The organism is Nucisporomicrobium flavum (assembly GCF_016464385.1).
Classification (GTDB): Bacteria; Actinomycetota; Actinomycetes; order Mycobacteriales; family Micromonosporaceae; genus Actinoplanes; species Actinoplanes flavus_A.
In genome coordinates, this window is sequence record NZ_JADMLH010000019.1 from 114,072 (window position 1) to 157,027 (window position 42,956).

General features: G+C 71.3%; 46 protein-coding genes, 4 tRNA genes and 2 pseudogenes (1 of these 52 only partly in view). 16 read left to right on the forward strand and 36 right to left on the reverse strand.

Annotated elements, in window-relative coordinates; genetic code table 11:
- The 14 genes from rplJ to IT780_RS33635 form a co-directional block, all read right to left on the reverse strand.
- Nucleotides 1-266, reverse strand: the 5' end (the start) of a protein-coding gene (gene rplJ / locus IT780_RS33570; RefSeq protein ID WP_199515844.1) for a 50S ribosomal protein L10. Its footprint begins 280 nt before the window's first position; only the first 266 of its 546 coding nucleotides appear in the window; its start codon is at nucleotides 264-266; the stop codon falls past the left edge of the window.
- A 584-nt stretch (nucleotides 267-850) separates the two neighbouring features.
- Nucleotides 851-1,543 (reverse strand): hypothetical protein, encoded by a 693-nt coding sequence (locus IT780_RS33575; protein WP_199515845.1) that lies wholly within the window; start codon nucleotides 1,541-1,543, stop codon nucleotides 851-853.
- Nucleotides 1,540-2,286 carry an ATP-binding cassette domain-containing protein gene (locus tag IT780_RS33580; protein WP_199515846.1) on the reverse strand — a complete coding sequence of 249 codons (747 nt, stop codon included), beginning with the start codon at nucleotides 2,284-2,286 and terminating at the stop codon, nucleotides 1,540-1,542. Before IT780_RS33580 ends, IT780_RS33575 begins: the two co-directional genes overlap by 4 nt.
- A 67-nt stretch (nucleotides 2,287-2,353) precedes the next feature.
- Nucleotides 2,354-3,067, reverse strand: a complete 714-nt coding sequence (gene rplA / locus IT780_RS33585) for a 50S ribosomal protein L1 (RefSeq protein ID WP_199515847.1) — start codon at nucleotides 3,065-3,067, stop codon at nucleotides 2,354-2,356.
- Between the two features lie 77 nt (nucleotides 3,068-3,144).
- Complete coding sequence (gene nusG, locus IT780_RS33590; protein WP_199515848.1) at nucleotides 3,145-3,870, reverse strand: transcription termination/antitermination protein NusG; 726 nt, start codon at nucleotides 3,868-3,870, stop codon at nucleotides 3,145-3,147.
- A gap of 54 nt (nucleotides 3,871-3,924) precedes the next feature.
- Nucleotides 3,925-4,293, reverse strand: coding sequence for a preprotein translocase subunit SecE (gene secE / locus IT780_RS33595; protein WP_199515849.1), 369 nt, complete (start codon nucleotides 4,291-4,293; stop codon nucleotides 3,925-3,927).
- Between the two features lie 115 nt (nucleotides 4,294-4,408).
- Nucleotides 4,409-4,481 (reverse strand) — tRNA-Trp (locus IT780_RS33600).
- A 102-nt stretch (nucleotides 4,482-4,583) separates the two neighbouring features.
- Complete coding sequence (locus IT780_RS33605) at nucleotides 4,584-4,979, reverse strand: MaoC family dehydratase (protein WP_199515850.1); 396 nt, start codon at nucleotides 4,977-4,979, stop codon at nucleotides 4,584-4,586.
- A gap of 2 nt (nucleotides 4,980-4,981) precedes the next feature.
- Nucleotides 4,982-5,428 carry a MaoC family dehydratase N-terminal domain-containing protein gene (locus IT780_RS33610; protein ID WP_199515851.1) on the reverse strand — a complete coding sequence of 149 codons (447 nt, stop codon included), beginning with the start codon at nucleotides 5,426-5,428 and terminating at the stop codon, nucleotides 4,982-4,984.
- A gap of 298 nt (nucleotides 5,429-5,726) precedes the next feature.
- Complete coding sequence (gene rpmG, locus IT780_RS33615; RefSeq protein ID WP_015618978.1) at nucleotides 5,727-5,894, reverse strand: 50S ribosomal protein L33; 168 nt, start codon at nucleotides 5,892-5,894, stop codon at nucleotides 5,727-5,729.
- Between the two features lie 125 nt (nucleotides 5,895-6,019).
- A tRNA-Met gene (locus IT780_RS33620) sits at nucleotides 6,020-6,092 on the reverse strand.
- 46 nt (nucleotides 6,093-6,138) lie between these two features.
- Nucleotides 6,139-6,214, reverse strand: a tRNA-Thr gene (locus IT780_RS33625).
- A 381-nt stretch (nucleotides 6,215-6,595) separates the two neighbouring features.
- The gene (locus tag IT780_RS33630; protein WP_199515852.1) at nucleotides 6,596-9,124 is read right to left on the reverse strand and encodes a putative bifunctional diguanylate cyclase/phosphodiesterase; all 2,529 of its coding nucleotides are present in this window, start codon (nucleotides 9,122-9,124) and stop codon (nucleotides 6,596-6,598) included.
- Between the two features lie 55 nt (nucleotides 9,125-9,179).
- On the reverse strand, nucleotides 9,180-9,335 hold the full coding sequence (locus IT780_RS33635; protein ID WP_199515853.1) for a hypothetical protein: 156 nt from the start codon (nucleotides 9,333-9,335) through the stop codon (nucleotides 9,180-9,182).
- Between the two features lie 259 nt (nucleotides 9,336-9,594).
- Here IT780_RS33635 and IT780_RS33640 point away from each other — a divergent pair, with 259 nt between their 5' ends.
- Entirely contained in the window at nucleotides 9,595-9,990 is a 396-nt protein-coding gene (locus tag IT780_RS33640; protein ID WP_199515854.1) for a hypothetical protein, read from the forward strand.
- 148 nt (nucleotides 9,991-10,138) lie between these two features.
- Here IT780_RS33640 and IT780_RS33645 read toward each other — a convergent pair whose 3' ends face one another.
- Together IT780_RS33645 and IT780_RS33650 are read right to left on the reverse strand one after the other, a co-directional pair.
- Nucleotides 10,139-10,948: a sulfurtransferase gene (locus IT780_RS33645; protein ID WP_199515855.1), complete on the reverse strand. Its 810-nt coding sequence runs from the start codon at nucleotides 10,946-10,948 to the stop codon at nucleotides 10,139-10,141.
- A 63-nt stretch (nucleotides 10,949-11,011) separates the two neighbouring features.
- Nucleotides 11,012-11,506 carry a YajQ family cyclic di-GMP-binding protein gene (locus tag IT780_RS33650; protein ID WP_199515856.1) on the reverse strand — a complete coding sequence of 165 codons (495 nt, stop codon included), beginning with the start codon at nucleotides 11,504-11,506 and terminating at the stop codon, nucleotides 11,012-11,014.
- 150 nt (nucleotides 11,507-11,656) lie between these two features.
- Between IT780_RS33650 and IT780_RS33655 the strand changes: the two genes are divergently transcribed.
- Together IT780_RS33655 and IT780_RS33660 are read left to right on the forward strand one after the other, a co-directional pair.
- Nucleotides 11,657-11,737, forward strand: a tRNA-Tyr gene (locus IT780_RS33655).
- Between the two features lie 986 nt (nucleotides 11,738-12,723).
- A complete protein-coding gene (locus IT780_RS33660) occupies nucleotides 12,724-13,008 on the forward strand; it encodes a hypothetical protein (protein WP_199515857.1) in 285 nt (94 codons plus the stop codon).
- Nucleotides 13,009-13,168: 160 nt separating this feature from the next.
- On the opposite strand, the gene IT780_RS33665 is transcribed toward IT780_RS33660, so the two are convergent.
- Nucleotides 13,169-13,771 carry a class I SAM-dependent methyltransferase gene (locus IT780_RS33665; protein ID WP_199515858.1) on the reverse strand — a complete coding sequence of 201 codons (603 nt, stop codon included), beginning with the start codon at nucleotides 13,769-13,771 and terminating at the stop codon, nucleotides 13,169-13,171.
- A gap of 126 nt (nucleotides 13,772-13,897) precedes the next feature.
- Here IT780_RS33665 and IT780_RS33670 point away from each other — a divergent pair, with 126 nt between their 5' ends.
- The 4 genes from IT780_RS33670 to IT780_RS33685 all read left to right on the forward strand — a co-directional run bounded on the left by IT780_RS33670 (nucleotide 13,898) and on the right by IT780_RS33685 (nucleotide 16,889).
- Nucleotides 13,898-14,908 (forward strand): LLM class flavin-dependent oxidoreductase, encoded by a 1,011-nt coding sequence (locus IT780_RS33670; protein ID WP_199515859.1) that lies wholly within the window; start codon nucleotides 13,898-13,900, stop codon nucleotides 14,906-14,908.
- Nucleotides 14,909-14,990: 82 nt separating this feature from the next.
- Nucleotides 14,991-15,821 (forward strand): GNAT family N-acetyltransferase, encoded by an 831-nt coding sequence (locus IT780_RS33675; RefSeq protein ID WP_199515860.1) that lies wholly within the window; start codon nucleotides 14,991-14,993, stop codon nucleotides 15,819-15,821.
- The gene (locus tag IT780_RS33680) at nucleotides 15,818-16,489 is read left to right on the forward strand and encodes an MOSC domain-containing protein (RefSeq protein ID WP_199515861.1); all 672 of its coding nucleotides are present in this window, start codon (nucleotides 15,818-15,820) and stop codon (nucleotides 16,487-16,489) included. The genes IT780_RS33675 and IT780_RS33680 overlap by 4 nt, the downstream gene beginning before the upstream one ends.
- 40 nt (nucleotides 16,490-16,529) lie before the next feature.
- Entirely contained in the window at nucleotides 16,530-16,889 is a 360-nt protein-coding gene (locus IT780_RS33685; RefSeq protein ID WP_199515862.1) for a DUF4180 domain-containing protein, read from the forward strand.
- Nucleotides 16,890-16,992: 103 nt separating this feature from the next.
- Here IT780_RS33685 and IT780_RS33690 read toward each other — a convergent pair whose 3' ends face one another.
- Nucleotides 16,993-18,207 (reverse strand): carbohydrate-binding protein, encoded by a 1,215-nt coding sequence (locus IT780_RS33690; protein WP_199515863.1) that lies wholly within the window; start codon nucleotides 18,205-18,207, stop codon nucleotides 16,993-16,995.
- 192 nt (nucleotides 18,208-18,399) lie between these two features.
- On the opposite strand from IT780_RS33690, the gene IT780_RS33695 reads away from it, so the two are divergent.
- The 3 genes from IT780_RS33695 to IT780_RS33705 all read left to right on the forward strand — a co-directional run bounded on the left by IT780_RS33695 (nucleotide 18,400) and on the right by IT780_RS33705 (nucleotide 20,387).
- Nucleotides 18,400-19,098, forward strand: a complete 699-nt coding sequence (locus tag IT780_RS33695) for a GntR family transcriptional regulator (RefSeq protein WP_233413947.1) — start codon at nucleotides 18,400-18,402, stop codon at nucleotides 19,096-19,098.
- A 96-nt stretch (nucleotides 19,099-19,194) separates the two neighbouring features.
- Complete coding sequence (locus IT780_RS43295; RefSeq protein ID WP_199515865.1) at nucleotides 19,195-19,815, forward strand: permease-like cell division protein FtsX; 621 nt, start codon at nucleotides 19,195-19,197, stop codon at nucleotides 19,813-19,815.
- A gap of 8 nt (nucleotides 19,816-19,823) precedes the next feature.
- Nucleotides 19,824-20,387 (forward strand): SigE family RNA polymerase sigma factor, encoded by a 564-nt coding sequence (locus IT780_RS33705; RefSeq protein ID WP_307831513.1) that lies wholly within the window; start codon nucleotides 19,824-19,826, stop codon nucleotides 20,385-20,387.
- 9 nt (nucleotides 20,388-20,396) lie between these two features.
- Here the strand turns inward: IT780_RS33705 and IT780_RS33710 are convergent, their stop codons facing one another.
- The 10 genes from IT780_RS33710 to IT780_RS33755 form a co-directional block, all read right to left on the reverse strand.
- A complete protein-coding gene (locus tag IT780_RS33710; protein WP_199515867.1) occupies nucleotides 20,397-21,656 on the reverse strand; it encodes an MFS transporter in 1,260 nt (419 codons plus the stop codon).
- Between the two features lie 178 nt (nucleotides 21,657-21,834).
- The gene (gene htpX / locus IT780_RS33715) at nucleotides 21,835-22,722 is read right to left on the reverse strand and encodes a zinc metalloprotease HtpX (RefSeq protein WP_199515868.1); all 888 of its coding nucleotides are present in this window, start codon (nucleotides 22,720-22,722) and stop codon (nucleotides 21,835-21,837) included.
- A 109-nt stretch (nucleotides 22,723-22,831) separates the two neighbouring features.
- A complete protein-coding gene (locus IT780_RS33720) occupies nucleotides 22,832-23,632 on the reverse strand; it encodes a hypothetical protein (protein WP_199515869.1) in 801 nt (266 codons plus the stop codon).
- Entirely contained in the window at nucleotides 23,632-24,180 is a 549-nt protein-coding gene (locus tag IT780_RS33725; protein ID WP_199515870.1) for an RNA polymerase sigma factor, read from the reverse strand. The genes IT780_RS33720 and IT780_RS33725 overlap by 1 nt, the downstream gene beginning before the upstream one ends.
- A gap of 32 nt (nucleotides 24,181-24,212) precedes the next feature.
- Entirely contained in the window at nucleotides 24,213-25,685 is a 1,473-nt protein-coding gene (locus IT780_RS33730; RefSeq protein WP_199515871.1) for an NADH-quinone oxidoreductase subunit N, read from the reverse strand.
- Nucleotides 25,682-27,223: a complex I subunit 4 family protein gene (locus IT780_RS33735; RefSeq protein WP_233413916.1), complete on the reverse strand. Its 1,542-nt coding sequence runs from the start codon at nucleotides 27,221-27,223 to the stop codon at nucleotides 25,682-25,684. The genes IT780_RS33730 and IT780_RS33735 overlap by 4 nt, the downstream gene beginning before the upstream one ends.
- Complete coding sequence (locus IT780_RS33740; RefSeq protein WP_199515872.1) at nucleotides 27,220-29,103, reverse strand: NADH-quinone oxidoreductase subunit 5 family protein; 1,884 nt, start codon at nucleotides 29,101-29,103, stop codon at nucleotides 27,220-27,222. The genes IT780_RS33735 and IT780_RS33740 overlap by 4 nt, the downstream gene beginning before the upstream one ends.
- The gene (gene nuoK, locus IT780_RS33745) at nucleotides 29,100-29,420 is read right to left on the reverse strand and encodes an NADH-quinone oxidoreductase subunit NuoK (protein ID WP_199515873.1); all 321 of its coding nucleotides are present in this window, start codon (nucleotides 29,418-29,420) and stop codon (nucleotides 29,100-29,102) included. Before nuoK ends, IT780_RS33740 begins: the two co-directional genes overlap by 4 nt.
- Nucleotides 29,420-29,941: an NADH-quinone oxidoreductase subunit J family protein gene (locus IT780_RS33750; RefSeq protein ID WP_199515874.1), complete on the reverse strand. Its 522-nt coding sequence runs from the start codon at nucleotides 29,939-29,941 to the stop codon at nucleotides 29,420-29,422. The genes nuoK and IT780_RS33750 overlap by 1 nt, the downstream gene beginning before the upstream one ends.
- Entirely contained in the window at nucleotides 29,938-30,600 is a 663-nt protein-coding gene (locus tag IT780_RS33755; RefSeq protein WP_199515875.1) for a NuoI/complex I 23 kDa subunit family protein, read from the reverse strand. Before IT780_RS33755 ends, IT780_RS33750 begins: the two co-directional genes overlap by 4 nt.
- A gap of 106 nt (nucleotides 30,601-30,706) precedes the next feature.
- Between IT780_RS33755 and IT780_RS33760 the strand changes: the two genes are divergently transcribed.
- On the forward strand, nucleotides 30,707-31,276 hold the full coding sequence (locus tag IT780_RS33760; RefSeq protein WP_199515876.1) for a Uma2 family endonuclease: 570 nt from the start codon (nucleotides 30,707-30,709) through the stop codon (nucleotides 31,274-31,276).
- A 160-nt stretch (nucleotides 31,277-31,436) separates the two neighbouring features.
- Nucleotides 31,437-31,859: a hypothetical protein gene (locus tag IT780_RS33765; protein ID WP_199515877.1), complete on the forward strand. Its 423-nt coding sequence runs from the start codon at nucleotides 31,437-31,439 to the stop codon at nucleotides 31,857-31,859.
- Nucleotides 31,860-32,039: 180 nt separating this feature from the next.
- Here IT780_RS33765 and IT780_RS33770 read toward each other — a convergent pair whose 3' ends face one another.
- Nucleotides 32,040-32,426 carry a winged helix-turn-helix transcriptional regulator gene (locus tag IT780_RS33770; protein ID WP_199515878.1) on the reverse strand — a complete coding sequence of 129 codons (387 nt, stop codon included), beginning with the start codon at nucleotides 32,424-32,426 and terminating at the stop codon, nucleotides 32,040-32,042.
- 92 nt (nucleotides 32,427-32,518) lie between these two features.
- Here IT780_RS33770 and IT780_RS33775 point away from each other — a divergent pair, with 92 nt between their 5' ends.
- The gene (locus IT780_RS33775; RefSeq protein WP_199515879.1) at nucleotides 32,519-32,926 is read left to right on the forward strand and encodes a RidA family protein; all 408 of its coding nucleotides are present in this window, start codon (nucleotides 32,519-32,521) and stop codon (nucleotides 32,924-32,926) included.
- A 59-nt stretch (nucleotides 32,927-32,985) separates the two neighbouring features.
- Here the strand turns inward: IT780_RS33775 and IT780_RS33780 are convergent, their stop codons facing one another.
- The 3 genes and pseudogenes from IT780_RS33780 to IT780_RS33790 all read right to left on the reverse strand — a co-directional run bounded on the left by IT780_RS33780 (nucleotide 32,986) and on the right by IT780_RS33790 (nucleotide 36,523).
- Nucleotides 32,986-33,945 carry a complex I subunit 1/NuoH family protein gene (locus tag IT780_RS33780; protein WP_199515880.1) on the reverse strand — a complete coding sequence of 320 codons (960 nt, stop codon included), beginning with the start codon at nucleotides 33,943-33,945 and terminating at the stop codon, nucleotides 32,986-32,988.
- Nucleotides 33,946-34,421: 476 nt separating this feature from the next.
- A pseudogene (locus tag IT780_RS43300) lies at nucleotides 34,422-35,105 on the reverse strand (NADH-quinone oxidoreductase subunit C); the annotation flags it as partial.
- A gap of 113 nt (nucleotides 35,106-35,218) precedes the next feature.
- Nucleotides 35,219-36,523, reverse strand: a complete 1,305-nt coding sequence (locus tag IT780_RS33790; protein WP_199515881.1) for a DUF2252 domain-containing protein — start codon at nucleotides 36,521-36,523, stop codon at nucleotides 35,219-35,221.
- 144 nt (nucleotides 36,524-36,667) lie between these two features.
- On the opposite strand from IT780_RS33790, the gene IT780_RS33795 reads away from it, so the two are divergent.
- A complete protein-coding gene (locus IT780_RS33795) occupies nucleotides 36,668-37,174 on the forward strand; it encodes a sigma-70 family RNA polymerase sigma factor (RefSeq protein ID WP_199515882.1) in 507 nt (168 codons plus the stop codon).
- Nucleotides 37,167-37,847: a hypothetical protein gene (locus IT780_RS33800; protein ID WP_199515883.1), complete on the forward strand. Its 681-nt coding sequence runs from the start codon at nucleotides 37,167-37,169 to the stop codon at nucleotides 37,845-37,847. The genes IT780_RS33795 and IT780_RS33800 overlap by 8 nt, the downstream gene beginning before the upstream one ends.
- 8 nt (nucleotides 37,848-37,855) lie before the next feature.
- Here the strand turns inward: IT780_RS33800 and IT780_RS33805 are convergent, their stop codons facing one another.
- The 3 genes from IT780_RS33805 to IT780_RS33815 are packed head-to-tail and all read right to left on the reverse strand — an operon-like array spanning nucleotide 37,856 to nucleotide 41,267.
- Nucleotides 37,856-38,440, reverse strand: coding sequence for an NADH-quinone oxidoreductase subunit B (locus IT780_RS33805; protein ID WP_199515884.1), 585 nt, complete (start codon nucleotides 38,438-38,440; stop codon nucleotides 37,856-37,858).
- 16 nt (nucleotides 38,441-38,456) lie between these two features.
- Nucleotides 38,457-39,905: a pyridoxal phosphate-dependent decarboxylase family protein gene (locus IT780_RS33810; RefSeq protein ID WP_199515885.1), complete on the reverse strand. Its 1,449-nt coding sequence runs from the start codon at nucleotides 39,903-39,905 to the stop codon at nucleotides 38,457-38,459.
- Between the two features lie 9 nt (nucleotides 39,906-39,914).
- Nucleotides 39,915-41,267 (reverse strand): MFS transporter, encoded by a 1,353-nt coding sequence (locus IT780_RS33815; RefSeq protein ID WP_199515886.1) that lies wholly within the window; start codon nucleotides 41,265-41,267, stop codon nucleotides 39,915-39,917.
- Between the two features lie 148 nt (nucleotides 41,268-41,415).
- Between IT780_RS33815 and IT780_RS33820 the strand changes: the two genes are divergently transcribed.
- Nucleotides 41,416-42,828, forward strand: coding sequence for a gamma-glutamyltransferase (locus tag IT780_RS33820; RefSeq protein WP_199515887.1), 1,413 nt, complete (start codon nucleotides 41,416-41,418; stop codon nucleotides 42,826-42,828).
- On the opposite strand, the pseudogene IT780_RS42325 reads toward IT780_RS33820, so the two are convergent.
- Nucleotides 42,825-42,956: pseudogene (locus tag IT780_RS42325) on the reverse strand (IS481 family transposase); the annotation flags it as partial. The gene IT780_RS33820 and the pseudogene IT780_RS42325 sit on opposite strands and share 4 nt — an antisense overlap.

The window sequence follows — 42,956 nt, forward strand, 5'->3', positions numbered from 1 at the left end:
TCACCGGTGACGAAGGCGAGCGCGGTAGGACCGGCGAAGAGCGCGTCGAGACCCTCGATGCCCGCGTCGCTGGCCGCCCGCTTCGCGAGCGTGTTCTTCGACACGGAGTACTTCGTGTCTGCACCGAGCGAGCGCCGCAGCGCGGTGAGCTCAGCGACCGTCAGGCCGCGGTACTCGGTCAACACGGTGGCCGCCGAGTTACGGAAATGCTCCGTGAGCTCGGCGACGGCAGTGGCCTTGTCGGCCCGGACCGGCTTGTCCGCCATGTCCCTCCTCTCGTTGCTCAAGAGCCGCTGGGTGATGCTTGCGGGACCCGAACACGAGAAACGCCCCGGCGCAGGGCGCACGGGGCGGGACATGGGCGCACGCGGGCGCCGGCATGATCACGAACCGTTCTCCCCTGCGCGGGCCGCCCGCTTGTTGCGGGACCTTCGGCCGCGGCCTCGAGCTCCGACGAAGTGTCGGGCTGTGGGGCTGCGGTAACCAGCGGTCTGTGGGTGGAACTTCGAGAAGAAAGACTACGCGGCCGAGCGCGCCAGACCAAATCGACCTTGCCCGCCACCTGCCGGCGGTTCCGCCCGGCACCGCTCTGACGGCGGAACGGACGCCTCGCGCTGCAGGCCGACGGCCCCTCGCCCTGCCACGGCCCTTGCACCCCGGCCGGGGGCGGGCCGCTTCGCCAACCTGACCCGCCCCCTCCCGGGCGCCGCGCATGCGCTGCCGCCTCGACCGGCGGCTCACCGCGCCATCCTGGCCGCCGCGCACGCTCCCGGCTCGACCGGCGGCTCAACGCCCCACTCCCCGGCGCCGCGCTGGCGCTCCCGGCTCGACCGGCGGTGCGGGGTCCGGGTCAGCTGCGGCTTCGGCGGAGCCAGGCGTACGCGGTGAAGACGGCAGTGCACCAGAGGATCGTCCAGCCGCTGAGGAGCCAGAGGTCCCCGGCCGGCGGCAGCGGTACGGCAGCGAGCGCACGAGCGGTTGCCATGAGCGGGGGTACGAGCCAGGGCGCGATGGAGCCTTGGAGGCCCAGGACCACTCCGAGCACGGCGCCGGTGACGAGCACGGTGATGCCGGCCCGGACGCTCCGGGTCACGGCCCGGCTCGCCAGCGCACCCAGCCCGACGCCGGCGGCCAGCGAGAGCAGGTGCGCCAGGACGCCGAGACCGATGCCCGCTGCCATGGACGGTTCCCCGGGCTCCGGGCCCCGTATCGCTCCGAGCGGCAGCGGCGCCACGATCGCGACCAGGCAGAACACCGAGCCCACGGCCGCAGCGGCGAGGGCTCCGGCCGCGGCCTCCCGCGCCGGGCCCACGGCGACGCGGGCGAGGCGGCGCTGGACGTCGGGCTCGGCGTCGAGGAGCAACTTGGTCAGCCAGGCGAACACGGGGAAGAACATGACGGCGGAGTAGCCGTACGCCGGGGCGGCTGCCGACTTCCCCCCGCCGTGGATGACGCCCAGCACGACCATGCCGGCGATCAGCGGGGCGAGGATCCGGCCGCTGCGGACGAAGCCTCCGAGGCGCATGCGGACCAGGGATGTCATCGCGGCTGCTCCTCGCGTACGCCCAGGATGCGGTGCCCGTCGGCACTCAGCCGGGCCACCGCCCGTTCGGCGTCCGCCCGGCGGACGGCGATCTCGATGACCACGTCGTCGGAAGGGTCGCCGACGGACTCGGTGACCGCGGCGTGGGTGCTCAGGGTGGCGTCGGCGACACGCCAGCGGATCGCGTCGGGGAGGCCGGCGATCTCGCCGCGGTGATCGCTGACCAGCACCGCTCCCCCGGCCGCCGTGACCTCCGTGACGATCTCGGGGATCAGCGTGCGGGCGTGCGCGTCGAGTCCCTCCCACGGCTCGTCCAGCACGAGCAGGCCGGGCGGGCGCAGCAGCGCCTGGGCGAGGCCGACCTTCTGCGCCGTGCCCTTGGACAGCGCGCTCAGCCGGGTGTGACGGTGCTCGGCCAGGCCGAGCCGCTCGATCCAGCGGTCCACCTCGGTCGTGCCTCGCAGACCGCGGAGCGCGGACATGGCGGTCAGATACTGCTGAGTGGTGAACGGCTGGTCGGCCGGGAACCGCTCCGGCACCCAGCCCACCACGGCCGGCCGGTCGCGCACGGCGCCGCGACTCGGCCGCAGGACGCCCGCCGCGAGCTGGAGCAGAGTGGACTTGCCCGCGCCGTTGCGGCCCAGGACCACGATCGTCCGGCCCGGGGCCACCTCGGCGTCGACCGCCTGCAGGGTCCACGGGAGCCTGCGCGCGTACCGGAAATGGACCTGGTCGAATCGCACGCAGGCAGCCTTGCACAGAGAAAGGCCCCCGGGGTGTCCCCGGGGGCCTCCTGTGGATAACCGTGGATCAGGCCTCGGTGTTGCCTACCAGGCCCTTGGTCACGTTCGGGTCGACCGGCACGCCGGGGCCCATGGTGGTGCTGACCGTGACCTTCTTCAGGTACTTGCCCTTGGCGGCGGACGGCTTGGCCCGCAGGACCTCGTCGAGCACCGCGCCGTAGTTCTCCACCAGCTGCTGCTCGCTGAACGAGGCCTTGCCGATGATGAGGTGCAGGTTCGAGTGCTTGTCCACGCGGAACGTGATCTTGCCGCCCTTGATGTCCGAGACGGCCTTGGTCACGTCCATGGTGACCGTGCCGGTCTTCGGGTTCGGCATGAGACCGCGGGGGCCGAGGATCCGGGCGATACGGCCGATCTTGGCCATCTGGTCCGGGGTGGCGATCGCGGCGTCGAAGTCCAGCCAGCCGCCCTGGATGCGGGCCACCAGCTCGTCGGTGCCGACCTCGTCGGCGCCGGCCGCGACGGCCTCCTCGGCCTTCGCGCCCTGGGCGAAGACGATCACGCGGGCGGTCTTACCGGTGCCGTGCGGCAGGTTGACCGTGCCACGGACCATCTGGTCCGCCTTGCGCGGGTCGACGCCGAGGCGCATGGCGACCTCGACCGTGGCGTCGAACTTGGTGGGGCTGCTGTCCTTCGCCAGCTTCACGGCCTCGGTGGGCTCGTACAGCTTGGCGGCGTCGATCTGCTCGGCGGCCTTGCGGTAGGCCTTGCTGCGCTGCATTTCTCGTACTCCTGTGGTTGATGGCGGGGCGCACCTACGCGCGCCCCTCCCACGACTTACTCGGGGTGGTGCCTCAATCAGATCTTGGCGACCTGGTTGAAGTTCAGCTCGACCGGCGTCTCCCGGCCGAAGATGGAGACCAGCACCTTGAGCTTCTGCTGGTCGGCGTTGATCTCGGAGATCGAGGCCGGCAGCGAGGCGAACGCGCCGTCGGTGACGGTGACCGAGTCGCCGACCTCGAAGTCGAGGACCTTGACCTCCGGCTTGGCCTTCTTCTCCTCGGCCTGCACGGCCGGGGCCAGCCACTTCAGCACCTCGTCGAGCGACAGCGGCGCCGGGCGGTCCACCCGGTCGGTCGCGCCGACGAAGCCCGTCACGCCCGGCGTGTTGCGCACGCAGGAGTAGGACTCCGGGGTCAGGTCCATCCGGACGAGGATGTACCCGGGGAAGACCTTGGCCTGCACCTGGTTGCGCTTGCCGTTCTTGACCTCGACCTCTTCGCGGGTCGGCACCTCGACCTGGAAGATGAAGTCCTCCATGTCGAGGCTCGTGATCCGGGTCTCGAGGTTGGTCTTGACCTTGTTCTCGTAACCGGCGTAGGAGTGCACCACGTACCAGTCACCGGGGGCGTAGCGCAGCTTCTGGCGCAGCTCGGCGACCGGGTCGTAATCCTCGTCCACGTCCGGCGCCGCCACCTCGGCGGCGGGCTCAGCAGCGGCCTCGACCGACTCAGCGTCGCCCGCCGTCGCCACCGAGGCCTGCTCCTCGGCGGAGAAGGCGGTCTCGTCGTCGTACTCAGGCACGCTTGCTCACTTCCGTAACTATCAGCTTCAGTTGCCGAACGACGCCTATCAGCTTCAGTTGCCGAAGGACGCCAGGATGCCCTTGCCGAACCCGTAGTCCAGCACGGCGACGATCGCGGTCATCACAGTGACGAACACGATCACGACCGCCGTGTATGTCAGCAACTCCTTGCGGGTCGGCCAGATGACCTTACGCAGCTCACTGACGACCTCGCGGAAGAAACCGCCGATGCGGCCACCGCGACGGCCTTCCTTCGACCGGGGCTTGTCGGCGTTCTCGGTGCGCTCACGGACGGCAGTGCCGCCGCCCCGCGTCACCGGCTCGCCGGCCTCCGCGTCATCGTCGGCGACTGCGTCGTCGAACACCTCGTCCTCGGGGCGGTCGCCTGCAGCGTCGTCACCGGGTCGCTTCCTCTCGGCCACTTCGCCCTCTTCCGTCGTCGGTCGGTGGATGTCGCATCAGCGCCCTACGCGGCGCGCGGATGTACCGGCGGCCCGCGCCGGGCGGTTCGCCGCCGGGCCGATACGGGTCGGTGCGCAGGGGTGACAGGACTTGAACCTGCAGCCTGCGGTTTTGGAGACCGCTGCTCTGCCAATTGAGCTACACCCCTACGTGAGGAGCCGGCACATGACCTTTCGCACGCGAAAGGCAGGGCCGAATACCCCACGGCGGACCAGTGTACGGGTAGGTCCGCGTGATTCCCAACCCGGGCCTACCTCTTGCGGATGGTAGCCCTGGCCAGTGACAGAACCTTCTCGCCATGACAGGTCGCGGTGAGCTCGATCTTGGTCAGCCCGTCGTCGGTGACCTCCTTGATCACGCCGCTGACCACCACCTCGGTGCCCTCGTCGGTGTCGGGCACGGGCACGGGACGGGTGAAGCGGACGCCGTACTCCACCACGGCGTCGGGCGCGCCGGCCCAGATGGACACGGCCCGGCCGGCGAGCGCCATCGTGTACATGCCGTGCGCGATGACCCCTGGCAGGCCGACGTTCTTCGCGATCCGGTCACTCCAGTGGATCGTGTTGAAGTCACCGGACGCACCCGCGTACCGGATCAGATCGGCCCGGGTCACCCGGAAGGTCTGGGTGGGCAGCTCCTCAGCCATGATCATTCCTCCCCGCGCTGGACGAGCTTGGACCAGACCGTGACCACGGGCTCGCCGCCCTCGGTGGAAACCTCGGTCCGGGTGGTGATGAAGTCGTGCCCGCCCCGCGACGTGATGTCGTCCACGGTGTTCACGCAGACCAGGGCGTCACCGGCGACCACCGGCCGGGTGTACGCGAACTTCTGGTCGCCGTGCACGACCCGGCTGTAGTCCAGGCCGAGCGCCGGATCGGCAAGGATCTGCCGGTTCGCGGCCATCGTGATCACCACGGGAAACGTCGGCGGCGCGACCACATCCGGATAACCGGCCGCGCGGGCCGCCTCCGGATCGTGGTATTCGGCGTCGGTGGCGCCGATCGCGGTGGCGAACTCACGGATCTTCTCGCGCCCGACCAGGTAGGGGGCGGTGGCCGGCCAGCTGCGGCCGGCGAAGGAAGGGTCCAGGGGCATGAACAGAAACTACCCTGTGGGCCCTTGGCGGGCAGAAGGGTGCACGCTTAGCGCAAATTCCTGCGGCTGGGTGGGCGGCCGAGCGGCAGCTATAGGTACGGCGGCAGGGGTGAATGCGGTGCCGGGGCGGGCGGGTGCATGGGGACGCGACCTGGGCGGGATGCGGGGGCCGTGACGCGCGGGCGCGATGCGCGGGCGGGATGTGCGGGCGGGATGTGCGGGTTCGCGACGCGAGCTGGGGGAACGCAGAAATGACGGCTACCCCGGATCGGGGTGCCGCCATCTCTTGGGGCTCAGCTCAGCGTGTCTCGCGGTGCAGGGTGTGCCGGCCGTCCCGGGGGCAGAACTTCTTCAGCTCGATGCGGTCCGGGTCGTTGCGGCGGTTCTTGCGCGTGATGTAGTTGCGCTCCTTGCACTCCGTACACGCCAAGGTGATCTTGGGACGGACGTCGGTCGCCTTGGCCACGGCGGGGTGCCTTCCTGCTCACGGGTTCACATACGGCATGCCAGCGTAGACGGTTTCCACGCGGACATGCAAAACGCCGGGTGTTCACCCGGGGTCGTACGGCATCCGGGACTAGTCCCGGACAGTAGCGGTGGCCGGACTTGAACCGGCGACACAGCGATTATGAGCCGCTTGCTCTGCCATCTGAGCTACACCGCCGCGCCAGGCTGAAATCCAGCGCCTGAGGGCGGATCACAAACCCGGTTGGAGCCCCCTTACGGAATCGAACCGTAGACCTTCTCCTTACCATGGAGACGCTCTGCCGACTGAGCTAAGGGGGCGCGCGCGATCTCTCGCTTGTTGCGCAGACAGAAGCTTACACGGCCCCGCAGCCGAGGTGAAATCGGTACCCCGGCGCGGCGTCATCGCAGATCACGCCCCTCGACGGGCGGGTTCGACGGCGCGATGGGCGGCTCGTGGCAGGGTGGCCGGCCGCGCGGAAAGCCTTGTGGACGGCGACGTTGAAGGGATCGGAAGCGGCCAAGACGAGCGGCACACAGGCCGACGTCGGCTGAGCGACGCGACCAGGCCGACGAGTGCGAAGCGAAGTGGGCAGAGCTGCGCGGGTGGAGCTGGCCGGCGGAGCTGCGGGGGTGGAACTGGCGGCGGAGCTGCGCGGGTAGCGCTGGCGGTCGCAGGAGCGGCGAAGGGCGGGGGCGCGGTCAGCCGACGGCGCGGAGGCGGCGTACCTCGCCGGTGGGGGTTTCTTCCGGCTCGGTCTGGGCGCTCAGCCAGGTGTTCAGCCGTTCCACCGGCAGCGGGCGGCTGAAGAAGTAGCCCTGGCCGATCTCGCAGCCCAGCTCGGCGAGGAGGTCCAGGGTGAGTTCGCTCTCCACGCCTTCGGCGACCACGGTGAGGCCGAACTCACGGGCGAGGCCGATCACAGCTCGCACGATGGCCAGGTCGCCCGAGTCGGTCGCCATGCCCTGGACGAAGCTGTCGTCGATCTTGATTTCGTGGACCGGGAGCTGCCTCAGGTAGGAGAGCGAAGAGGCGCCCGTACCGAAGTCGTCGACTGCCAGGCGTACGCCGAGGTCGCGCAGGCGGTAGAGGGTCGGGAGCGCGCGTTCGATCTCGCCGAGCATGCCCGGTTCGGAGATCTCGAAGGTGATCTGGCCGGGCGGGATGGCGTACCGCTTGAGCAGCTCGTGGACCTGGTCCGGGAAGCGGGGGTCGAGGAGCGTACGGACCGACAGGTTGACCGCGATGGACAGCGGCCGGCCGGCGTCCGCCCACTCCCGGCAGTGCTGCAGGCCGGCGGTGAGGACCACCTCGGTGAGGCGGTGCAGCTGGCCGGTGTGCTCGGCGACCGCGACGAAGTCCTCCGGGGAAACGTCGCCGTGCGCGGGGTGCTGCCAGCGGGCGAGGCATTCGACGCCGATGAGGTGCCGGTCCTGGATGGAGACCTTGGGCTGGAAGTGGACCTCGAGCTGGCCCGTGTCGAGCGCGCGGCGGAGGTCGGCGGCCAGGCCGAGGCGGCGTACCGCCCGGGACTCGAGGGCCGGGTGGAAGAGCTGCACGCCGTACGGAAGCGCCTTGGCCGCGTTGGCGGCGAGCTCGGACCGGCGCAGCAGCGAATCGGGATCGTCGCCGTGGTCGGGGTGCAGGGCGACGCCCGCGGCGGTGTCCACGTCGAGGGTGAGGGAGCCGACGACCATGGGGCCACGCAGCTGCTCCCGCATCTCGGTGGCGAGCCGTACGGTCTCCTCGGTGCTTTCCGCACGCAGCGTGACCACGAACTCGTCGCCGCCGATCCGGCCCACCAGGGCGCCCGGTCCGGCGATGCTGCGCAGGCGCTGCGCGACCTCGGCGAGCAGCTTGTCGCCCGCCGCGTGACCCATGGACTCGTTGACGTCGCGAAGACCGTCCACGTCGAACAGCATGACCGCGACGACCTCGCCGGGCGCCCGTACCTTGACGGACTCGGCCAGGGCGTCGGTCATGCGCCGGCGGTTGGGCAGCGACGTCAGCCGGTCGTGGTACGCGTCGTAGCGCAACCTTTCGACGAGGCGGGAATTCTCGACCGCGACCGCTGCGTGCGCGGCGATCGTCTGCAGCACCTGGACGTCGGCGGGACGGAAGGTGAGGGTGCCGCCCTGCCGGTTGACCACCTCGATGGAACCGATCGTGGTCTGCCCGGAGCGCAGGGGCACGACGATGATGTCCTTGAGCCGGCTCTCCCGCAGCGCGGGGCGCAGGTCGGCGTTGTCGTCGAAGTTCTTGCCGACGGCGACGGCGTGCTGGCCGCCCACGGCGCGTTCCCGGATGGCCGCGGGGGTGACCGCGAGGTCGAGCAGCCCCTTGTCGTCGACGCGGGCGGTCAGCTGGACCTCGGGATGGCGTCCGCTGGCCGGCAGCCACATCGTCGCGTACTCCGCTCGCATGAGGGCGCGGATGCGGCCGAGCAGGACGTCCGGGAGCGAGGCGTCGTTGCCGTGCTCCTGGACGGCGAGGGTCAGCTCGTAGACGTCAGCCAGGGTCCGGTGCTGGCGGAGAAAACCGACCAGATATCGGTACGCGAGAACGAGCGTCCCGACCAGAACGGAGAGCAGGACGATCGCCCAGGGCGTGGCCTCCACCGCGACGATGAAGACGCAGCCGATCGCGACGCTGATCGAGGCGGTGACGAGCGTCGGCAGGCCGGCGCGGAACGTCTCCTGACCCGCTTGCAACCCTTGGATGACGGTCATGACCGCCGCGAGGGCGAGCGACGCCACCAGGGCGCTCGTCATGGCGGCTGAGAAGAGGATGCCCCAGGTCCCGGGGCCGGCACCGCGGATAGGCGGCAGCGCCGCCACGACCAGAAGAGCGGCGCAGGTGGCGGCGGCCGACTTGGCGAGGTTGAAGGCGACCTTGGTGAAACCGATGCGGGAACGCAATTGGGGAAGCAGAGGCGCCAGCGTGGCGGCCAGGACAACCATCACAGGCGGCAAGTAGAAGATCGCCAGAACGAGTGGGATCTCCGAGACGACCACATAGAAGCTCTGCTTACGGATCGCGACGCTGAAGACGCCGACGTTCGCGAGGACGAGCCCGGCCGTGGCGATCAGGCCGCCCAGCCAGGACTCGTACCAATGGGGCTCTTTGACCCAGAACCACGCGACGCAGGCGAGCGCGAACATCGCCAGCGGATTGGTGATGAGCCAGGCGTACTGGGCCGACCGCGTCGGCCGTGCCGGATGCCCAGTCATCGCACTCCTCAGTCGATGGGACCGGTCCTGCGCGCAGGCACCCTGGGACGAGCGGTCAGCCCCAGTGCCAGTCGGCCTGGATCGCAGTCACCGACTGCTCCGCACCGGCCCCCGCCGTTCCGTACTCAGCGTTGGCGGCGGTGGCGCCACCGATCAACGCGGCGAGCACGAAAACCAAGCCTGCGAAGCGGCCCAGCTTCCTTGCAGACATGTTTGCTCCTGTACGAGAAAGACACCGCGGGTGGGGGGGTTCCATGATGGTGCCACACGCTGAGTACGTCAGACAGCGTCCGTGCGCCGGTCGAAGCCGCACATCCCGAAATCTTGGCTGAACGGCTGAGGTGCTGTCACGGCCGCAGCCCACATGATTGACGGCTTTGTGCCCGATTTAAGAGCACATGTGAGACCAATTCGCATGGTGCTGTCAGGCGACCTTGACGTCAAGGCGTCTTGACGACAAGGCTACTTACATGACCACTCCCGACGAACTCGAGCAGCAGCACACCCTCTCCACCGCCACAACGCGTTACGACGAGTTGAGGATGCGTGACGCGCTGGCCACGATGACGGAGGACAGTGACGCCACCCCGCTCACGCGGGAGGAAACCCTGGAGCTTCTCGCGCTGAGCGAGGTGGTCATCCGGAAGGCGGGGTACGGGCGCCAGGCGATGGTCCGTTCGGCGCGGGGCGCGGGGGCGTCCTGGACGCAGATCGGGGCGGCTCTGGGTACGAGCAAGCAGGCCGCCTGGGAGTCGCACAACCGCTGGATCGAGGACCAGGTGCGGCAGCACGAGCTGACGGGGTACCAGGGGTTCGACGAGGGGCAGGCGGACGCGGCTCGAGGGCTGGCCGGTCGCCCGGACTGATCCCCCGGGCGATCACCGCCGCTCGCCGGCCCGTCGCCGTTCGCGGCCGGGGCCGGTCAGTCGCTGGTCGCGGCCGGTGGCTGGCCGCTGGCTGCCGCCGGGAAGTCAGTCGCCGGTCGCGGCGGGGCGGTCCGTCCCGGCGGGCGGGTCAGTCGCCGGTCGCGGCGGGGCGGTCGGTCGCGCTGTACTGGGACCAGGAGCCCGGGTAGAGGCGGCCCGCGCCGAGGCCCGCGTGCTCCAGCGCGAGCAGGTTGTGGCAGGCGGTGACGCCCGAGCCGCAGTAGGAGATGACGTCGGCGCCTTCGCGTACGCCGACGGAGGCGAAACGGTCACGGAGCTGCGCCACGGGCAGGAAACGCCCGGTCTCGTCGAGGTTGTCGCGGCACGGGAGGCTGCGGGCGCCGGGGATGTGACCCGGTCGCGGATCCACCGGCTCGGTGTCGCCGCGGAAGCGGGCAGGGTCGCGGGCATCCAGCACCACGGCGGCGCCCGTCGCGGCATCGTCGATGTCGGCCAGCCGGTCGTCCGGCCACGGCCGGGGCGTGAAGACCGCGGGGGCTGGGCTGGTCGGGCCGCTCACCAGCTCTCCCTCGTACGCGGTGAGCCCGCCGTCCAGCAGCGCGGCGTCATGGTCCGTGGCGCGCAGCATCCACACGAGCCGCGCCGCGATCACTCCGCCGGCGTCGTCGTACGCGATCACGGTTCTGTCGTCGCCGATGCCCGCAGCGGCCATGCCCTGGGCGAAGACCTCGGGATCGGGAAGGGGATGCCGGCCGTCGGCCGGAGAGGCGTGCCGGGCCAGCCAGCGGTCCAGATCGACGAAGACCGCGCCCGGCAGATGACCCTTCTCGTACGCTTCACGGCCGGAGCGGCCGTCGAGATACCAGCGCACGTCGGCGAGCACCACCCGGTCCCGGTGCTCCTGCAGCCACTGCACGTCGACGACCGGACCGATCACGCCGCTCCCCTATCCCTCTTCCGTCCGCTGACCGCGGCTTCTCGCAGCGCGACTTCGCGTTTGTCAGCGGTAGTTGGTGAACTGCAGGGCGACGCCGAAGTCCTCGGCCTTGAGCAGGGCGATCACGGCCTGCAGGTCGTCGCGCTTCTTGCCGGTGACCCGCAGCTGATCGCCCTGGATCTGCGCCTGCACACCCTTCGGGCCCTCGTCGCGGATCTTCTTGCTGATCGCCTTCGCCTTGTCCGTCTCGATCCCCTCGATCACCTTGCAGTCGATCTTGTAGGTCTTCCCGGACTGCCGCGGCTCGCCCGCCTCCAGCGACTTCAGCGAGATGTTCCGCTTGACCAGCTTCTCCTTGAAAACCTCCAGCGCGGCGGAAACCCGCTCCTCGGTCTCCGACGTGATGGAGACGCCGTTATCCCCCGACTTCGCGATGGAGGTGCCGGTCCCCCGGAAGTCGAACCGGGTGCCGAGCTCCTTCTCCGCCTGGTGGAAGGCGTTGTCCACCTCCTGGCCGTCGACCTTGCTCACGATGTCGAACGACGGGCTGGCTGCCATGATCAGACTCCTGCTGCTGGGCCACGTATCGATGTCCGCGGAGGCCGCGCAAGGGCCCCCGACATGCCGACCGTACCCGGTTGTGGATCCGGCCGACGGTATGGCTATCCTGTTGTTCGCTGCCGCGGGAAACCGTGGCGGCCATGCCCAGGCGGGTTGCCCGAGCGGCCAATGGGAGCGGACTGTAAATCCGTCGCGAAAGCTACAGAGGTTCGAATCCTCTACCCGCCACAGGCAAGCAGAACGGCCCCGTGAGCTGCGGAAACGCGCTCCGGGGCCGTTTTCGTCGAGTCCAGCTCGATCCAGCCGAGTCCGGCTCGTTGCCAGTGGCTGTGGGCGGGAGGGCGGCCACCATCCCAGAAGCCCGAGACCTCTGCCGGAGGCACGCCCGGACCTGAGATCGTTCCCAGATGCGCGAACTCGATCCGCTGGTACACGAGGAGAGCCGATGCGGGTCGGTGGCCGACGCTCTCCGACATCGAAGCGGCCCGCTGTGCCGGAGCCGCCGCGATCGGGTACGCCAACGGGCCCGGGAAGGTAGACGCGTTCGCGGGATCAGACATCGTCGTCATCACGTCGATGGAGAGATCACCGGCGTTTTGTCTCCAGCGTCCCCCTTGTCCTCGCTTCCCCGGCAAGGACTGAGCTGCCAGACCGAGGGCACGGCGCGGGTGCTGGTGTCCCCTGGCCTCGGCGGCGGCGGACCGAGTTAGCCCAGGATTCGGGCCATCAGCGGGCCATTACGGCGGCCAGCTGAGGCCACTTTAGGCCACTCGACCTCTCGCCGCGCTGCCCGAAAAGTGATCACAGGGTGCCTTGTCGCTGCCCCGGCAGGGGAAAAGCCCGAGGCTCCTCCCTCAGCAGCTAACGCGAATTCGGCCTTGCGGAAATGCGGGCACGGAATTCGTAGCGAAAATCTTGAACCGGATCGACTAATTTCGTCTTATTCGTGAGAGTATGAAAATCGTTGACAGATTCGCGAGCGAAGTTTTCACGCAACATCGTCCGCAAGAACCGCACCGACTTCGGGAGGCATGCGATGGCACGGCCACAAGATCTGGTGTGCGAGAAGTGCAAAGCCAGGCACACGGGCAGCTGGAGCGCGAAGCTATGCCCGGATTGCGCCAAGAAGAGCGGGCAGAAATCCCCTGAGCTCCACGACGGACTGAGCTGATCGACGTTCAGCCACGCCCGGCGGAAGGAGGTTCACGACACGCATGGGAATCCCGATGGACACAAACGCTTTGTCGATATTATTTGAAAGAATAGGCGAATTACAGCACGGCATTGACGACGGCACCATATCGGTGCACGACGGGTCGGAACAGATTCTCGCGCTCTGGAAGAAGGTTGTCGCAGTCTTGCCCCCTGGAAACGGCCATGTTCGAGAAGGCTTGGCAGCCTGGATCATGACCAACTGGGCGACTGCACAGCAGCAATACGGAGACTCCGCGTCTGAACAGTGGAGGCAGTTCCTGGAAAGGCTGGACAAGGTCCAGTAGAGGCCGTCCTCGTTCCTCTTTACGGCCGCGGCGTCGTGTCGGGCCGGCGCGACGATCCCGGATGAGCCGGGTCGTCGGCGCCGGCGATCCGCATTTCGTCGGGGCGACCGTGGCCGTCGGGAAGGGTCTGCACCTGACCTGGCGCCGGGACCTCGCCGTTCTACGGGAGGGGGCGGGCGAGGGTCAGGGCCTGGAAGTGGAAGCCGTGGTCGATGGTGTGGAAGTCGACCAGGTCGAATGCTTCTGAGGCGTAACGGAGGAGGCTTTCGTCCGAGCGGAATGCGAAGAAGCGGCCGTCTTCCTCCATGATGCCTTCCGAGTCTGCTCCTCCGTATAGGCCGACGAAGAACAGGCCGCCCGGCTTGAGGACTTCGCGTACGGCACGGAAGGCGGCGGGCAGGGTTTTGTCGGGTACGTGGAGCAGGCAGTTCAGTGACCACACCGCGTCGAAGGCCGCTGGGGCGAAGCCGAGGTGGAGGACGTCGCGTACCTCTGCTGTCAGGCCTTTTTCGCGGCAGCGGGCGACGTGTTCGGGTGCGATGTCCACGGCGGTGACCTTGAGGCCCTGGTCCGCGAAGTAGGCGCTGTCCTGGCCTGTGCCCGCTCCCAGGTCCAGCAGGGTGTTCGCCTCGATGGCTTGGAGGCGGTCCAGGAACGCGCCGCGCTCCTCCAGCTTCCACGATTGTTTCGCCGTCGCCTCGCGTTGGGCGGCGCGCGCGTCGTAGATGGTTCTCAGGCTGCTGACCACGTCGTCGTAGCTCATCGATACCTCCCTCCTCAGGGTGGCTCACCGGGCGGCGGATGTCGCGCTTGACGGGCTGGGGAACGTGGCGAAGGTCATGCGGTCCGTGCCGCCTGCCGGGGGTACGCGTCGAGCTACGGTCGGCGGGTGAGTCGCGTACCTTTGTCCGTCCTTGACCTTGCCACCGTGCGTGAGGGTCACGACAGTGCCGATGCTCTCCGGGGCACGACGGAGATCGCCCGGGCCGCCGACGAGCTCGGGTATTCGAGGTTCTGGGTGGCTGAGCATCACAACATGCCGGCCGTGGCGTCGACCTCTCCTCCCGTGCTCATCGCTCACGTGGCGGCGAGCACGCAGCGGATCCGGGTCGGTTCCGGGGGCGTGATGCTGCCCAACCACATGCCGTTCGTGGTGGCCGAGCAGTTCGCGCTGCTGGAGGCGCTGCACCCGGGCCGGATCGACCTCGGCATCGGGCGGGCGCCCGGCACCGATCAGGCCACCGCCACCGCTCTTCGCGGGGTGTCGCCGCATCTGACGGTCGAGCAGTTCCCCGACCACCTCGGCATGGTGCTGGCGCTGCTCGGCGACGACCGGGTCGCGCCGGAGCGGATCGAGCGGCTCAAGGCCACGCCCGCGCCCGCGAGTTACCCCGAGGTGTGGATGCTCGGGTCGTCGACGTACGGGGCTCAGGTGGCTGCCGCGCTCGGGCTGCCTTTCTGTTACGCGTACCACTTCGCCATGAGTTCCGATGTGGACACCGCCGCGCGCCTGTACCGGACGGGGTTCAAGCCGTCGCCGCGATTCCCCGAGCCGCACCTGATGATCAGTGCCTCGGTGATCGCCGCGGAGACGACCGAGGAGGCGCAGTTCCTGGCCGGCCCGAGCCGGATCATGGCTTTGAGCCTGCGTACGGGACGGCTGGGCCCGATCGTGTCGCCCGAGACCGCCGCGACGCGTGAGCTGTCCGATCTGGACCGGGCCGTGCTCGACCAGCTTCCCGGCACGCAGTACGCGGGGACGGCCGACGAGGTCGTGGCCGGGCTGGACGCGCTGGTCGAACGCACCGGCGCCGCCGAGTTGATCCTCGCCGGCACGGTGTACGACCCGGCCACCCGGCGGGACTCGCTGGCCCGGATCGCCAAGGCCTGGGGCCTCTGACTTATCCACATCACGGCCCGCGGCACGCCGGCCTGTGGATAACCGGGTTCGCCGACGCGGCAACTTTGCCAGAATCGGCGCCATGGTCTGGCACATCACGAAGGACGTCGACGACTTCCTCGACCGGGCGGGCGGCTTCCTCCGCGCACGCCCGGTGGAGAACACGGTGCTGCTGACGATCGCTGACACCGTACGAGTGCACGGGCCGGGCGCCTACGGGTCCGAGGCGCCGGTGTTCGGGTGGCGGGACGGCGAGGAGGCGGCTTTCCTGCGTACGCCACCGCGCGAAGCGTTGTTGTCCGCGATGTCCCCGGAGGCGGCCGCCGAGCTTGCCGGAGTTCTGTCCGAAGCGGTTCTGCCCGGCGTCATCGGACCGGACGCGACCGCTGACGCCTTCGCCGCCGAGTGGGAGCGACTCACGGGCTCCGGCTCGCGGGTGCACAAGAAACAGCGGCTCTACCGGCTCGGCGCCCTCGTCCCGCCGACGTCCCCGGCGAAGGGCTCGGCTCGCGTGGCGGGCAGCGCCGACCGTGACCTGCTCATCGACTGGATGGCGGCCTTCTACCGGGAGGTCGGCGAGGAACCGCACCAGGTCGAGGAGTTCATCGACGACAAGCTGGCGCACGACGGCATGCTTCTGTGGGAGCTCGACGGGCGTCCGGTCTCGATGGGCGGCACGACCCGGCCGGAGTCCGCGATGGTGCGGATCCAGGCCATCTACACGCCGCGTGAGCACCGGGGTCAAGGGTTCGCCGGTGCGGTCACCACGGCCCTGAGCCAGGCCGCGCTCGACGCCGGGATGTCGCACGTCCTGCTGTTCACCGATCTTGCCAACCCCACCTCGAACGCCCTGTACCAGCGACTGGGCTATGTACCTCTGGAGGACCGCAGCATGGTGGAATTCATCGCATGAGCCGGATCTTGCAGGTCAACATCGCCGTGCCCGAGGACAGCAACGCCAAGAACGTCGGCCGGACCGGGATCAACAAGCAACCGGTCACGCACCCGGTGGCCGTCCGGGCACCGGGCCCCAAGGGAACGCTGCCGCCGGAGCAGGCGAGCGGGCTGGCGGGCGACCAGATCTTCGACATCAAGAACCACGGCGGGGACGATCAGGCGGTCTACGCGTACGCACGGGAGGACTACGACTGGTGGGAGAAGGAGCTCGGGCGTGAGCTGCCGGGCGGGCTCTTCGGCGAGAACCTGACCACAGTGGACGTCGAGGTCGGCGGGGCCGTGCTCGGGGAGAAGTGGCGGGTCGGCGAGACGCTCGTGCTCGAGACGACGTTCGGGCGCATTCCCTGTGCCACGTTCCAGTGGAAGATGCAGGAGCCGCGGTGGGTGAAGCGGTTCGCCGCCGAGAACCGGCCGGGGGCGTACCTGCGGGTGGTGACGCCGGGCGACGTCCAGGTGGGCGACTCGGTGACCGTCGTGGAGCGGCCGGAGCACGGCGTGACGATCGCGGAGAGCTTCCGGGCATGGATGCATGAGCCGGAGCTGCTCCCGGAGTACCTGGGAAGGGACGGGGTCCCTGAGCGTTTCAAGGCCGAGATTCGTCGCAGGCTCGGGCGTGCGGGCTGACCTGCCCGTTCATTGACGGTTTCCGTGGAGGGAGAGTCAGATGGCCGATCAGATAGTCGAGCGTGGCGGGGTGCCCGTGCTCGTGTGCGACGCCGATGGTGCCCCCGTCGCGGGACCGCAGGACGCGCTCGATCTGATCGGTGCGGCGTACGCGGGCGCCGAGGTCGTGGCGATCCCCGCGGAGCGGCTCGATGCGAGCTTCTACCGGCTGAGCACGGGCGTGGCCGGCGAGATCATGCAGAAGTTCGTGAACTACCGGATCCGGCTCGCCGTCGTGGGTGACATCTCGGCTCACGTGGCGGAGAGCGGGGCGCTTCGTGACCTGGTTCGCGAGACGAACAAGGGCAAGCAGGTGTGGTTCGTGAAGGACTTGCAGGAGCTCGACGACCGCCTCGGGTGAGGGCGGCAACGCGGGAACGGCCCAGAGGACGGTTGAGCCCTCGTGCCTGATGAGGTGATCGGGCACGAGGGCTGACAATCGATGGTCGCCGCGGCGGGGAACGCTACAGCGGCTGCCAGAGGGCTGCGACGTTCGGGGGTTCCCAGGTCACGAGCGAGGTGTGGGCGATGCGGCACTGGTAACGCTTGCCGTCGTACGTGACGATCTGGCCCAGCTGGTAGGCCACGTTCGGGGCCCAGGCGGCGCCGGCCGGCGGGGCCGTGGTCGTCGGGCGGGTCGCCGGCGGGGTCGTTGTCGGCGCTGTGGTGGGTGCCGTGGTCGGCGGGGTGGTGGGAATGGTCGTCGGCGGGCGGGTTACGGGGGTGGTGGTCGGCGGGGCAGGTGGGGTGGTTGCCGTGCAGTCGTCCGCCGGGGCGATGGAGTCCGTGTGGGTTGTGCCCGCCGAGCGGTACGACGCGATCGCCGCGTTCGCCTGGGCCGGGGTCAGGACCTGGCGCTTGGCGTGGAAGACGTAGTCGATCGACTCCTGCCAGACCGAGGTGGCTCCCGCCGACCGGCCCGCGAGGTCGATGAACCACTGGTTGAAGTCGATGGACATCTTCTGCCTCGGGTAGACCTTGCCCGAGTGGTCGCCGACGAGGGCGCCGTCGATGTAGTACTTCACGTGGCCGTCGGCGACCGTGGCCATGACGTCGTGCCAGCCCGCGATGCTCCTGGCCTGCTGGCTGTGCTGGTTGTCGGCGTACCAGGGGTCGGCCACGTACGTGTACCAGGTGGTCTGGTAGTTGATCGGTCCGGCCTCGCCCCAGCCGCCGTTGGGCAGGTACTCCGAGAAGTCCATCTCCGAGTAGAGCGGGTCCTTCGGGGCTGCCAGCGGCGAGATCGTGTAGAACGTCTGGTTCACGTGGTCGCCGTCGGGGCCGGTGGACGGCGCGTCGGCGAACTTGATGCGGGCGAGGTAGGTGCCCTCGAGGAAGCGGCGGTTGCTCTGCGAGAACTCGGCGTGCGACGTGCCGGCCGCGGTGCCGTTCGTCTTGGCGGTGAGCTGCGCTACCCGCTGACCGTCCACGGTCGGGAAGGACACGTTGTCGGCCAGCCAGCTCGCGCCCGGTACGCCTGGCCCGCCCGCCTGGCCGCGGATGCTCCAGCCGCGCTGGGACAGCGCTGGGTCCGTACGGGAGGAGTAGCTGAAGTCGTCGAACAGCGCGCCGCATGCGGTGGCCGCGCTGCTGCTCGGGGCGGCGGCGATGCCGTAGGCGAGCGCGCCCGCGGTGGCGGCGAGCGTGGCGCCGACGGTGATGGTGCGTTTCCGGCCCATGGGGGAAGGGCCTCCTCGGGTATCGGGGATGTTTACCAGTGGTCAACACACAACCCGGCGGTAGTGGTGATCGTCAATAGTCGTGACCTGTGGTCCGGCTTAAATCACGGCCTGCTGGAATGGCCAGTGGACAAGATGGACAAGCCCGCGCGGACCCGGCAGAGTGCAGACCACCGGTGGAGGGCGGTGGGGATGCGGCGGGGCGAGGTTCAGGAACGGTTGCGCGAGCTGATCGCGAGCTTGCCGCCCGGCGATGCGCTGCCCTCCGAGCGGGACCTCAGCGGCGCGCTGGGTGCTTCCCGGCCGACGATCCGGGCCGCCATCGAGGAGCTGGCCCGCGAGGGTCTTCTGGTACGCCGGCACGGCCGCGGCACGTTCACCGGCCCGCCCAAGATCTCGCAGGAGGTGCCCTCGACGGCGTACCTGCCGCCCGCGGAGGGTGACTGGGCCAGCGAGGTGCTGGAGTTCGGCGTGGTGCCGGCGGGTCCGCGGCTGGGGTCGCGGATGCGGGTGTCGCCCGGCGCCGAGCTGGTTCGGGCGTTGCGCCGGCGGATCGTCGACGGCGGGGTGATCGCCCTGGAGGAGATCCATATTCCTTGTGCCGTCGCCCCGGGCCTGGCGCGGGACGACTTCGCCGCCGGGTCGCTCTACCGTCAGCTGCGCGATCGGCATGGGGTGGTTCCGGCCGAGGCGCTGCAGACCACCGAGCCGACGGTGACGGATGCCGCCGAGTCGCGGCTGCTCGGGGTGCCGCTGCACTCCCCCGCCCTGCTCTTCGAACGCACCACCCGCGATGGGGACGGCCGCATCATCGAGTTCGCCCGGTCGGTGTACCGGGGCGACCGGTACCGCATCACCCAGCATCTGAAGCTGGGCCCCGAATCCGGCTGACCCGCGAAGACGGTGTGACCGATCCGGCCGCCCATCCGGTCCTATCAGCAGAGGGCCGAGCCCAGCGGGGGCCGGACCGGACAGCGAGGAGAACCGGTGGACGCGGATCTGCGGCAGCATTTCGACCGGGCGGTCACCGACGACCCCGGCGCCGACCCCGGCGAGATCGCGCTCGCCGCCATCGCCGAGGGCGGACGGATCCGCCGGCGGCGCCGGCAGCTGGCGGGTGCCGGGGTGGCTGCCGGAGTGGTGGCTCTGCTGGCCGTGGTCGGTGGCGTGAGCCTCCGGTCGGAGCCGACAGGGCCGGCGGGCCCTCCGATGACGGTTGCGGCGGCGATGATGCCGGTGGCGGCGCCGTCCTGCTCGGAGAAGCCGGTGGAGAGCGATGCCAGTGACGTTGCGATCTTCCTGGGTACCGAGGCGACCGATCCGCAGCGCTCGGCGGTGGGGGCGGCGCTGCGCGGGGATCCGCGGGTCGCGGAGCTGCAGTTCGAGAGCCGCGAGCAGGCCTGGGAACGGTTCCGCGCGTTGTGGGCGGACAGCCCGGACTTCGTCGAGGCGGTCAGCCCGAGTCAGCTGCCCGAGTCGTACCGCCTGCGGATGGTGGACCCGTCGCAGTACCGGGGCTTTGTGACGGCGTACGCCGCGATGGACGGCGTCGAGCAGATCGTCGGCCGGGTGTGCCCGGTGAGCGCCCCGATCGGCGGCGTCCAGTGACGGACACCGTGACCACGCCCCGGCCGGTGGACGGCGGCGCCCCGGCCGGGTGGGGTGCCGGCCGCCGCCGGACGAAGGCCGCCCGGGACGAGGAGTTCACGGCGTTCGTGGAGTCCGCCGCCACCCGGCTGCGGCGCAGCGCGTACCTGATGTGCCGGGACTGGCATCTCGCCCAGGACCTGACCCAGCAGACCTTCGCCAAGATGTACGCCTCCTGGGACCGGATCCGCACCGGCACGAACCCCGAGGGCTACAGCCGGCGGGTGCTGATGAACCTCGTCTTCGACCAGCAGCGGCGGCGCAGCGGCTCCGAGGTCGTCCTGGCGGACCTGCCGGACCGGCCGGACGGCGCGGCGGCCGGCACGCCCGAGTTGCGCCTCGCCCTGGTCGACGCGCTGGCCACCCTGTCCGTCGAGGACCGGGCCGTGCTGGTGTTGCGGCACGCCGAGGACCACAGCGTCGACACGGTGGCCACGATTCTCGGCGTCTCCGGGTCGGTGGTGAAGATGCGCACCGCCCGGGCCCTGGCCCGCCTGCGTTCCCTGCTCGGCGAGGACTTCGTCGACGGCTGAGCCGCAGCGCTAGCCGGCGAGTGCCTCGCGCAGGCGCTCGTCGGCCTGCCGGTCGGCGCGGGCTATCGGGCCCCTGGGCAGGGCCGCGACCGCCGCCGCCAGCATGAGGACCGTGCCGGCGAAGACGAAGGACCAGGGCAGGCCGCCCGGCTGGTCGACGATCACCCCGGCCACCGCGCCGCCCGCTGCGCTGCCCCCGACGGACACGGTCACCACCCAGGTGTACGCCTCGTTCAGCATCGCCGCGGGCGCGAGGCGTCCCACCAGGTTGTTCTCGACCGTGAGCGCGGGTGCGATCGTGGCGCCGCCCACGACGAGGGCCACGCCGAGCGCCGGCGGGCCGGGCATGACCGCGAGGACCAGGAAGCTGACCGAGACCGCCGCGAGGAGCCAGGCGAACTGGCGTGCCAGGGCCATCGCGGGCCGGCGGGTGCCGAACCAGATGCCGCCGATCGCGCTGCCGATGCCCCAGACGCCGAGCAGGATGCCGCCGAGGCCGTCGCCGCCGCCGTGCCGGTTGGCGTACGCGGGAACGATCACCCCCGCCGCCCCGAACGCGATGCCCAGCGCGGCGACGCAGAGCAGCAGCACCGGGAAGCCGTCGGCCTTGAGCGGGCCCAGCCCGCGCGCCCCCTCGGCGGACCCGTGCCGCGTCCAGTGCCGCATGATCGGCAGCAGTGCGACCCGGACCGTCCCGCCCAGCGTGGCCACCGCCGCGAAGCCGATCGCCACCGCCGGGTCGTGCGCGACCACGACGAACGCCGCGACCAGCATCGGGCCGAGCACGAAGACGAGTTCGAACAGGGACGTCTCGGCCGCCATCGCCGCGGCGCGCAGGGCGTGGTGGCCCGTGCCGGGGGCGGTCGCGTCGGTCCAGGCCCTGCGGATCGCGGCGCTCAGCGGCGGGTACGTGGCCCCGGCCAGCGCCGCCGCCACGACGATCACCGGCAGGGCCGCCGCGCCGCCACGGCTGGCGAGGATGAGCCCGGCGAGCGCGACGGGGTGCAGGACCGCGGTGAGCAGCAGGACGGGCGTGGGACCGATCCGGTCGGCGATGCGCCCGGCGACAGGGCTGACCGCCGCGCCCGCGAGCGCGTACAGGCCGCCGGCGAGGCCCGCGGCGGCGTACCGGCCGGTGGCCTGCTGCACCAGGAGGAGCAGGGCGAGCGGGGTCATGCCGATGCCGAGGCGGGCGAGGATGCCGACGACGAGCAGGACCCGGCCGCCCGGCATACGCCAGACGCCGAGGTACTGACGCAACGCGGTCATGGTCCTCCTCCCGGGTCAGGCGAAACGAGCGCCGGCTCGCGGCGTGACGGCGGTCGATGGCCGGAGTGACGGCGATCATTGGCCGGCGTGCCGGGCGGCGATCGGGGCGTAACGAGCGAAAGCCGCCTCCGACCCTAACTGTCGGAGGCGGCTCGGCTACCGGGTTGTGAGGCGGCACTCAGCGCTGGAACTGCACCGGACCGTTGCCCGTGATCGCGGCCAGCTGGTGCAGGCGCTTGATGCGCTCGGCCATCGGCGGGTGCGTCGAGAAGAGCCCCGCGATGCCGCCGCTGCGCAGCGGGTTGGCGATCATCAGGTGCGCCGAGGTGGCCAGCTGACCCTCGGCCGGCAGGGGCATGCGCTGGGCGCCGTACTGAATCTTCTCGAGGGCGCTCGCCAGGGCGAGCGGGTCCCGGGTCAGGGTGGCTCCCGAGGCGTCCGCCTGGTATTCGCGGTTGCGGCTGATGGCCAGCTGGATGATCGACGCCGCGAGCGGGCCGAGGATCAGCATGAGCAGCAGCGCGGCCGGGTTGGGGCCGTCGTCGTCGTCCGACCCGCCGAGCGGCAGGAAGATCGCGAGCTGGGCGGCCATCGTGACGATGCCGGCCAGGGCGGCGGCGACGCTGGAGATCAGGATGTCGCGGTTGTAGACGTGGGACAGCTCGTGGCCGATGACGCCGCGCAGCTCACGCCGGTCGAGGAGCTGGGTGATGCCCACGGTCACCGCCACGGCGGCGTTACGCGGGTTGCGGCCGGTGGCGAACGCGTTGGGCTGCAGCGCGGGGCTCACGTACAGGCGGGGCATCGGCTGGCCCGCGTCCGTGGCCAGCTCGCGGACGATTTGGTAGAGCGCGGGGAACTCCGCCTCGGTGACCGGCCGCGCGCGCATGGCCCGCAACGCGAGCTTGTCCGAGAAGAAGTAGGTGCCGGCGTTCATCGCCAGCGACAGGACGACGGCGAAGACCAGGCCGCCGCTTCCGCCGAGCCAGTATCCGACGGCGAGAATCATGGCGGTGAGCAGACCCAGCAGAGCGGCCGTCTTGAGGCCGTTGTGATGGCTGTGCATTGATGACTCCTTCAGCACGCGGGCCGGTGGGCCCACGTCTGATGAAACATCGCCGCGCCGGGAAATCATCCGGAGGTGACTGTGAGTTGGCTGAGCGGCTGCGGTGCGTTCAGTAGTTCACGTCGTAGTCGCGGATCCGCTCGGTGTGGCTCGTGCCGTCGCTGAGGGTGATGCTGACCCGGGGATTCGTCGAGCCGTTGAAGCCGGTCTCATCCATGAGCAGCCCCCACAGGTTGTCCGGCTCGCGCTGCGGCCACCAGGCCGTGAAGCGACCGTTCGTGACCGTGGCGCGCACCCGTCTGCCCTGGGCTTCGAAGACGACGCCGGTGACCTTGGAACCGGCCTTGCCCGCGACCATGAACTGGGTGCTCGACAGCCCTCCGGACGTCTTCAGCACCCCGATCGTGGCGAGACCGTCCGCGGGTGGCGTCTCGGCGAGGGGGCCGGACATCGACTCGTTCTCCCCGTCGACGAAGTCCGGCGAGGGGGCGGTCGACCTGAGGCACTGCGCCTCACCGTCCGCGGACGCCAGGTAGGTCATCACCCAGGAGCCGCGTACCTCGACGACCTGGGGTTGGTAATCGCCGAGCGGGACACGGGTCCACCCCGCGCACTCCTTCGCGTAGCGGGCGGCCTCCTGCGCCGTGGCCGGGCGCGGGTCGGCGTCCCAGGTGGCGAAGGCCGCGTCGTCGGCACCGAGGATGGGGGCGACGACGAGCCCCGCGACCGCCACGACCGCCACCAGGGCGTATCGGGCGGCGTGCGTGCGGCGAACCGGGCGGAGGGGCGTGGCGGAGGGCCCGGTCGCGGTCACGCGGGCCAGCGTGGCCATGGCGCGTGGCGATCGGGCGAGGTCGTCGGGAACGTCACGCGCCGGGTCGTGGCGGCGGAGCTGGTCGTCGAGGGTCATCACACGAATCCCTTCTCGCTGCGGGCGGTGGGCGCCGCAGCGTCCGAAGGAGTGCCGAGGTGGTGCCGGAGGAGGCCGCGGGCGCGGCTGAGGCGGATCCGGAAGGCCACCGGGGAGATGCCCAGCACCCGGGCGGCCTGAGCGCCGGTCAGCCCTTCCCACACCGACAGGCTCAGGGCCTCCTGGTGCGGCGCGCTGAGCCGGGCCCAGGCGTTCGCCAGGTCCACCGAGGTGGCGACGAGATCGTCGTGCTCGAGCGTCTGCCCGTCCAACGCAGCCTGACCGGCAATCCGCACCGACAGCGCCTGCCCGCGGGAATCGGACCGCCGCTGGGCCAGGAGCAGGTGCCGGGTGATGCCGAAGAGCCAGGCGCGGGCCTCGCCCAGCTCGCCGGGGAGGTCGCTCAGGCGCTGCCACGCCACCGTGAACGCCTCGGCCGCGAGATCCTCGGCCTGGTCGGGCGGGTGTCCGCGCCGGATGACGAACCGTACGAGGTCGGCGTACGTGTGCGCGTACACCTGCTCGTACTGTTCCCGTGTCTCTGCCACACCTGTTACATGTCGATCGCAGCGCGGGTGTTTCAGCCGTTGAGGAAGTCGAAGATCGCCTGTGGCGCGAAGCCGAGCACCACCGTGACCACCGCCGCCACCGCGATCGCCGCCGCCACGGGTCGCGCCACGGCGATCCGGGGGTGGGTAGCCGCCCGCAGCAGGTCCGGGTCGGCCACCGCGACCGGGCCGGCCTGCACCGGGCCGGTCAAGTGGACGCCGACGGGGTCCGGCGCCGTGTAGAGCAGCGCGGCGGCCCGGACGTAGTACGCCAGGGCGATCACCGCGTTGATCGCGACCACGCCGGCGAGCCAGCCCCAGTTCGCCGAGATGAGCGACTGCACGATCGCGACCTTGGCGAACAGCCCGGCCAGGCCCGGGGGCAGGCCCGCCAGCCCGGCCACGGCCAGGACGAACGCGGCCGCCAACCACCTGTTGCGCCGGCCGGCACCGCGGTAGTCGTCGAGGTCGCCGCCGTCCGTACCGGGGGCGCGGAACGCGGTGATCACGCTGAACGCGAGGAACTCGAGCGCGACGAAGAACACCGCGTACGCCAGGGCCGCGTCGATGCCGACCGCCCCCGCCGCCAGCGGCGCGATGATGTAGCCGGCCTGCGCGACCGACGACCACGCCAGCAGGCGGACCATCCGGGTCTGGCGCAGCGCGACCAGGTTGCCGACCGTCATCGTGAGCACGGCCAGCACCGCGACCAGCGGTCCCGTGTCGAGCCGCTGGACGACCGCGGCCAGCGCGAGCACGCCGCCGAGCTTCGAGGCCGTCGAGAGGTACGCGGCCACCGGCACCGGCGCGCCGTCGTACGTGGCCGGCGCCCAGGCGTGCAGGGGAACCGCCGCGACCTTGAACGCGAAGCCCACCACGACCATCGCCGCGCCGACCGCCGCCAGCGACCGGAACTCCCCCGAGCCCACGGTCAGTGCCGAGAGGTGCAGCGCGCCGGTGGCGGCGTACAGGAGGGCGGCGCCGAGCAGGGCCACGGCCGTGGACACGACGCTGACCAGGAAGAACGTGACCGCGGCCGAGGTGCCGGCGCGGGACCCGCGGACGCGTCGGAGCCCGACCAGCACGTACAGCGGGAGGGTGAGCGTCTCCAGGCCGACGATCAGCGTGATGAGGTCACCGGCGTACGCGACGACGACCCCGCCGGTCATCGAGCAGGTGAGCAGGAAGCTGAACTCGCCCCGCGGCGCGAGCCCCATGCGCAGTGCCGGCGTCGACAGGGCCAGCACCCCGGCCGTCAGCGCGGCGAAGATCACCGTGGTCAGGGCGGCCCGCGGCGTCGTGATCCACGAGCACAGGTCGCCGCTGCAGAACGTCGACGGGCGGCCCGGCACGGCCAGCGCGCAGACCGCCGTACCGATGCTCCCGAGGATGCCGGCGAGCACCTGGAACCGGGCGAACGCCAGGTCGGCGACGAGCACGAGCAGCGCCGTGCCGGCCGCGGCGTACAGCGGGAGCAGGGCGACGTGGTTGACGGCCTGGGTCATCGCAGCGCTCCGGTCAGGGCGGCCACCGGGTCGGCGGTGGCGGCGAGCACGAGCGCCGGCACCAGGCCGACCGCCAGCGCGAGCAGGACGAGCGGCGCCCACGCGATCCACTCCGGGCGCGAGATCGCCGGGAAGCCGGTCACCGCCTCGGTCGCCGGGCCGTGGGTCACCCGGCGCAGCAGCCGCATGAAGTACGCCGCGGTGAGCGCACCGCCGATCGCCGCCACCACCGCCAGCGTGATCCACAGGGCGCCGCCCCGCTCGACCGCGGCAACGACCGCGAAGGCCTCGCCCCAGAACCCGGCCAGCCCGGGCAGGCCCAGCGAGGCGATCGCCGCGAAGCCGAGCAGGCCGGCCAGCCGCGGCGCGGTCTCCCGCAGGCCGCCGAGGGCGCCGAGGTCGCCGGTGTGTGCCCGGTCCTTGATCGCCCCGGCCAGGAAGAACAGCAGACCGGTGATCACGCCGTGCGCCACGTTGCCGATCAGCGCGGCCTGCACGCCGGTCACGGTCAGGGTGGCGATGCCGAGCAGGACGAAGCCCATGTGCCCGACGCTGGAATACGCGATCAGCCGCTTCAGCTCGGTCTGCCGCAGGCACACCAGCGACCCGGCGATGATCGCGGCGGCCGCCAGGACGCCCAGCACCGGCGCGGCCCAGGCGGCACCCTCGGGCGCGACGCCCACGCCGACCCGGATGAGGCCGTACGTACCCATCTTGAGCAGGACGCCGGCGAGGATCACGCTGCCGACGGTGGGGGCCTCGGTGTGCGCGTCCGGCAGCCACGTGTGCAGCGGCCACAGCGGCGCCTTCACCGCGAAGGCCACCGCGAACAGGGCGAACGCCACCTGCTGCGTCGTGCGGGAGAGCCCGTAACCGCCGGCGAGGGCGAGCAGGTCTCCGGTTCCCGCCGCGACGACTACGGTGAAGACGCCAAGCAGCAGCAGCACCGAGCCGAACAGCGTGTACAGCACGAACTTGCGGGCCGCCCGCCGCCGGTCCGCGCCACCCCAGCCGGCGATCACGGCGTACATGGGCAGCAGCACGACCTCGAAGAACACGAAGAACAACACCAGGTCGAGCGCGAGGAAGGTACCCAGGATGCCGACCTCGAGGACCAGGAGCAGGGCCGCGAGCGTACGCCCGGAGCCTCCGGCCGGCACCTTCCACACCGTGTACGCGCAGCACAGCAGCGTCAGCAGCCCGGTCAGCACGACCAGCGGGTACGAGACGCCGTCCACGCCCAGGTGGAACTCGATGCCCAGCGACGGCACCCACGGCGCCTGCACCTCCGCCCACGGCACCACCGGAACGGCGCCCGAAGCGGAGTAGTCCGTCCAGCCGACGTCCCGCGACGAGGGGAGCGCCAGCAGGAGCGTCGCCACGAACGTGACCGCGGCGAACACCGTGGCGACGACCCGCGCACCCCGGTCCAGGCGGGTGGGCAGCAGGGCGACCACGACGGCACCGGCCGCGGGGAGCACGAGCGCGGCGATCAGCAGCACCTGCAGGGCGGCCGGGACGCCGGGAGGGTCCATCATGACGCGGCTCCGTAGATGGCGGCGACGACGCCGAGCAGCAGCGCGCCGGAGAAGACGGCGACGGCCGCCCGGGGCAGCGCCGCCCGGTGGGCCGCGGCGAGCACGGTGCCGAGACGAGTCGTCGAGGTGCCCGCGCCCTCCACGGCCGCGTCGACGACCTTCTCGTCCACGAGACGGACGGCACCGGCGAACGCGCGTACCGGGCGTACCACCAGAAGGTTCTGGATCTTGTCCAGGTGGAAGCCGGCGGCGAACAACGGCCGGGACCGGCCGAGAGCCCGCGCCGGGTCCACGCCCGGGCCGGTGTGCCAGAGCCACCACGCGCTGCCCGCGCCGAGCATGAGCAGGACCAGCGGCAGCACGATCGAGACGCTCAGGTGCGGCGGCTCGAGCTCCAGGGCGGACCGGAAACCGGGCAGGAACGCGGCCAGGCCCAGCAGGACGGCCGGCACGGCGAGCAGCAGCACCGGCCAGCGCATCAGGGCCGGCGGGTCGTGCGGCACCCCCGGCGCACCCTCGTAGTGGGCGTCGCTGAAGCCGGCGTGCCACTCGTCGGTGCGCGACCGCGCGTGACCGAAGAACGTGTACAGCAGCAGGCGGGTCGCGTACCAGGCCGTGATGGCCACGCCCGCCAGCGCCGCCACCCAGACCACCCAGCCGACCCAGGCGGGCGCCGGGCCGTCGCCCTCGGTCGCGTGCGCGGCCGCGACCAGGACGTTCTCCTTGGACCAGAAACCCGCGAGCGGGGGTACGCCGGCCAGCGCACCCAGCCCGGCCACGAAGCACCAGAACGTCACCGGCATGTGCTCGCGCAGGCCGCCCATGCGCGACATGAGGTTGCTGCCGACCGCGTGGATGACCGCGCCCGCCGCGAGGAACAGCAGCGCCTTGAACGCGGCGTGCGTGAGCAGGTGGAACAGCGCCGCCGCGGGGGAACCGACCGCGAGCGCGCCGGTCATGTAGCCGATCTGCGAGACCGTCGACCAGGCCAGCACCCGTTTGAGGTCGTCCTGCGCGGTCGCCGACAGCGCGCCGAGCAGCAGCGTGATCGCCGCCATCACGCCCAGCACGGCCAGCGCCGCCGGCGACTGGGCGAAGAGCGGGAACAGGCGGAAGACCACGTACACGCCCGCGGCGACCATCGTGGCGGCGTGGATCAGCGCGGAGATCGGCGTCGGGCCGGCCATCGCGTCCGGCAGCCAGGTGTGCAGCGGGAACTGCGCGCTCTTGCCCGCCACGCCGGCCAGGATCAGCAGCAGCGCGACCGTCGGGACACCGCCGTGGGCCAGGATGTCGGAGATCCGGAAGCTGCCCGCCCACACGCCGAGCCAGGCGATGCCGAGCAGGAACCCCACGTCGCCGACCCGGGTCACCAGGAACGCCTTGACCGCGGCCGCGGGCGCCTCGGGAAGCCGCCGGTCGTGCCCGATCAAAAGGTACGAGCACACACCCATGATCTCCCAGCCGAGCAGCAGGAGGATCAGGTCGTTCGCGGAGACGACGAGCAGCATGGCGCCGGTGAAGAGGCTGACCTGCGCGGCGTACGGGGCGTACCGGGTGTCGTCGTGCAGGTACGCGACCGAGTAGACCTGCACGCACAACGCGACCACCGCGACGGCGACGGCCACGTACAGGGCAGCCGGCCCCAGCGAGAAGCCCAGCGTGACCGGCAGATCCCCGAAGGTCACCCAGCGGTGCGTCACCTCGACCGGCTCGTCCACGACGGCGAGCAGGACGATCGTCACGATCAGGGCGATCGCGGCGCCGGCGATGCCGAGGGCTTGGCTGCTTCTCTTGTCGCCGGGCCTGAGGACAAGACCGATCAGACCCAGAAGCAGGGGTACGCCGGGCAGCAGCGGCGTCAGGACGTCGGCGGTCATCCGGCCTCCGGCTCGTGGTGCAGCGCGACCTCGTCCACGTTTACGGCGGAACGCATCCGGTAGTACTGCAGGACGATCGCGAGGCCCACGCCCACCTCGGCGGCGGCCAGCACGATCACGAACAGGGCGAACGCCCCGCCGCGGTGCCCACCCGGCGTCGGCAGGGTGACGTCGGCGGTCACCAGCAGCAGGTTGACGGCGTTGAGCATGAGCTCGACGGCCATCAGCACGAGGATCGCGTTGCGCCGGCGCAGGACGCCGTAGACGCCCAGGCCGAAGAGCAGGGCGGCGGTGACGTACGGGATGACCGCGTGCATCAGACCTCCACCTCGGTCTTTTTCGGGGCGCCTATATCGGGGCGGGAAAGGACGATCGCGCCGACCAGGGCTGACAGCAGCAGGATCGACAGGACCTCGAACGGGAGCACCCACGAGCCGAACAGCTCCGCGCCCATGCGGTCGGTCGTACCCGGGACCGGCATTGCGTAGATCGTCCAGCGGAAGGCGTCCACGAGCAGGGCGGCAAGCCCGACTCCCACGCCGCCGCCGACGATCAGCGCGGGCCAGGCCGGGCGGTCGAGGTCCGGGGAGGGGCCGATCGGCGCCCGGGTGAGCATGACGGCGAACAGCAGGAGGACGACGACGGCGCCGACGTACACCAGGACCTGCACCCAGGCGACCAGCTCCGCGCCGAGGACGAGGTAGAGCCCGGCCATCGCGCCGAGGCTGACGACGAGGTAGAGGCCGGCGCGCACGATCTGGGTGCTGGTGACGACGAGGGCGCCCGAGCCCACGGCGATGGCGCCGAGCGCCAGCAGCAGCGCGTCGGCGACGGTCACTGCTTCTCCCCCGGCGTCTCTGCCGGGCCGGGCTGCGTCTCTGCCGGGCCGGGCTGCGTTTCTGCCGGGCCGGGCTTCGGGGTGCCGGGGCGGGTTGCTGCCGGGCGGGCCGTCTTGGCCGGGGTGGCGGCGCCCGGACCGGCGGCCTTGCGGGCGGCCGTGGCCTCCTCCTTCGACGGCTCGCCGAGCACGTCGTGGGCGGGCGGCGGCGGCACGGTCGGCATCCACTCGCCGAGGCGCTGCTTGTCGTGCAGCAGGTCGAGCACGTCCAGCTCCGAATACTCGAACTCGGGCGACCAGTGCAGCGCGTCGAACGGGCACACCTCGATGCAGATCCCGCAGTACATGCACAGCGAGAAGTCGATGTCGAACCGGTCGAGCACGTTGCGCTGCCGGGCCCGCGCCGCCCCGGGGACGACGACCTCCTCCTTGTGGGAGTCGATGTAGATGCACCAGTCGGGGCACTCCCGCGCGCACAGCATGCAGACCGTGCAGTTCTCCTCCAGCAGCGCGATGACCCCGCGCGAGCGCGGCGGCAGCTCGGGCTCGACGTCGGGATACTGCTGGGTGGTGGACCGCCTGGTCATCGTCTTGAGCGTCACGGCGAGCCCGTTGACCAGGCCCTTGCCGGGCGCGGACCGCTCCCCGTGCTCACTCATAACCGCATATCCTGCCCGGTCGCCGGACCGGAGGCGAGCACACCCCCACCAGATCTTCCAGTACGGTGAGATGAGGGGTGAGAGACCCCGTTCCTGGAGGCCCGTGATGACCGCTGCGCTGAGCGACCACCCGCCGTCCGACGGCTGGACCACGGACGATCTTGACGCCCTGCCCGACGACGGCTTCCGCCGCGAGTTGCTCGATGGAGTGCTCCTCGTGTCCCCCTCCCCCACGAACGTTCACCAGATCCTTGCCGCGCGGCTCGTGGTTGCGCTCGAGGAGAGTTGCCCAGGTGATCTAGAGGTAACCCAGGCGAATGAGGTGCGTATCAGCGCTCGGAGGTCATTCATTCCCGATGTGCTGGTGACCACGGACGAGGCGGCGAGGCGCGGTACCGGGAAGTACTCGCCGGAGGAGGTCGTGCTGGCGGTGGAGATCGTTTCGCCCACCTCGCAGAGCATGGATCGGGTGATGAAGCCCGCTCTCTACGCGAAGGCCGGCATCCCGCACTACTGGCTGGTCGAGACGCAGGGCGGTCTGGTGGTGCAGACGTACCGCCTCGATCCTGAGGACGAGGTGTACCACCCGTCCGGGACCTTCACCGACGTCATCGAGATTGCTGAGCCGTGGCAGATGGAGATCCCCGTAGCGCGGCTGCGTCCGCGGCACCTCTGAGGGCGCGTTCGGAGGGCTGTCGTCCGGATTGCCCGCGAGGTCACTGTTCAGCGGGTTCACAGTTTTGATCGTAAATAAAGATGATCGTCAGTTTGCGCCCCGTGTGTCCGGTTAATGGGCTGCTCGACAGCAAGCCACCGACCACAGTGGAGGAACGCTGATGACCGTCACCACCCGCACCCGGGCCGGCCTGACCGCCGCGCTCGCCGCCGCCGGCGCCACCGCCCTGCTGGGCGCCACCGTTCAGCCTGCTGCGGCTGCGCCCACCGCGCAGCAGGCCACGCCGTGCGTGCAGAAGGTCGCCGTCGTCAACAACGGCGGCTTCGTCATGAACTTCCAGCTCACCACCCGGGACGGGCAGCTGACCGCACCCACCGACGACTACCCGATCAACCAGTGGCGGCTGGTCGACCTGACCTCCACCGCGCTGGCCGAGGGCGTGGACGTGCGGCCGCTCGTGCACGCCACCGCCGGGGACGACGTGCTCGGCAACACCTTCGTGTCGTACTGCGCGAACGGGCAGACGGCCACGTACACGGCCAGCGGCACCACGCTGAACTACACCGTGACGCTGCTGACCTGATCCGCGCTGTCGGCCACGACGGCCGGGTGGCCTCGCCGCCCGGCCGTCACCGGCTGCCGCCCGGCCGTCACCGGCTGCCGGCCGGGCCGTCACCGGCTCACCGCCCGGTCGGCCGTCGGCGCCTCGCTGCTGCCCAGCTGTCGGCGCCTCGCCGGCCGTCAGCGCCTCGGCGGCCGGCCGTCAGCTTGCCGAGTCGAAGGCGCTGCGGGCCGCCTCGATGTGGCGGATATACCGGTGGGTCCAGTCGCACATGCCGCTGACCGTCTCACGGAGCGCCCGGCCCGGCTCGGTGAGGGCGTACTCGACGCGGGGTGGGATCGTGGGGTGGACCGTCCGCTCGACCAGGCCGTACCGCTCGAGCATGCGCAGGTTCTGGGTGAGCATCTTGTGGCTGATGCCTTCGATCTCCGAGCGGACCTCGGTGAAGCGCAACGTCCGGTCGCCGAGGCTCTCGATGATCAACAGGGCCCATTTGTTGGCGACGTCGGAGAAGATCTCGCGCGCCAGCGAGTCCGCCCGGGTCAGATCCGCCTCGTCGAGATGGCCGCCGGCCTGCTTGGTCACCATCGGGTTCCCCAGTCACGAAAAAGTGCGCTCTTCCCTGCCGCCGGACACTCTCCTACGGTTCCTGAGTAACCGCAAGTGACCAGGAGGCAGGCATGACCATCACGCTGGTGAACCCCGACGGATTGCCGACGATCGACGTGTACCGGCAGGTGTCCGTCGCGACCGGGTCGAAACTGGTCTTCGTTGCCGGGCAGGTCGCCTGGGACGCGGACGGGAAGACGGTCGGCGAGGGGGACCTGGCCGCGCAGGTCGAGCAGTGCTACCTCAACGTCGGCACCGCGCTGGCCGGGGTCGGCGCCTCGTTCCAAGACGTGGCGAAGCTCAACGTCCACGTCGCCGGGTGGACCCCGGACCAGATGCCCGCGCTCCTGGACGGCATCGCCCGCGCGGCGGCACGGCTGGGCACGACCGTGACGCCGCCGGCCACGCTGCTGGGTGTGGCGGCTTTGGACGTACCCGAGCATCTGGTCGAGGTTGAAGCCACCGCGGTCATCGACTGACCGGGCAGGTCAGAGGGCGACCTTCATCGCCGGGGTGAGCACCAGCCGACCGACCGGGATCACAGCGCGACCTTGACCGCGGCGGTGAGCACCAGCTGGCCCAGCGAGACCGGCACCAGCACCAGCCAGCAGAGGCGCTGCAGCTGGTCCTCGCGCAGCCGCGGGTAGCTCACCCGCAGCCAGATGATCACGAACGAGACCGCGAAGACCTTGACGAGCGTCCAGAGCCAGCCGAGGTGGTCAGCCGCGGGCCCGTGCCAGCCGCCCAGGAACAGGACGGTGGTGAGCGCGGCGATCACGACGATGCCGACGTACTCGGCGAGCAGGAAGAACGCGAAGCGCAGGCCGGTGTACTCGGTCATGTAGCCGAACACCAGCTCCGAGTCGGCGATCGGCATGTCGAACGGGGGCCGGCGGATCTCCGCGAGGCCGGAGACGAAGAACACGAGGGCGGCCGGCGCCTGCCACAGCAGCCACCAGGGCGACCACGCCTCGACGATCCCCGGCAGGCTCAGCGTGCCCGCGGCCATGGCGACACTCGCCGCGGACAACACCAGCGGCAGCTCGTAGCCGAGGAGCTGGGCGGCGCCGCGCAGGCCGCCGAGCAGGCTGTACTTGTTCGCCGACGCCCACGCGGACATCAGCACGGCGACCACCCCGACGCCGAGCACGGCAAGGACGAAGAACAGGCCGACGTCGAGGGCCTGGGCGACCAGGCCGCCGGGCCCGAGCGGCACGGCCAGCAGCACCAACAGGTACGGGAACAGCGCGACGATCGGCGCCAGCTGGAACACCCGGCGGTCGGCGTCCCGCGGGGTGATGTCCTCCTTCTGCACGAACTTGACGCCGTCCGCGACGAGTTGCGCCCAGCCGTGGAACGCACCGGCATACATGGGACCCAGCCGGCCCTGCATGTGCGCCATGACCTTGTGCTCGGCCTGACCGACGACGAGCGGCAGGACGAGGAAGGCGGCGACGACCGCGACGACCCGTACGAGCAGGTCGAGCCAGAGTGGCATCAGCGCGTCCCCTCGTCGTCTTCGTCGGCATTCCGCGCGGGCGCGGTATCGGGCGCGGCCGCGGTGTCGGGCGCAGGCGCGGTGTCGGGCGCAGGCGCGGTGTCGGGCGCAGGCGCGGTGTCGGGCGCAGGCGCGGTGTCGGCGTTTGCGGCGGCAGCGGCGTCGGCCGCGTCGGCTGCTTCCGCTGCGTTGGCCGCCCCGGCGGCGTGGGCTGGGGTGGAGGGCGGAGCGGGCGGCACCGGGATCTCGGCCTCCGGGCCGGCGGCGGGAGCAGGCGGCGTGGTCTCGGCCTTGGGATCGCCCGGGGTCCCGGGGGTCGCGCGGTCCGCGATGTCGCGAACGGGCCGATCACCCGGGGCAGGACGAGCCGGGCCCGCGGGGCGGTCGCCAGCCGGGCGCGCAGGGTGGTCGCCCGCCGGGTGGGCCGGACGCTCCCCGGCCAGGCGCGCGGGACGCTCCCCCGCCGGGCGCGCAGGGCGGTCGCCCGCGGGGCGGGCCGGGCGGTCGCCGGGGGCGCGGCGGGCCGGGGTTTCCGGGGGCGGGACCTTGCCCTTGAGCGGGCCCCATTCGTTCGGGTCCGGTACGCCCGGCGGGCGCATCGGGGCGCGCTTGGCCACGCCGGCCTCCGACTCGCCCGGCTCCTTCGCGCCCGGCCAGGCCTTCGCGACGCGGGAGGCGAGGACGAACTCCTTGCGCAGCGGGTGACCTTCGAACTCCGGCGGGAGCAGGAGCGGGCGCAGGCCGGGGTGGCGGTCGAAGCCGATGCCGAACATCTCGTGGGTCTCGCGCTCGTGCCAGGCCGCGCCCGGGTAGAGGTCGACGACCGACTCGACGAGCGGGTTCTCGCGGGGCACGCGGGCGCGGACCAGCAGGCCGTGCTTGCGCCGCGTGGACCACAGGTGGGCCACGACGGTGAAGCCCTCGTCCAGCTCGTCGACCGCGGACAGCCAGTCGAAGTAGTCGCAGCCCAGGGCGCCGGGGTCGCGGGCTGCTCGGAGGGCGGTCCACCACAGCGCCGGGGGGACGTCGAGGACCGCTCGTTCGTGGCCCGGGCCGCCGCCGGACACGCTCGTGGTCAGCGCCGAAGGGTCCACGGGGGCGTCGGCATCGTCGGCCGTCAGCAGCGCGACCATCCGCTCGCCGACCTCTTCGGGCGTCATGCCGCACATCCTATGATCCGGCCCGGCCGGTCCCGGTCCCGCGGCCGCGAGCCTGTGGACAACGCCCGGGAAGGGACCGGCCGGCAGCGAGGAGACCGGCCGGGAACGCCGGGTCAGGCGAGGCCGGGGAGGCGGCCGTTGCGGAACAGGTCGACGAAGTCCTGGTGGTCCTCGCGGGCCTGGTCGCCGTACCGGTGGGCGAACTCGACCAGCAGTCCCACGAAGCCGGCCTCGTCCTTGTCGACCGCCGCCACGATGGCCTCCTCCGTCGAGAAGTCGACCAGGTCGTGGCTGGACTCGTCGTCGGCGACCGAGTGCATGCGGGCCACCGCGCGGCCCAGGTCGGCGAGGACGCCGGTCAGTTCCTCCGGCTCGTTGACGTCGGACCAGTCCAGGTCGGCGGCGTACGGGGAGACCTCCGCGACCAGCTGGCCGACGCCGTTGAGCTCGGTGTAGCCCAGCCACGGGTCGGCGTGGGCCTGCAACGCCCGCTGGGATTCGGCCGTACGGTGGCCCTGGTGCTGGAAGTAGCCGCGGACCCGTTCGTCGTCGATCCAGCGGGCGACCGCCGGGATCTGCGCCTGCTTCATGTAGATGATGACGTCGTTCTCGAGCGCCTGGGTGTGCCCCTCGAGCAGCAGGTTGTACGAGGGCAGCCCGGCCGAGCCGATGCCCACGCCCTTGCGCAGCTTGATGTCCTTGATGTTCGCCGACACGCCCGTGCCCTGGGAGGGCAGGGTGTGCAGGTAGTTCTGGAAGGCCGCGGTGACCGTGGCGGCGGTGGCCTCGTCGACGTCGTACACGCCGTCGCCGAGCGAGAAGCGGCGCTCGTACTCGTCGATCGTGGTCTGTGCGGCGAGCAGGTCCACCCGGGTGTTGAGCCGGGCCTCCTGGAGGACGCGGCGCAGGACGCCGTCGGCGTTGTCGAGGGTGATCGAGCCGATGGCGTCGTCACCGCCGTGCGCGATGGCCCGCAGCTCGGTGAGGTACGCGCCCGCGAACGTCGTCACCAGCGAGGTGATCACGTCGTCGGAGAGGGCCTTGCTGTAGCCGATGAGGGCGACGCTGGCCGCGAAGCGCTTGAGGTCCCAGATGAACGGGCCGACGTACGCCTCGTCGAAGTCGTTGACGTTGAAGACGAGCTGACCGGAGGAGTTCATGTACGTGCCGAAGTTCTCGGCGTGCAGGTCGCCGTGGATCCACACCCGGCTGGTCCGCTCGTCGAGGAACCGGTCGTCGCGGAACGCGCCGGTCATGTCCGCGTAGAACAGGGACGCGCTGCCCCGGTAGAACGCGAACGGCGACGCCGCCATCTTCCGGAACTTGCGCCGGAACGCCGCCGGATCGATCGCCATCAGCTCGCCGAATTCCCTGGTCAGCACGTCGATGATGACGTCGGCCCGCGGTTGGTCGCTCATGATCGAAGAGTAGACCTCGGTGGCTATACCTGTATGTCACAGACACGACGAAGTGGCGGACGAGCCGTGACCCGTTCGTGATCTTCTCGCGCAATCGGGCGCCGCGGCGGCGCGTGTGTGAGGCACACCGGCGGGAAGGAGCCCATGCGCGACGCTGAGGACTTCGACACCTTCTACGCGACGTCCGCGCGTCGCGTACTCGCCCACGTCTCGATGATGGTGGGTGGGCAGGCCGAGGCCGAGGACGCCGTCGCGGAGGCGTACCTGCGGGCGTGGAACCGGTGGTCGAAGATCAGCCGGTACGACGACCCCGAGGCCTGGGTCCGCCGCGTCGCGTACCGGCAGGCGGTGAGCACCTGGCGCAAGGCAGTCAGCCGGCTGCAGGCGCACCGCCGGGACGCGGTCGACGGGCACGTCGAGGCGCTGAACCCGGACCACGTCGCGGTGGTCGAGGCGCTGCGCCGGATACCCGCCGGCCAGCGCCGCGTGATCGTCCTGCACCACCTCGCCGGGCTGAGCGTGGCCGAGATCAACCGGGAGACCGGCCTGCCGGCGGGGACGATCACCACCTGGCTGGCCCGGGGGCGGCGCGCGCTGGCGGAGCATCTGACCGAGGACACTGCGATGGGTCGGGAGGGACGCGATGTCTGACGACCGCATCGAGGAAGGCCTGCACGCGTACGCCGAGCACGTGCAGCGCACCGCCACCGTGGCACCCGCGCGGACGATCCGGGAACGGGCGGCGCGACGGCGTACGCGCCGAGCTGCCGTTGCGGCCTTCGCAGCCGTGCTCCTCGCCGGGTTCGGCATCGGACTCACCCTGGGCCGGCCCGGTAACGAGACTCCCGCCGTCCCGCCGGTGAGCATCTCGCCGCGGGTGCTGCCGTCCAGCTCCGCTAGCTCCGACGTGACCCGGCTGGAGGAACTGGGGATCGACCTGAACGTCGGCGTGCTGATCGACGTCGCGGACGACGGCGTGGACCGCTTCCTGGAGGCCGGGCAGGGCGGCGTCGTGGACTTCACGGGTACGGCGAAGGGCGACTCCACGAAGATGGCGCTGCGTCCGGCGCCGACCAGAGCACGGAACGAGGTGTGGATCGCGCCGCCGGCCTGGAACGAGTGCGTCACGGCCACGTCGCGTACCGCCTTGACCCTGCAGCCGTGCCGGGTGGGCGACGAGGCGCAGACCTGGCGGGTCGTGCCGGCGGGGGACTCCGGGCAGTTCGAGCTGGAAGGCCGCTACGGGATCCTGCACGTCGACAACGGGCTGCTCACCGGCGAGGGCGGGCGTACGGGCCTGCAGACGATCCCGTTCGAGCGGTGAACCGCCGATCAGGTGGCGGGCCGGCGCACCATCGGCGCGGTGAGCGAGGCAGCGTCGCGGACCGGGGCGGGTTCCGGCGGACCCGGGACGAGCTCGCGGCCGCTCAGAGGGTCGGGGCGCGGGACTCCGCCCAGGCCCGACTCCTCGGCGGCGATCTTCTCCTGCAGGCGCAGGATGCCGTGCAGCAGCGCCTCCGGCCGCGGCGGGCAGCCGGGCACGTACACGTCGACGGGGATGAGCTGGTCGACGCCCTTGGTCACCGAATACGAGTCCCAGTACGGCCCGCCGCAGTTGGAGCAGGAACCGAACGAGATGACGTACTTGGGCTCGGGCATCTGGTCGTAGAGCCGCCGGATCGCCGGCGCCATCTTGTCGGTGACCGTGCCCGACACGACCATGAGGTCGGCCTGGCGGGGGCTGTGCGCGAACGGGATCACGCCGAGCCGCATGAAGTCATGCCGGCCCATGCTGGTCGCGATGAACTCGATGGCGCAGCACGCGAGCCCGAAGTTGAAGACCCACAGCGAGTAGCGGCGCCCCCAGTTCAGCACGAACTTGATGGGCTCCCCGAGCACTCCTGGCAGACCGGCCACCGTGCCAACCTACCCTTCACCAGGCGGGCTGCTGGAGCTGGCTCAGGAAGCCGGCCAGCAGCGCCTCACGCAGGGCGGGCGGCGCGGCGTTGAGCAGCGTGTTCACCGCCGCCATCGGGCCGCCCACGCCGTCGCCGAGGCCCAGTCCCCCGGCCAGCCCCTCGATGAGCTCCGGGGTGACGGCCTCGGGCGTGAGAGCGCCCGCTGCCTGCAGCAGCTCGGCGGGGAGCTCAACCGGGCCACGCGCGCGGGTCGCCGCCACCGCCGCGGCGAGGTCGGCCGCGAACTGGTCGGCGGTCGCGCCCACCGCGGCGGTCACGGTCAGGTGGATGGTCGGCGGAAGGTTCGCGTACGCCATCTGCGGCTGGGTGTGCCAGCCGAGGACGGCCAGCTCGTCCGCGAGCACGAACAGGTCGACGTCGTCCGTGGTGGTCAGGCAGACGACCGTGGTCTCGGGTGGGGCGAAGAGGCGTACGCCGTCGGTGGCCTCGACCGCGCCCGCGAGCACTGCCACCGCGTCCCGCGTCGTGGCGGCCAGCTTCAGATAGCCGTCGTCGCCGAGGTGGCGCACCGTGGCCAGCGCCGCCGCGATGGGCCCTCCGGAACGCGTGGACGCCACGACCGGGTTGACCATCGTGTAGCCCGGCCAGTCCGCGTACGCGAAGAACTGTGGCAGCCGCAAGCGCGCGTCCCGGTGCAGCAGGACGGAGACGCCCTTGGGCGCGTACGCGTATTTGTGCAGGTCGACCGAGATGCTCGTGACGCCCGGCACGTCGAAGCCGAAGTCCGGCAGTCCCGCGCCCAGCCGCCGCAGATAGGGCAGCACCCAGCCGCCGAAGCACGCGTCCACGTGAAAGCGGACCCCGCGGTCGGCGGCGAGCGCGGCCAATTGCGGGATGGGGTCGACGACGCCGTGCGCATAGGAGGGCGCCGAGCCGGCGATGAGAACGGTGTCGGAACCGATTACTGCCGCCGTCGCCGCGACGTCGGCGCGCAGGTCCTCGCCGACGGGCACCACGTCGAGCCCGACGCGCAGATAGTGGGCCGCCTTGGCGAAGGCTGCGTGTGCCGTGGACGGCACGACGATCCGCGGGCGCTCGGTGGCCGCCGCGTCGCGGGCCGCCTTCACGGCGAGGATCAGCGACTCCGTGCCACCGCTGGTCACGCTGCCGACCACGTCCGGCGCGTCCGTTCCCGGCCCGCCGCCGAGCAGCCGGCCGGCCGCGGCGACCAGCGCGTTCTCCATCGCGAGCAGCGAGGGGAAGGCGGTCGGGTCCAGGCCGTTGACATGGGCGGAGATCGCGTACGCCGCCCGCGCCAGCTCGTCGAGGCCCGCGACGGCCGGGTCGTAGACGTACGCGAAGAGCCGGCCGCCGTGCGTGGGCAGGTCGGCCTCCCGCAGCTTGCCCAGCTCCGCGAGCACCTGCCCGGCCGGTACGCCCTCGGGCGGCAACGCTTCGATCATCGCCTCAAGCTAGTCCTCGTAGCGCCTCAGCAGCAGGACCGCCGCTCCTACGAGGACCGCCGGGACGATCGTGAAGCCGAGCAGGATGCCCAGCCGCGCGGTCGAGTCCTGCGCCGCTGCCGCTCCTGTGGATGACGGCACATATCCGAAGAGCTGCAGGACCAGGGCAAACAGGCCCGGACCGAGCGCGAGTCCGAGCGTCTCGCCCGCTGTCCACAGGCCGGTGAAGACGCCCGCCTGGCGGCGGCCCGTTCTGGCAGTGTCGTGGGCAATGCAGTCGGGGAGCATCGCGAGGGCGAAGACCTGCTGGCCGGCGTAACCGCAGCCGATCAGCGCGACGACGAGGTAGGTGACCGTGGCAGGGACGTGGCCGGCCGAGAGCAGCCCGAGGGCTCCCGCGGCGAAGAGGAGCGAGGCGAGGATCAGGGCACGCAGCTTGCCGAGGCGGGCGCCGACCCGGGTCCACAGCGGCATGACGAGCAGGGCGGGGCCGACGAACGCCGCGAAGAGGAAGGTCGCACCGGACTTCTGGACGATGACGTGGTCGGCGAAGTACTGCACGCCCGCGAGCATCGTGCCGATGCCGGCGGCCTGCACGACCCAGCAGGCGAGCAGACCACGGAACGGCACATTCGTTGCCGCGATCCGCAGTTGCCCGCGCCAGCTGGGTTCCGCACCCGGGGCTGTCCGGGACTCTGCTGTGCGCGTACCGAAAAAGACGCCCAGCGTGCCCACGACGATGAGGGCGCCGACGAAGGCGCCGGACCACCGGTGGCCGGCGCGGCCGCCGCCGCCGAGGTCGACGACCAGCGGGGCGAGCGCGCCCGAGACCAGGATGGCCAGGGCCAGGACCGCGACGCGCCACGTCATGAGCCGGGTCCGCTCGGCGTAGCCGTCGGTGAGCTCGGCCGGCATCGCGACGTAAGGCACCTGGAAGAAGGCGTAGGCGGTGGCCGCGGCGAGGAACGCGGCGGCGACGTAGACGCCGGCCGGCCCCGCGCCGCGGAACGGTCCCGCGAACATCGCCACGAACAGGACGGCGAGCAGCAGGCCGGCGCCGAGCAGGAACGGGCGGCGGTCGCCGGTGCGGTCGGAGATCCGGCCGGCCACCGGGTTGACGAGCACGTCCCACGCCTTGGGCAGCAGGACGAGCAGCCCCGCCACGCCCGCGGCCACGCCGAGCGTGTCGGTGAGATACGGAAGGAGGAGCAAGCCGGGAACCGTGCCGAAAGGTCCCGTGACCAGGGAGCCCAGCGCGTATCCGGCCAGCGTGCGACGCGGCAGCGGAAGCGGCTGCGCCGTCTGCGGTGATTTCGTCCGGTCCGGCGCCGGTACTTCGGGCGAGGGACCGGCAGGTGTCATGGACGCGGATGGTAACCACGCACGGGCCGCTGCGCCTACGCTTCGCCGAATGAACCATTTTCAACCTGGCATCGAGCCCGGAGGGTCCGGGCCGTCCGGCAGCGGCGGGCAGGATCGGCCTCGCCACGTTGAAAAAAGTTCAATGAAGATGTCCGCATCGTCCCGGCGGGTCGCCGCCGGGATCGCTGCCAGCCACCCGGAGACGGCCGCTGCCGGACTGCGGATCCTGCGCGCCGGTGGCACGGCCGCGGACGCCGCCGTGGCCGCGGTGCTCGCGACCTGCGTGGCCGAGACCATCTACACCGGACTGGGCGGGGGCGGGTTCTGCACGTACCTCGACGCGGCCTCCGGCGAGGTGACGTGCCTGGACTTCTTCGTGGCCGTGCCCGGTACGGACGGCGACCGCACGGCCGGCCCGATGGTCGCCGTGGACGTGTTCTTCGGCGGGGTGCCGCAGGTCTACTCGATCGGCGGGGCGAGCGTCGCGGTGCCGGGAGTGCCCGCGGGCTGCGGTGAGGTGCACCGGCGCTGGGGACGGCTGCCGTGGGAGTCGCTGGTGGCGCCGGCATACGAGCTCGCCGTGACCGGGGTGCCGCTGCCGGCCGCTCACGCCCGCACCCTGGAGTCGTGCGCGCCGGCCCTCGCGTACGGCGAAGGGGCGGCGATCTACGCACCGGGCGACAAGCTGCTCGAAGGCGGCGACCGGCTGTTCCACCCCGGGCTGGCGACCGCGCTGGAGGCCCTCGCCGCGGACGGGCCCGCGCTGTTCTACACCGGCGCGTACGCGGCCCTGATGGTCGAGACGGTACGGGCGGCCGGCGGCTCGTTGGGGCCCCACGACCTCGCCTCGTACCGGGTGCTCGAGACGCACGTGGACCACGCGTCGCTGGGGGCGTACCGGGTGCGGGCCCGGCACGACCTCAACCGGACCGTCGACACGATCGCCGCACTGCCGGCCTCGCTGCCGCAGCTGCCCGGACCGGAGCGCGCGGTCGCCATGGCCGGTGCCCTGCGGGACCGGGGACGGCAGAAGATCGGCGACACCACCAACGTGTCCGTGGTCGACGGCGACGGCAACGCCTGCGTCATCACCACCACGATGGGCCTCGGCGCCGGCGTCTGGCTCCCGGGGCTGGGCATCAACCTCAACTCGATGCTCGGCGAGGGTGAACTGATCACCGCCGACCTCGCGCCCGGGCGCCGGATGTCCTCCAACATGTGCCCGCTCGTGGTGATCGACGAGACCGGCGCGCTGGCCGTGGCGGCGGGCTCGGCCGGCGCCTCCCGCATCCGCACCGCGCTGATCGGCACGCTGGTCGGCGTGCTCGTCGACGGCCTCGACATGGAGGCGGCGATCCAGCGGCCCCGCTTCCACGTCGTCGACGACACGGTCCACGCCGAGCCCGGCTGCCCGGCCGAGCAGCTGGCGGCGCTCGCGGAAGCGGGGTGGCTGATCCACGAATGGTCGGAGCTGAACCACTACTTCGGCGGCGTCACGGCCGTCGGAGTCGGCGGTGCCGCCGGCGACCCGCGGCGCGGCGGAGTGGGCCTGCTCCTCTAGCTGTAGTGATCAGCACCGTTGTTGATGCGGGTGATCGGTGGTTGGCCGGCGAGGGCGGTGTGTCCGCGGTGATGGTTGTAAGTGTGCAACCATCCGGGAAGTGCGTCGGCGCGGTCTTGGCTGCTGGT

Coding starts and splice junctions, on each gene's coding strand:
- IT780_RS33575 (WP_199515845.1), bottom strand. CDS start 1,543: ATGACATCCCTGGTCCGCATGCGCCTCGGAGGCTTCGTCCGCAGCGGC.
- rplA (WP_199515847.1), bottom strand. CDS start 3,067: ATGCAGCGCAGCAAGGCCTACCGCAAGGCCGCCGAGCAGATCGACGCC.
- IT780_RS33605 (WP_199515850.1), bottom strand. CDS start 4,979: ATGGCTGAGGAGCTGCCCACCCAGACCTTCCGGGTGACCCGGGCCGAT.
- IT780_RS33610 (WP_199515851.1), bottom strand. CDS start 5,428: ATGCCCCTGGACCCTTCCTTCGCCGGCCGCAGCTGGCCGGCCACCGCC.
- IT780_RS33630 (WP_199515852.1), bottom strand. CDS start 9,124: ATGACTGGGCATCCGGCACGGCCGACGCGGTCGGCCCAGTACGCCTGG.
- IT780_RS33635 (WP_199515853.1), bottom strand. CDS start 9,335: ATGTCTGCAAGGAAGCTGGGCCGCTTCGCAGGCTTGGTTTTCGTGCTC.
- IT780_RS33640 (WP_199515854.1), top strand. CDS start 9,595: ATGACCACTCCCGACGAACTCGAGCAGCAGCACACCCTCTCCACCGCC.
- IT780_RS33650 (WP_199515856.1), bottom strand. CDS start 11,506: ATGGCAGCCAGCCCGTCGTTCGACATCGTGAGCAAGGTCGACGGCCAG.
- IT780_RS33660 (WP_199515857.1), top strand. CDS start 12,724: ATGGGAATCCCGATGGACACAAACGCTTTGTCGATATTATTTGAAAGA.
- IT780_RS33665 (WP_199515858.1), bottom strand. CDS start 13,771: ATGAGCTACGACGACGTGGTCAGCAGCCTGAGAACCATCTACGACGCG.
- IT780_RS33675 (WP_199515860.1), top strand. CDS start 14,991: ATGGTCTGGCACATCACGAAGGACGTCGACGACTTCCTCGACCGGGCG.
- IT780_RS33680 (WP_199515861.1), top strand. CDS start 15,818: ATGAGCCGGATCTTGCAGGTCAACATCGCCGTGCCCGAGGACAGCAAC.
- IT780_RS33685 (WP_199515862.1), top strand. CDS start 16,530: ATGGCCGATCAGATAGTCGAGCGTGGCGGGGTGCCCGTGCTCGTGTGC.
- IT780_RS33690 (WP_199515863.1), bottom strand. CDS start 18,207: ATGGGCCGGAAACGCACCATCACCGTCGGCGCCACGCTCGCCGCCACC.
- IT780_RS33695 (WP_233413947.1), top strand. CDS start 18,400: ATGCGGCGGGGCGAGGTTCAGGAACGGTTGCGCGAGCTGATCGCGAGC.
- IT780_RS33710 (WP_199515867.1), bottom strand. CDS start 21,656: ATGACCGCGTTGCGTCAGTACCTCGGCGTCTGGCGTATGCCGGGCGGC.
- htpX (WP_199515868.1), bottom strand. CDS start 22,722: ATGCACAGCCATCACAACGGCCTCAAGACGGCCGCTCTGCTGGGTCTG.
- IT780_RS33720 (WP_199515869.1), bottom strand. CDS start 23,632: ATGACCCTCGACGACCAGCTCCGCCGCCACGACCCGGCGCGTGACGTT.
- IT780_RS33730 (WP_199515871.1), bottom strand. CDS start 25,685: ATGACCCAGGCCGTCAACCACGTCGCCCTGCTCCCGCTGTACGCCGCG.
- IT780_RS33735 (WP_233413916.1), bottom strand. CDS start 27,223: ATGATGGACCCTCCCGGCGTCCCGGCCGCCCTGCAGGTGCTGCTGATC.
- IT780_RS33740 (WP_199515872.1), bottom strand. CDS start 29,103: ATGACCGCCGACGTCCTGACGCCGCTGCTGCCCGGCGTACCCCTGCTT.
- nuoK (WP_199515873.1), bottom strand. CDS start 29,420: ATGCACGCGGTCATCCCGTACGTCACCGCCGCCCTGCTCTTCGGCCTG.
- IT780_RS33755 (WP_199515875.1), bottom strand. CDS start 30,600: ATGAGTGAGCACGGGGAGCGGTCCGCGCCCGGCAAGGGCCTGGTCAAC.
- IT780_RS33760 (WP_199515876.1), top strand. CDS start 30,707: ATGACCGCTGCGCTGAGCGACCACCCGCCGTCCGACGGCTGGACCACG.
- IT780_RS33765 (WP_199515877.1), top strand. CDS start 31,437: ATGACCGTCACCACCCGCACCCGGGCCGGCCTGACCGCCGCGCTCGCC.
- IT780_RS33770 (WP_199515878.1), bottom strand. CDS start 32,426: ATGGTGACCAAGCAGGCCGGCGGCCATCTCGACGAGGCGGATCTGACC.
- IT780_RS33775 (WP_199515879.1), top strand. CDS start 32,519: ATGACCATCACGCTGGTGAACCCCGACGGATTGCCGACGATCGACGTG.
- IT780_RS33780 (WP_199515880.1), bottom strand. CDS start 33,945: ATGCCACTCTGGCTCGACCTGCTCGTACGGGTCGTCGCGGTCGTCGCC.
- IT780_RS33790 (WP_199515881.1), bottom strand. CDS start 36,523: ATGAGCGACCAACCGCGGGCCGACGTCATCATCGACGTGCTGACCAGG.
- IT780_RS33795 (WP_199515882.1), top strand. CDS start 36,668: ATGCGCGACGCTGAGGACTTCGACACCTTCTACGCGACGTCCGCGCGT.
- IT780_RS33800 (WP_199515883.1), top strand. CDS start 37,167: ATGTCTGACGACCGCATCGAGGAAGGCCTGCACGCGTACGCCGAGCAC.
- IT780_RS33810 (WP_199515885.1), bottom strand. CDS start 39,905: ATGATCGAAGCGTTGCCGCCCGAGGGCGTACCGGCCGGGCAGGTGCTC.
- IT780_RS33815 (WP_199515886.1), bottom strand. CDS start 41,267: ATGACACCTGCCGGTCCCTCGCCCGAAGTACCGGCGCCGGACCGGACG.
- IT780_RS33820 (WP_199515887.1), top strand. CDS start 41,416: ATGTCCGCATCGTCCCGGCGGGTCGCCGCCGGGATCGCTGCCAGCCAC.